General features: G+C 69.1%; 53 protein-coding genes, 1 tRNA gene and 2 pseudogenes (1 of these 56 cut by a window edge). 31 read left to right on the top strand and 25 right to left on the bottom strand.

What is annotated here, in order from left to right:
• The 9 genes from O3W51_RS07385 to O3W51_RS07345 all read left to right on the top strand — a co-directional run.
• Positions 1–903, top strand: the end of a protein-coding gene (locus O3W51_RS07385; protein ID WP_269284747.1) for a DNA polymerase III subunit gamma and tau. Its footprint begins 1,443 nt before the window's first position; the window shows 903 of its 2,346 coding nt (coding positions 1,444–2,346); the start codon falls outside the window, past its left edge; its stop codon occupies positions 901–903.
• Positions 904–1,021: 118 nt separating this feature from the next.
• Positions 1,022–1,354, top strand: a complete 333-nt coding sequence (locus tag O3W51_RS07380) for a YbaB/EbfC family nucleoid-associated protein (protein WP_138359451.1) — start codon at positions 1,022–1,024, stop codon at positions 1,352–1,354.
• 17 nt (positions 1,355–1,371) lie between these two features.
• Entirely contained in the window at positions 1,372–1,971 is a 600-nt protein-coding gene (recR, locus tag O3W51_RS07375; RefSeq protein WP_138359453.1) for a recombination mediator RecR, read from the top strand.
• Entirely contained in the window at positions 1,964–2,686 is a 723-nt protein-coding gene (locus O3W51_RS07370; RefSeq protein ID WP_232485823.1) for a DUF5063 domain-containing protein, read from the top strand. Before recR ends, O3W51_RS07370 begins: the two co-directional genes overlap by 8 nt.
• A 287-nt stretch (positions 2,687–2,973) precedes the next feature.
• The gene (locus O3W51_RS07365; RefSeq protein WP_138359457.1) at positions 2,974–4,248 is read left to right on the top strand and encodes an aspartate kinase; all 1,275 of its coding nucleotides are present in this window, start codon (positions 2,974–2,976) and stop codon (positions 4,246–4,248) included.
• A complete protein-coding gene (locus O3W51_RS07360; protein ID WP_138359459.1) occupies positions 4,245–5,306 on the top strand; it encodes an aspartate-semialdehyde dehydrogenase in 1,062 nt (353 codons plus the stop codon). The genes O3W51_RS07365 and O3W51_RS07360 overlap by 4 nt, the downstream gene beginning before the upstream one ends.
• Before the next feature lie 278 nt (positions 5,307–5,584).
• Positions 5,585–6,262, top strand: a complete 678-nt coding sequence (locus tag O3W51_RS07355) for a SigE family RNA polymerase sigma factor (protein WP_374117293.1) — start codon at positions 5,585–5,587, stop codon at positions 6,260–6,262.
• A gap of 332 nt (positions 6,263–6,594) precedes the next feature.
• A complete protein-coding gene (locus tag O3W51_RS07350) occupies positions 6,595–7,551 on the top strand; it encodes a hypothetical protein (protein WP_198358602.1) in 957 nt (318 codons plus the stop codon).
• Positions 7,552–7,636: 85 nt separating this feature from the next.
• Positions 7,637–8,509, top strand: coding sequence for an SURF1 family protein (locus O3W51_RS07345; RefSeq protein ID WP_269284737.1), 873 nt, complete (start codon positions 7,637–7,639; stop codon positions 8,507–8,509).
• A 12-nt stretch (positions 8,510–8,521) separates the two neighbouring features.
• Here the strand turns inward: O3W51_RS07345 and O3W51_RS07340 are convergent, their stop codons facing one another.
• Entirely contained in the window at positions 8,522–10,306 is a 1,785-nt protein-coding gene (locus tag O3W51_RS07340; protein WP_198358601.1) for a S9 family peptidase, read from the bottom strand.
• Positions 10,307–10,360: 54 nt separating this feature from the next.
• Here O3W51_RS07340 and O3W51_RS07335 point away from each other — a divergent pair, with 54 nt between their 5' ends.
• Positions 10,361–11,254, top strand: coding sequence for a class I SAM-dependent methyltransferase (locus O3W51_RS07335; protein ID WP_138358716.1), 894 nt, complete (start codon positions 10,361–10,363; stop codon positions 11,252–11,254).
• 410 nt (positions 11,255–11,664) lie between these two features.
• Here the strand turns inward: O3W51_RS07335 and O3W51_RS07325 are convergent, their stop codons facing one another.
• A complete protein-coding gene (locus O3W51_RS07325; RefSeq protein WP_443048248.1) occupies positions 11,665–12,507 on the bottom strand; it encodes a class I SAM-dependent methyltransferase in 843 nt (280 codons plus the stop codon).
• Positions 12,508–13,854: 1,347 nt separating this feature from the next.
• Positions 13,855–14,097: a hypothetical protein gene (locus O3W51_RS07320; RefSeq protein WP_269284733.1), complete on the bottom strand. Its 243-nt coding sequence runs from the start codon at positions 14,095–14,097 to the stop codon at positions 13,855–13,857.
• Positions 14,098–14,725: 628 nt separating this feature from the next.
• On the opposite strand from O3W51_RS07320, the gene O3W51_RS07315 reads away from it, so the two are divergent.
• Complete coding sequence (locus O3W51_RS07315) at positions 14,726–15,148, top strand: hypothetical protein (RefSeq protein ID WP_269284731.1); 423 nt, start codon at positions 14,726–14,728, stop codon at positions 15,146–15,148.
• A gap of 105 nt (positions 15,149–15,253) precedes the next feature.
• Here the strand turns inward: O3W51_RS07315 and O3W51_RS07310 are convergent, their stop codons facing one another.
• Together O3W51_RS07310 and O3W51_RS07305 are read right to left on the bottom strand one after the other, a co-directional pair.
• Positions 15,254–15,658 carry a hypothetical protein gene (locus O3W51_RS07310; protein ID WP_269284729.1) on the bottom strand — a complete coding sequence of 135 codons (405 nt, stop codon included), beginning with the start codon at positions 15,656–15,658 and terminating at the stop codon, positions 15,254–15,256.
• A pseudogene (locus O3W51_RS07305) lies at positions 15,655–15,861 on the bottom strand (IS5/IS1182 family transposase); the annotation flags it as partial. The gene O3W51_RS07310 and the pseudogene O3W51_RS07305, both read right to left, overlap by 4 nt.
• Position 15,862: 1 nt before the next feature.
• Between O3W51_RS07305 and O3W51_RS48760 the strand changes: the two are divergent.
• The 4 genes and pseudogenes from O3W51_RS48760 to O3W51_RS07290 form a co-directional block, all read left to right on the top strand.
• A pseudogene (locus O3W51_RS48760) lies at positions 15,863–15,949 on the top strand (IS5/IS1182 family transposase); the annotation flags it as partial.
• 108 nt (positions 15,950–16,057) lie between these two features.
• Positions 16,058–16,804: a hypothetical protein gene (locus tag O3W51_RS07300; protein WP_269284727.1), complete on the top strand. Its 747-nt coding sequence runs from the start codon at positions 16,058–16,060 to the stop codon at positions 16,802–16,804.
• Positions 16,794–17,966, top strand: coding sequence for a helix-turn-helix domain-containing protein (locus O3W51_RS07295; protein WP_269284725.1), 1,173 nt, complete (start codon positions 16,794–16,796; stop codon positions 17,964–17,966). The genes O3W51_RS07300 and O3W51_RS07295 overlap by 11 nt, the downstream gene beginning before the upstream one ends.
• A gap of 327 nt (positions 17,967–18,293) precedes the next feature.
• On the top strand, positions 18,294–19,478 hold the full coding sequence (locus O3W51_RS07290) for a hypothetical protein (RefSeq protein ID WP_269284724.1): 1,185 nt from the start codon (positions 18,294–18,296) through the stop codon (positions 19,476–19,478).
• A 99-nt stretch (positions 19,479–19,577) separates the two neighbouring features.
• Here the strand turns inward: O3W51_RS07290 and O3W51_RS07285 are convergent, their stop codons facing one another.
• The gene (locus O3W51_RS07285) at positions 19,578–20,603 is read right to left on the bottom strand and encodes a helix-turn-helix domain-containing protein (protein ID WP_269284723.1); all 1,026 of its coding nucleotides are present in this window, start codon (positions 20,601–20,603) and stop codon (positions 19,578–19,580) included.
• Between the two features lie 220 nt (positions 20,604–20,823).
• Between O3W51_RS07285 and O3W51_RS07280 the strand changes: the two genes are divergently transcribed.
• The 3 genes from O3W51_RS07280 to O3W51_RS07270 are packed head-to-tail and all read left to right on the top strand — an operon-like array spanning position 20,824 to position 23,340.
• Positions 20,824–21,774, top strand: coding sequence for a CBASS cGAMP-activated phospholipase (locus tag O3W51_RS07280; protein WP_269284722.1), 951 nt, complete (start codon positions 20,824–20,826; stop codon positions 21,772–21,774).
• Complete coding sequence (locus tag O3W51_RS07275) at positions 21,771–22,937, top strand: nucleotidyltransferase domain-containing protein (protein WP_269284721.1); 1,167 nt, start codon at positions 21,771–21,773, stop codon at positions 22,935–22,937. The genes O3W51_RS07280 and O3W51_RS07275 overlap by 4 nt, the downstream gene beginning before the upstream one ends.
• Positions 22,909–23,340, top strand: a complete 432-nt coding sequence (locus O3W51_RS07270) for a hypothetical protein (RefSeq protein WP_269284720.1) — start codon at positions 22,909–22,911, stop codon at positions 23,338–23,340. The genes O3W51_RS07275 and O3W51_RS07270 overlap by 29 nt, the downstream gene beginning before the upstream one ends.
• A gap of 154 nt (positions 23,341–23,494) precedes the next feature.
• On the opposite strand, the gene cyaB is transcribed toward O3W51_RS07270, so the two are convergent.
• The 4 genes from cyaB to O3W51_RS07250 all read right to left on the bottom strand — a co-directional run bounded on the left by cyaB (position 23,495) and on the right by O3W51_RS07250 (position 27,986).
• Entirely contained in the window at positions 23,495–24,064 is a 570-nt protein-coding gene (gene cyaB, locus O3W51_RS07265; RefSeq protein WP_269284719.1) for a class IV adenylate cyclase, read from the bottom strand.
• 30 nt (positions 24,065–24,094) lie between these two features.
• Entirely contained in the window at positions 24,095–25,171 is a 1,077-nt protein-coding gene (locus tag O3W51_RS07260) for an aldo/keto reductase (protein ID WP_269284718.1), read from the bottom strand.
• 10 nt (positions 25,172–25,181) lie between these two features.
• Positions 25,182–27,320: a B12-binding domain-containing radical SAM protein gene (locus O3W51_RS07255; protein WP_269284717.1), complete on the bottom strand. Its 2,139-nt coding sequence runs from the start codon at positions 27,318–27,320 to the stop codon at positions 25,182–25,184.
• 336 nt (positions 27,321–27,656) lie between these two features.
• The gene (locus O3W51_RS07250) at positions 27,657–27,986 is read right to left on the bottom strand and encodes a DUF6415 family natural product biosynthesis protein (protein ID WP_269284716.1); all 330 of its coding nucleotides are present in this window, start codon (positions 27,984–27,986) and stop codon (positions 27,657–27,659) included.
• A gap of 251 nt (positions 27,987–28,237) precedes the next feature.
• Between O3W51_RS07250 and O3W51_RS07245 the strand changes: the two genes are divergently transcribed.
• Entirely contained in the window at positions 28,238–29,563 is a 1,326-nt protein-coding gene (locus O3W51_RS07245) for a tetratricopeptide repeat protein (protein WP_269284715.1), read from the top strand.
• Between the two features lie 27 nt (positions 29,564–29,590).
• On the opposite strand, the gene O3W51_RS07240 is transcribed toward O3W51_RS07245, so the two are convergent.
• From O3W51_RS07240 to O3W51_RS07225, 4 genes are all read right to left on the bottom strand, one after another.
• On the bottom strand, positions 29,591–31,270 hold the full coding sequence (locus O3W51_RS07240; RefSeq protein WP_269284714.1) for a relaxase/mobilization nuclease domain-containing protein: 1,680 nt from the start codon (positions 31,268–31,270) through the stop codon (positions 29,591–29,593).
• A complete protein-coding gene (locus O3W51_RS07235; protein ID WP_269284713.1) occupies positions 31,267–32,085 on the bottom strand; it encodes a hypothetical protein in 819 nt (272 codons plus the stop codon). The genes O3W51_RS07240 and O3W51_RS07235 overlap by 4 nt, the downstream gene beginning before the upstream one ends.
• Before the next feature lie 467 nt (positions 32,086–32,552).
• Positions 32,553–33,476 (bottom strand): DUF2637 domain-containing protein, encoded by a 924-nt coding sequence (locus O3W51_RS07230; RefSeq protein WP_269284712.1) that lies wholly within the window; start codon positions 33,474–33,476, stop codon positions 32,553–32,555.
• Between the two features lie 247 nt (positions 33,477–33,723).
• Positions 33,724–35,253: a DnaB-like helicase N-terminal domain-containing protein gene (locus O3W51_RS07225; RefSeq protein WP_443048250.1), complete on the bottom strand. Its 1,530-nt coding sequence runs from the start codon at positions 35,251–35,253 to the stop codon at positions 33,724–33,726.
• A 269-nt stretch (positions 35,254–35,522) separates the two neighbouring features.
• Between O3W51_RS07225 and O3W51_RS07220 the strand changes: the two genes are divergently transcribed.
• The 3 genes from O3W51_RS07220 to O3W51_RS07210 all read left to right on the top strand — a co-directional run bounded on the left by O3W51_RS07220 (position 35,523) and on the right by O3W51_RS07210 (position 37,690).
• Positions 35,523–36,068: a helix-turn-helix domain-containing protein gene (locus tag O3W51_RS07220; RefSeq protein WP_269284711.1), complete on the top strand. Its 546-nt coding sequence runs from the start codon at positions 35,523–35,525 to the stop codon at positions 36,066–36,068.
• A 123-nt stretch (positions 36,069–36,191) separates the two neighbouring features.
• Positions 36,192–36,407, top strand: coding sequence for a helix-turn-helix domain-containing protein (locus O3W51_RS07215; protein ID WP_269284710.1), 216 nt, complete (start codon positions 36,192–36,194; stop codon positions 36,405–36,407).
• Positions 36,404–37,690 carry a site-specific integrase gene (locus tag O3W51_RS07210; protein ID WP_269284708.1) on the top strand — a complete coding sequence of 429 codons (1,287 nt, stop codon included), beginning with the start codon at positions 36,404–36,406 and terminating at the stop codon, positions 37,688–37,690. Before O3W51_RS07215 ends, O3W51_RS07210 begins: the two co-directional genes overlap by 4 nt.
• Before the next feature lie 105 nt (positions 37,691–37,795).
• Here O3W51_RS07210 and O3W51_RS07205 read toward each other — a convergent pair whose 3' ends face one another.
• Both O3W51_RS07205 and O3W51_RS07200 read right to left on the bottom strand, forming a co-directional pair.
• Positions 37,796–38,008 (bottom strand): hypothetical protein, encoded by a 213-nt coding sequence (locus O3W51_RS07205; protein ID WP_269284707.1) that lies wholly within the window; start codon positions 38,006–38,008, stop codon positions 37,796–37,798.
• 392 nt (positions 38,009–38,400) lie between these two features.
• Entirely contained in the window at positions 38,401–38,535 is a 135-nt protein-coding gene (locus O3W51_RS07200; protein ID WP_269284705.1) for a hypothetical protein, read from the bottom strand.
• A gap of 574 nt (positions 38,536–39,109) precedes the next feature.
• Here O3W51_RS07200 and O3W51_RS07195 point away from each other — a divergent pair.
• Positions 39,110–39,961, top strand: a complete 852-nt coding sequence (locus O3W51_RS07195; protein ID WP_269284703.1) for a DUF6551 family protein — start codon at positions 39,110–39,112, stop codon at positions 39,959–39,961.
• Positions 39,962–40,543: 582 nt separating this feature from the next.
• On the opposite strand, the gene O3W51_RS07190 is transcribed toward O3W51_RS07195, so the two are convergent.
• From O3W51_RS07190 to O3W51_RS07170, 5 genes are all read right to left on the bottom strand, one after another.
• Positions 40,544–40,617 (bottom strand) — tRNA-Pro (locus O3W51_RS07190).
• Between the two features lie 12 nt (positions 40,618–40,629).
• Positions 40,630–41,322 carry a Pr6Pr family membrane protein gene (locus tag O3W51_RS07185; protein WP_138358714.1) on the bottom strand — a complete coding sequence of 231 codons (693 nt, stop codon included), beginning with the start codon at positions 41,320–41,322 and terminating at the stop codon, positions 40,630–40,632.
• A gap of 4 nt (positions 41,323–41,326) precedes the next feature.
• Positions 41,327–42,277, bottom strand: coding sequence for a metallophosphoesterase (locus O3W51_RS07180; RefSeq protein ID WP_269284700.1), 951 nt, complete (start codon positions 42,275–42,277; stop codon positions 41,327–41,329).
• On the bottom strand, positions 42,244–43,173 hold the full coding sequence (locus O3W51_RS07175; RefSeq protein ID WP_269284698.1) for an ATP-grasp domain-containing protein: 930 nt from the start codon (positions 43,171–43,173) through the stop codon (positions 42,244–42,246). The genes O3W51_RS07180 and O3W51_RS07175 overlap by 34 nt, the downstream gene beginning before the upstream one ends.
• Positions 43,170–44,111, bottom strand: a complete 942-nt coding sequence (locus tag O3W51_RS07170; protein WP_138358710.1) for an ATP-grasp domain-containing protein — start codon at positions 44,109–44,111, stop codon at positions 43,170–43,172. The genes O3W51_RS07175 and O3W51_RS07170 overlap by 4 nt, the downstream gene beginning before the upstream one ends.
• Positions 44,112–44,417: 306 nt before the next feature.
• Between O3W51_RS07170 and O3W51_RS07165 the strand changes: the two genes are divergently transcribed.
• The gene (locus O3W51_RS07165; RefSeq protein ID WP_138358708.1) at positions 44,418–44,885 is read left to right on the top strand and encodes a GatB/YqeY domain-containing protein; all 468 of its coding nucleotides are present in this window, start codon (positions 44,418–44,420) and stop codon (positions 44,883–44,885) included.
• 111 nt (positions 44,886–44,996) lie between these two features.
• Here O3W51_RS07165 and O3W51_RS07160 read toward each other — a convergent pair whose 3' ends face one another.
• Positions 44,997–47,240, bottom strand: coding sequence for a transglycosylase domain-containing protein (locus O3W51_RS07160; RefSeq protein ID WP_269284695.1), 2,244 nt, complete (start codon positions 47,238–47,240; stop codon positions 44,997–44,999).
• A gap of 384 nt (positions 47,241–47,624) precedes the next feature.
• Between O3W51_RS07160 and O3W51_RS07155 the strand changes: the two genes are divergently transcribed.
• Positions 47,625–47,957: a WhiB family transcriptional regulator gene (locus O3W51_RS07155; protein WP_138358704.1), complete on the top strand. Its 333-nt coding sequence runs from the start codon at positions 47,625–47,627 to the stop codon at positions 47,955–47,957.
• On the opposite strand, the gene O3W51_RS07150 is transcribed toward O3W51_RS07155, so the two are convergent.
• Positions 47,939–49,237 (bottom strand): ArsA family ATPase, encoded by a 1,299-nt coding sequence (locus tag O3W51_RS07150; RefSeq protein WP_138358702.1) that lies wholly within the window; start codon positions 49,235–49,237, stop codon positions 47,939–47,941. The two genes, O3W51_RS07155 and O3W51_RS07150, sit on opposite strands and share 19 nt — an antisense overlap.
• Before the next feature lie 57 nt (positions 49,238–49,294).
• Positions 49,295–50,305 (bottom strand): ArsA-related P-loop ATPase, encoded by a 1,011-nt coding sequence (locus tag O3W51_RS07145; RefSeq protein ID WP_269284692.1) that lies wholly within the window; start codon positions 50,303–50,305, stop codon positions 49,295–49,297.
• 139 nt (positions 50,306–50,444) lie between these two features.
• On the opposite strand from O3W51_RS07145, the gene O3W51_RS07140 reads away from it, so the two are divergent.
• The 5 genes from O3W51_RS07140 to O3W51_RS07120 all read left to right on the top strand — a co-directional run bounded on the left by O3W51_RS07140 (position 50,445) and on the right by O3W51_RS07120 (position 54,206).
• Complete coding sequence (locus tag O3W51_RS07140) at positions 50,445–50,606, top strand: DUF4177 domain-containing protein (protein ID WP_138358698.1); 162 nt, start codon at positions 50,445–50,447, stop codon at positions 50,604–50,606.
• Positions 50,603–51,064, top strand: coding sequence for a RidA family protein (locus tag O3W51_RS07135; protein WP_138358696.1), 462 nt, complete (start codon positions 50,603–50,605; stop codon positions 51,062–51,064). Before O3W51_RS07140 ends, O3W51_RS07135 begins: the two co-directional genes overlap by 4 nt.
• A 102-nt stretch (positions 51,065–51,166) precedes the next feature.
• A complete protein-coding gene (locus tag O3W51_RS07130) occupies positions 51,167–52,117 on the top strand; it encodes an NUDIX hydrolase (protein ID WP_138358694.1) in 951 nt (316 codons plus the stop codon).
• The gene (locus tag O3W51_RS07125) at positions 52,114–52,953 is read left to right on the top strand and encodes an MBL fold metallo-hydrolase (RefSeq protein WP_138358692.1); all 840 of its coding nucleotides are present in this window, start codon (positions 52,114–52,116) and stop codon (positions 52,951–52,953) included. Before O3W51_RS07130 ends, O3W51_RS07125 begins: the two co-directional genes overlap by 4 nt.
• Positions 52,953–54,206, top strand: coding sequence for a cytochrome P450 (locus O3W51_RS07120; RefSeq protein ID WP_232485821.1), 1,254 nt, complete (start codon positions 52,953–52,955; stop codon positions 54,204–54,206). Before O3W51_RS07125 ends, O3W51_RS07120 begins: the two co-directional genes overlap by 1 nt.
• A 48-nt stretch (positions 54,207–54,254) precedes the next feature.
• Here the strand turns inward: O3W51_RS07120 and O3W51_RS07115 are convergent, their stop codons facing one another.
• The gene (locus O3W51_RS07115) at positions 54,255–55,148 is read right to left on the bottom strand and encodes a diacylglycerol kinase family protein (RefSeq protein ID WP_269284689.1); all 894 of its coding nucleotides are present in this window, start codon (positions 55,146–55,148) and stop codon (positions 54,255–54,257) included.
• Between the two features lie 136 nt (positions 55,149–55,284).
• On the opposite strand from O3W51_RS07115, the gene O3W51_RS07110 reads away from it, so the two are divergent.
• Positions 55,285–56,568, top strand: coding sequence for an adenylosuccinate synthase (locus tag O3W51_RS07110; RefSeq protein ID WP_138358690.1), 1,284 nt, complete (start codon positions 55,285–55,287; stop codon positions 56,566–56,568).
• Positions 56,569–56,623 lie beyond the last annotated feature (55 nt).

Here is a 56,623-nt window from a genome sequence, read left to right as displayed (position 1 = left end):
ACGACCGGTCCGGATACTGCCGGTGCTCCAGTGGCCACTCCAGCGGCCGCTTCGGCGGCCCCTGCCGCCGCACCGCCCGAGGCCGCTCGTCCCGGCGCCTGGCCGACGGCCGCCCAGGCCGCACCCGCCGCTCCGGCGGCCCCCGCCCTGGCCGCCCAGACACCGCCGCCCGCCGGCCCCGCCGCCCCGGCGGCGTCCGGGTTCGCCGGGGACTCGACGCGCGTACGGCAGATGTGGCCGGACATTCTGGAGGCGGTGAAGAACCGCCGCAGGCTGACGTGGATGCTCCTGCTGAACAACGCGCAGGTGGCGGGCTTCGACGGGCAGACGCTGCAGCTCGGATTCGACAACCCCGGAGCGCGCAACAGCTTCGCCAACAGCGGCAGCGAAGAGGTGCTCAAGCAGGCGATCAGCGACGCCCTCGGGGTGGAGTGGCGGATCGAGGCCATCGTGGACCCGTCGGGCGGCGGGGGAACGGCCGGCGGCGGCTCCGGAGGTCCCGGCGGCTCCGGTGGCCCGGGTGGCGGTTTCGGCGGCGGAGGCAGCGGTGGAAGCGGCGGCGGGTCCCGTCCGTCCGGCCCGGCCGCCCCACCCGCACCGTCCGCCTCATACGCCCCATCGGCATCCTCCGCCCCGTCCGCACAGTCCGCACACTCCGCCTCGTCCGGGCCCTCCGCCCCGCAGGGCGGGCCCGCCCAGGCGGCCCATGCCGCGCCTCAGACGGCCGCCGGACGGCCCGGGGGCGCGCCGCCGCCACTGATGTCGGACGAGACGCCGCCGCCCCTGGAGGACGACATTCCGGAGGACGACGACGTGGATCTGGTCGAGTCCCCGCTGTCCGGATACGAGCTTTTCGTGCGCGAAATGGGTGCCACGGTGATCGAGGAGATCCCGAACGACTGATGTCGCCCGATGTTCCGCGTCACGTCGTCCGATCCTCCGTACGGCGTAGGGCGCAGGGCCGTCCGAGCACGTAGGCTCGCCCTACCGCGCAACGTTGTCGTGAGGCAGGAGTGAACCCGTGATCCCCGGTGGTCAGCCCAATATGCAGCAGCTGCTCCAGCAGGCCCAGAAGATGCAGCAGGACCTTGCCGCTGCCCAGCAGGAGCTGGCCGAGGCCGAGGTCGAGGGTTCTGCGGGCGGCGGTCTCGTGACAGCCACGGTGACCGGTGCCGGTGAGCTCCGGGGGCTGGTCATCGACCCCAAGGCGGTCGATCCTGAGGACACGGAGACGCTGGCCGATCTGGTCGTCGCCGCCGTGCACAACGCGAACGCGACCGCGCAGGAGCTTCAGCAGCAGAAGCTCGGTCCGCTCGCCCAGGGGCTGGGCGGCATGCCCGGCCTGCCGTTCTAGCGTAAAGAAGGCGCCCCGTGTACGAAGGCGTGGTTCAGGACCTCATCGACGAACTGGGCAGGCTGCCCGGCGTGGGTCCCAAGAGCGCGCAGCGGATCGCCTTCCACATCCTGCAGGCGGATCCGGCCGATGTGCGGCGCCTCGCGCACGTACTGGCCGAGGTCAAGGCCAAAGTGCGGTTCTGCAACATCTGCGGGAACGTCGCGCAGGACGACCAGTGCAGGGTCTGCCGTGACCCGCGCCGCGATCTCGCGGTGATCTGCGTGGTCGAGGAGCCCAAGGATGTCGTCGCGGTCGAGCGCACCCGTGAGTTCCGCGGCAGGTACCACGTACTGGGCGGCGCGATCAGCCCCATCGAGGGCGTCGGTCCGGACGATCTACGGATCCGGGAGCTGCTGACGCGGCTCGCGGACGGCACCGTCACCGAGCTGATTCTGGCGACGGATCCCAACCTTGAAGGTGAAGCGACCGCTACGTACCTGGCCCGCATGGTGAAACCCATGGGGCTGAAGGTGACGCGACTGGCCAGTGGTCTGCCCGTGGGGGGAGACCTGGAGTATGCCGACGAGGTCACGCTGGGTCGTGCCTTCGAAGGGAGACGACTGCTCGATGTCTGACACCGCGGTAACCACACAGGACTCGAAGGGCGCACCGGGCTCTCCGGAACGCGACCTCGGCGATCCGAACGTCCAGGAGCCCGACGACTTCGCCGTCCAGATCTGCGATCAGATCGAGAGTTTCATCCTCTCGGTCCGCGAGGTCGCCAAGGGCGACGATCCGGACAGCGCTGTCCCGTACCTGCTGCTGGAGGTCTCCCAGCTGCTGCTGGCCGGCGGCCGGCTCGGCGCGCACGAGGACATCGTTCCGGACGAGCGCTACGAGCCGGACATCGGCCCCGAGCCGGACGCGGACGAGCTGCGCCAGCACCTCGCGGCGCTGCTGGAGCCGATCGACGTCTACTCGGAGGTCTTCGACCCGTACGTACCGCGCAGTACGCCCGTCGCCTGCCGGATTTCGGACGATATGGCCGACGTGGTGACCGATCTCACGCACGGCCTCGCGCACTTCCGCGCCGGCCGCGTGAGCGAGGCGCTGTGGTGGTGGCAGTTCTCGTACCTGTCGAACTGGGGACCGACGGCCAGCGCCTCGCTGCGCGCGCTGCAGTCCCTGGTCGCTCACGTCCGGCTGGACAGCCCGCTGGACGAGCTGGACGGCCTGGACACGGACGATTCGGCGGACGACGAGGAGCGGCTGGCCGAGGAGGCCGGCAAGGTCATGGCGGCCGAGCTCGGCACCCCGCTGGGCGTCCGCGCCCAGCCCGCCGCCGGCTGATCCCGGGCCCGTCACCCGTCGAACCCTGGCCCACCACCGGCTGAACCGGTCAACCCGTCACTCGCTGACACGCCGTAGCCGCGCACCCGCTACCCCCACCGTCGGATATCCGGACGATCTTCCTCCGGTCACGCATCCAGCGCCTGATCTGGGGTTATTCCGTTCCGTCCTGGGCAGGTGGCCCACCGAGTGGGCCACCTGTCTCAATATCCGGTATCGCGGAGGCCGCCCCGGCCCGCTCGTTAGACTGAGCCGACCGCAGTACCAGACCTTCCCGAGGAGCGCACGTGGGCCTTGTCGTGCAGAAGTACGGAGGCTCCTCCGTCGCCGATGCTGAAGGCATCAAGCGCGTCGCCCGGCGAATCGTGGACACCAAGAAGAACGGCCATCAGGTCGTTGTCGTGGTGTCGGCGATGGGCGATACGACGGACGAGCTGATCGATCTCGCCGAGCAGGTGTCGCCGATTCCCGCCGGCCGGGAGTTCGACATGCTGCTGACCGCCGGAGAGCGGATCTCCATGGCGCTGCTGGCGATGGCGATCAAGAACCTCGGTCATGAGGCGCAGTCGTTCACCGGCAGCCAGGCCGGGGTCATCACCGACTCCGTCCACAACAAGGCACGGATCATCGACGTGACGCCGGGCCGTATCCGGACCGCGCTCGACGAGGGCAACATCGCGATCGTGGCCGGTTTCCAGGGCGTGTCCCAGGACAAGAAGGACATCACCACGCTGGGCCGCGGCGGTTCCGACACGACCGCGGTGGCGCTGGCCGCCGCGCTCGCCGCCGAGGTGTGCGAGATCTACACGGACGTCGACGGGGTCTTCACCGCCGACCCGCGGGTCGTCAAGCGCGCCCAGAAGATGGACTGGATCTCCTTCGAGGACATGCTGGAACTGGCCAGCTCCGGTTCGAAGGTGCTGCTGCACCGCTGTGTCGAGTACGCCCGTCGTTACAACATTCCGATCCACGTCCGCTCGTCCTTCTCCGGCCTGCCGGGGACCTGGGTGAGCAACGAAGCACCGCTAGGAGGCAAGCCGATGGAGCAGGCGATCATCTCCGGGGTTTCGCACGACACGTCCGAGGCCAAGATCACGGTCGTCGGGGTGCCGGACAAGCCGGGCGAGGCGGCGACGATCTTCCGTGCCATCGCGGACGCCGAGGTCAACATCGACATGGTCGTCCAGAACGTGTCGGCGGCGGCCACCGGCCTCACCGACATCTCCTTCACCCTCCCCAAGACCGAGGGCCGCAAGGCGATGGACGCGCTCACCAGGTCGCAGGACCGCATCGGGTACGACTCGCTGCGCTACGACGACCAGATCGGCAAGATCTCGCTGGTCGGCGCGGGGATGAAGACCAACCCGGGCGTCACGGCGACCTTCTTCGAGGCGCTGTCGAACGCCGGCGTCAACATCGAGCTGATCTCGACGTCGGAGATCCGCATCTCGGTGGTCACCCGGGCCGACGACGTGAAGCCGGCCGTCCAGGCGGTGCACTCCGCGTTCGGCCTCGACAGTGAAAGTGATGAAGCTGTCGTCTACGGCGGTACGGGCCGATGAACCGTAAGCCGACCCTGGCCGTCGTCGGTGCGACGGGCGCGGTCGGCACGGTGATGCTGGAGCTGCTCTCCACCCGGCAGGACGTGTGGGGCGAGATCCGGCTGGTCGCGTCCGCGCGGTCGGCCGGCCGCCGCCTCGTGGTGCGCGGTGTGGAGACCGAGGTCGTCGTGCTCAGCGAGGAGGCGTTCGAGGGCGTCGACGTCGCGATGTTCGACGTCCCGGACGAGGTGTCCGCGCAGTGGGCGTCGGTCGCCGCCGCCAAGGGCGCGGTCGTCGTGGACAACTCCGGAGCCTTCCGGATGGACCCCGATGTCCCGCTGGTGGTGCCGGAGGTGAACGCGCACGCGGTGCGGATGCGCCCGCGCGGCATCATCGCCAACCCCAACTGCACGACGCTGTCGATGATCGTGGCGATCGGCGCGCTGCACGCCGAGTTCGGGCTCAGCGAGCTGATCATCTCCTCGTACCAGGCGGCTTCCGGCGCGGGCCAGTCCGGCGTGGACACCCTCCGCGACCAGCTGTCCAAGGTCGCCGGCACCCACCTTGGTACCCAGCCGGGCGATGTACGGCGCACGGTCGGCGACTTCGGTCCCTTCCCGGCGCCGCTCGCGCTCAACGTGGTGCCGTGGGCCGGCTCGCTGCGGGAGGACGGCTGGTCCTCGGAGGAGCTCAAGGTCCGGGACGAGTCACGGAAGATCCTGGGCCTGCCGGAGCTGCGGGTCACCGCGACCTGCGTACGGGTGCCGGTCATCACGACGCACTCGCTGTCGGTGCACGCGCGGTTCGAGAACGAGGTGACCGTGGAGAAGGCGCACGAGATCCTGCGGAGCGCTCCCGGGGTCGTCGTGACCGACAATCCCGCCGAGGGCGAGTTCCCGACCCCTGCCGATGTGGTGGGCACCGACCCGACCTGGGTCGGCCGGGTACGCCGCTCCATGGACGATCCGAACGCGCTCGAACTCTTCGTGTGCGGGGACAACCTGCGCAAGGGCGCCGCCCTGAACACTGCACAAATTGCCGAAGTCGTGGCGGCCGAGTTCGTCGCTTCGCACGCATGATGTGATCCACTCCTTGGTCTGGACCACTTGAAGTGGGTCGCGCACCAATGGACAATTCGCTCCCTGACCGCTGCAACCGGCAGTAGACGGGGAGCGTCTTTGTGTCAGCGCACTGCCCTAATGTGCTGCGTGCCGGGGGGTATTGGGCAGGCACAGTTCGTGCCTGGGCAAATGGGCGCATTGGGGAAGAAGTTGGTACGCATGGGGATATTCGGCGCCACATCAAAGGCGACGCCTTGCGCGTACAACCCTGACGGGGGGACGCGTGTCCAACAGTCGTGGCAGAGGCACTGGGTATCGAGACGGCACTTGGGCGGGGCGGCGCTCCGACACGCGTGCCGCGCCCGCGTACGCCCGGCCGTACGTCCGGCAGGGCACGCACTCCCGGCGGGATGCCCGTGATAGCGCCCTGGCCGATCGTGCGCGTGCCGTCCGAGCTGGGTGCTGACGCCACGATGGCCGTCGGCACCACGGTCGACCACCTGACCGAGACCTACAGTGCCCACTACCGGTCGCTGCTCGGCCTCGCCGCGCTGCTGCTGGACGACACGGCCTCCTGCGAGGACGTCGTCCAGGAGGCCTTCATCCGCGTCCACTCCGCGCGCAGCCGCGTCCGTGACCCCGAGAAGACCCTCGCCTACCTGCGGCAGACGGTGGTCAATCTCTCCCGGTCGGCGCTCCGGCGGCGCATCCTGGGCCTCAAGCTCCTCTCCAAGCCCATGCCCGACATGGCGAGTGCGGAAGAGGGCGCCTACGAGATCCTGGAGCGCGACCAGCTCAAGACCGCCATGCGGTCCCTCCAGCGCCGTCAGCGCGAAGTCCTCGTGCTGCGCTACTTTGCCGACATGACCGAGGCACAGGTCGCCGAAACGCTCGGAATTTCCCTGGGCTCGGTGAAGGCATACGGTTCCCGTGGCCTCGCGGCGCTTCGCATCGCGATGGAGGCGACCGTATGACCACCCCCTACGACTCACGTGGCATGGATCCAGAGAACCGCGAATTTCCCGAAGAACTGAACGACGAGCGCAACGCAGCGCCCACCGGAACCGGCCCTCAGGGGGCGGGATCAAGCCCCTTGGGAGCGAGAACCAGCCCTGCTGAAGGCGGGATGACCTTGCCCGGGGCCGGGACAACTGCGCCTGGGGCCGGGGCGACTCCGCCTGGGGCCGGGGCGACTCCGCCTGGGGCCGGGGCGACTCCGCCTGGGGCCGGGGCGACTCCGCCCGGGTCCGGAGCGACTCCGCCTGGTGCAGGGGCGAGCTTCGACGAGCTGGCGCTGCGCCGGCTGATGCAGGACGCGGTGAAGGGCCTCAAGCCCGCACCCGACGCGCTCGACCACCTGCGGCACGCCGTACCGGCCCGCCGGACGCGCCGCCGCCAGGCCGTGGCCGGCGCCGCCGCCGCGTTCCTGCTGGCGTGTACCGCCGTGCCGGCCCTGCTGCATGTCGCGAACACCGCGGACCAGCAGGACACCACCGCGGCCGGCGCCTCCAGCCCCAACGAGCCGCGGCAGGACACCGGTGGCACGGGGGAGAGCAGCCAGGACGACTCGGGCGGTCCGGCCGACACCGGGACCAGCGCCGGCAGCGAGCCCGCCCCGTCGGTGACACCGTCGCCGACCCCCACACCCACGAACGAGCACGGTGCCACGGTCGCCCCGACGCCCACCGGCTCGGCCGGCCGCACCGCCCCGGCCTGCGACCGCTCCCAGCTCGGCAGCGGCGCGAGCAAGACCGGTGCCCCGGACGCCAAGGGCAACGTGTACGGCTGGTTCCGGGTCGCGAACGTCTCCGCGCAGGGCTGCACGGTCAAGGGCGGCGGCGCCGTCACCGTGATCGCCCAGGGCAGCGCCGACGCGTCGAAGATCCAGGTGCTGGACCACACGCCGGGCGATCCGGCCACCGGACTGCCGGATGTGGCGGCCGCCCCGCTGCTCCTCCAGCCGGGCGACACGTACGAGGTCCGGTTCGCCTGGGTGCCGGACGCGGCAGGTCCCAACGGCTGCCCGGCGCCGCCCACTCCGACGCCCACCCCGACCACCGGCGGCAGCACCAGCAGCGGCAACAACGGCACCAGTGCCTCGAACAACACCCCGGCAGCGGCCGATGTACCGCCGACGCCCGGCCCGGCGAGCGTCGAGGTCAGCCACACCCCGGAGGCGGGGGCGCCGGCCGTGGCCGACACGACGATCCCCGACGCGTGCGCCGGGACGATCTACAAGACGACGGCCCTCACACCTCAGTAGGCGAGGCGTGGCGCGGGAGGGCCGCGGAGTGCCGGGCCGCGGGCCCGGTGGCGTCGGCCGGCCCCGCTCCCCGTACCGTTGAGGCGTGTACCGGTTTCTGCTGACCCCGCGCTGGCTGGGAGTCCACCTCTTCGTCGTGCTCGCCGTGCCGTTCTGCGTCTTCATGGGCAGTTGGCAGCTGAGCCGCTTCGAGGACCGGATGAACAGCCACCACGTGGCCGAGCAGGCCCCGAAGGCCGCCGCGTCCGCCGCCCCGGTCCCGCTGGCCACCGTCCTCCCGGACACCAAGGCGCAGGTCACCCAGGACACCACCGGCCGCACGGTCACCGCGACCGGCCGCTACGACACCGGCCACCAGCTCCTGGTCCCCGGCCGTGACCTCGGCGACCGCACCGGCTACTACGTGCTCACCCCGCGGCGTACGGCGGGCGGCGCGGCGCTGCCCGTCGTCCGCGGCTGGCTGCCCGGCGAGGCCTCGTCCGCGACGCCCGCCGCCATCCCGGCGGCGCCCGCGGGCGACATCACCGTCTCCGGCGCCCTGCAGCCCCCCGAGAACACCGGCACCCAGGGCGTCCAGTCCGCCGGCGGACTGCCGCAGGGCCAGCTCGGGATGATCAGTGCCGCGTCGCTCGTCAACGTGCTGCCGTACGAGGTCTACAGCGGTTGGATCACGGTCACCGACGCCACCGCCCCGCTCGAGCCGGTGCCCCCGGCGGCCCCCAGCAACACCGGGCTCGACCTCAAGGCCTTCCAGAACCTGGGCTACACCGGCGAGTGGTTCGTCTTCGCCGGCTTCGTGGTCTTCATGTGGTTCCGGCTGGTCCGCCGCGAGGCGGAACTCCGCGAGGACACCGCGCTGGGCCTCATCCCGGACCAGGACCCGGCCGCTGAGAACCCTGAGAATGCTGAGAACGCGGCGGCGCCGGGCAAGCTGGAAGAAGCCCTGCCCGGCGACTGAGGACCCACCCGGTCAGAGCGCGTGCTTCATCGCGAAGGCCAGCTCCAGGCGGACCTGCTTGATCCGCTCCTCGACGACGAGCGAACCGTGCCCCGCGTCGTACCGGTACACCTCGTGCACCTTCCCCAGCGACACCAGCCGCTCGACATAGTTGTCGATCTGCCGGATCGGGCACCGCGGGTCGTTCATGCCCGCCGAGAGGTACACCGGCGCGGTCACCCGCTCGACGTACGTGATCGGCGACGAGGCCTCGTACCGCTCAGGAACCTCGGCGGGCGAGCCGCCGAAGAGCGTGCGGTCCAGGGACTTCAGCGCCTCCATCTCGTCGGTGTACGAGGCGACGTAGTCGGCCACCGGGACCGCCGCGAGCCCCGCCGTCCAGGCGGTGGGCTGGGTGCCGAGCCCCAGCAGCGTCAGATAGCCGCCCCACGAGCCGCCGGAGAGCACCAGCTTCGCCGGATCGGCCAGCCCCGAGCCGACGGCCCACTCGCGGACCGCCGCGACGTCCTCCAGCTCGATCAGCCCGACGCGGTGCTTGAGCGCGTCCGTCCACTCGCGCCCGTAGCCGGTGGAGCCGCGGTAGTTGAGCCGTACGACGGCGAAGCCGTGGTCGACCCAGGCCGCGGGCCCGGCCGCGAAGGCGTCGGAGTCGTGCCAGGCGGGGCCGCCGTGCACCTCGAAGACCGTCGGGAAGGGCCCGTCGCCCTCGGGCTTCTGGACGAGGGCGTGCACCGGCCCGCCGGGGCCGTCCACCCACACGTCCTCGACCGGCACGGAGTCCGGGGCCTTCAGCCCCGGCGCCTCCAGCACGATCCCGCCCGTCGTGGACCGCACGACCGGCGGCAGCTGCGCCGACGACCACAGGTACTCCACGGACCCGTCGGGGCGCGCGGTGGCGTTGCTCACCGTTCCCTGCGGGGTCTCCAGCCGGAGCAGCGCACCGGCGGCCAGGTCGTAGCGGAACATCTCGCTGCGCGCCTGGTACGAGTGCACGACGAGCAGCGCCGAACCGTCCGGATACCACTCGGCGGAGACATCGCCCGGCAGGTCGATCGCCAGCGCGGTCTCCTCGCCGGTCGTCACGTCCCACACCATCGGCAGCCAGCGCCCGGCGCGCTGGTGCCTGACGAGCAGCCGGGTGTCCCCGGCCACGGGAGCGAAGCCCAGGCAGTCGAGACCGAGTTCCTCGGTGCCGCCGCGGGAGTCGTCCAGCTCGGCGACGGTCGAGCCGTCGAGCCGCACCACGCGCAGCGCGCCGTGCATCGCGTCGCCGTGCTCGGTGTGCTCGATGACGAGCAGCGTGCCGTCCTCCGACAGGTCGCCGACGCCGGCCGACTCCGCGTGCCGGTAGATCTCGACCGGTGCGGCGCCCGGCCGCACGACGTGGACGGACGTGCCCTCGTCGTCCGTCGACCGGCCGATCACGACGGTGCCGTCCGCGCCGAGCGCCAGCCCGGCCGGGTACGAGGCGTCGAGTCCCGGCGTGGCCGGCTCGTCCTCGCCGCCGCCGAACGGCTGGCGCATCCACACCCCGAACTCGTCCCCGTCGGTGTCCGAGAACCACCACACCCACTCGCCGTCGCGGGACAGCGTGCCCTCCGTCGTCCCGTTCGGCCGGTCCGTGGCCTGGCGGCGTTCGCCGGTGGTCCGGTCCCAGGCGTACAGCTCGTACGTGCCGGTGGCGTTCGACACGAAGAGGCAGCGCTGCGGCGCGTCCTCCGCCCACTCGGGCAGCCCCACCCGAGGCGCCCGGAACCGCTTTTCCCATTCCGGCATGGCAGCCGTGACATCACTCATGCCTCCATCAAACCCGATGGCCGGCCGCCTTCACCCCGACTATCGTCACTCCCCATGTACACGAGGACCCCGGCGGACCGGCGGGAGACCGATCGCGCCAGGTGGGACGTTGGGGTCTCCCCAGCCGGAGGTAGGGGAAGCGTTCCGATCCACACGGCGAGCGAGTCCTACGATCCGGACACCTTCCGGGCCGGCCAGGACGTGATCCGCCCCTTCGAGGCGGCGGAGGTGGGATCGGTCACCGGGAAGTCGCTGCTGCACCTGCAGTGCCGCCTCGGCCTCGACACCCTCTCCTGGGCGCTCCGCGGCGCCTCCCGGGTCGTCGGCCTGGACTTCTCCGAGCCCGCCGTCGACGCCGCCCGCGAGCTGGCCGCCGACCTGGGGCTCCCGCCCGACCGGGCGTCCTTCGTCGCCGCCGACGTGTACGACGCGGCCGAGGCCGTCCCCGACTCCTCCTACGACATCGTCTACACCGGCACCGGCGCCCTGTGCCGGCTCCCCGACATCGTCCGCTGGGCCGAGACCGCCGCGTCCCTCGTCGCGCCGGGCGGCTTCCTGTACCTCGCCGAGTTCCACCCGCTGACGGACGCCCTCGACGACGAATCGGGCTCCCGGATCGCCCACGACTACTTCACTCGCGACGCCTGGGTCGACGAAGCCCCGGGCACCTACGCGGACTTCGACGCCCCGACGGTGAACAACCGCACGGTGGAGTGGGCGCACACCCTCGGCGACGTCGTCACCGCGATCGCCGCCACCGGGCTCCGGCTGGAGTTCCTGCACGAGCATGACGCGACGCTCTTCCAGCGCTTCGGGACGCTCGAACGCGACGGGCAGGGATCCTCCGGGAGGGGCGACGGCTTCTACCGGCATCCGCCGGGCACCCCGCGCGTGCCACTGATGTACTCGCTGCGGGCTTCCCGCGCGCCGGACCTGCCCCAGCCCTAGCCCGGCGGGATCCGGAGGACGGCCGTCCCGCCGTCCGGATCGATCCGCGACCGGGGGCGGTGCCCCGTCCCCCTCCTCGTCGCGCAGCGCCGGCGACGTCCTGCGCTGCTTGAGCTCCTCCTGCTTGCCCGCCGACAGTGTCGCGTGCAACAGCTCGAACCCCGTCGACGCCACCTGGCCCTGCCGTCCGGCCCCCCGCCACGGCAGCATCCCGGCCCGCCCGGCCCGCCCGGCCCGCAGCATCGCCTGATCGACGAACGCGGCGACCGTCAGCGGACCACCAGACCCGGCAGCGTCATATCGACGAACGCGGCGACCCCCAGCGGACCACCAGACCCGGCAGCGTCATGAGGAAGATGAAGGCCATGCCCCCGAGCACCCCTCACCGGAGCCCGGGGGGCGAGAGCCCGTCAGGCGCGATCCGCGGTGAGGGCGTACGACGGCAGCGGCTCGTTGCCCTTGCTCTTCGCGAGGGAGCCGAGCACATCGAGCTGGCTGGTGAGGAACTCCCGCGCCAGCGGCGACAGATCCGCGAACCGCTCGTCGGAGCCGGCCATCCGCCGCGCGGCGTCCACCTCCCAGTCGGCGTCCTGCAGACCCGTCGTGTCCACGTCCTGCTCGGACGCCACCCGCCACCCGGCCTCCGCGAGAATCCGCAGCAGCGCCTCGTGCGAGAACGGCGTCCGCACGTTCCCCTCGCCCCGCGCCCCGACCGCCTCGACATGGCCCTGCACGAGCACGGCGAGCAGATGCGGCAGCTGCTCCACACCCCGCGGACGCAGATCCCACTCCGAGAAACACAGCCGCCGCGCCCACGGCCGGACGCGCGTCAGCGTCCTGAGCAGCTGGTCGAGGGAAGCGAAGTACCAGGAGCAGTGCGACAGCACGACGTGGTCGAACGCGTCGTCCGGGAACGAGACCGCCTCGTCGAGGACATCGACGCCGAACCGGATGTCGATCCGCGACCCGAGCGGCCCGGCCGCCAGGAACGCCGCCGACTCGCCCAGCGTGACCGGACTGCCGTACGAAGGCTCCGCGATGTCCACCCCGACCACCCGCCCGCCGGGCCCGACCGCGTCCGCGAGCACCGCGGTCATGTCCCCCTGCCCGCACCCGACTTCCAGCACCGAGGCCCCGGCGGGAATCCCCCAGCCGTCCACCAGCCCCACCCGGAACCGCGTCTGATCCCGCAGCACCCCAAGATGTCCCACCGCGGCCGCCATGGCTCCCGCGATCGTCTCGACCCTGCCCACAAGAATCTCCCTGCACCGATCCCGCTGCCCCCGCCGCAGCGACTGTAGGTGAGAGATCACCGAAGAGCCCGGCCTTTTCCGCCCCCGGAAACGAGTCAGGGCCCTGATCATCAATGATGATCAGGGCCCTGAACTGCAATGTCACCAGTCGGGGTGGCGGGATTTGAACCCACGGCCTCTTCGTCCCGAATCACGGGCAGCGCGGTTTCTGAGGTCATCTACGCACGTCAGCGGTGGCGCGAGGGTCGTTGACGGTCGCTGTTGGCCGGGCTGGTTGCTGTACTTCGCTGCTGTACTTCCGGTGCGGTTCGAGACCCGAGGTGCATTCCGCAGAGGCCGCAGCGTCGCATCCGGATGCCGATCAGCGCGTGGAGTCGCTGCTACGCCTAGTCGATTCCATGACATCGCAGACCCGGTGAAGCTTGAGATGTCCCGATTCAGGGTCTTGCGGGCGGCACGTACAGGTGACCGTCCGGTGCCAACGCAGCCGGGAATGCTGCGTGGAGTTTTTGAAGGCCGCACTGTTAGCCGACCTTGGAACAAGCCCACCGTACGGCGGAGCGCTGAGATCCCAGGCAGATGTCAGCGGCGTCAGGGAGACTGCCCAGCGTGAAGACGTTCCTTGTGCTGTCAGTCGAACTGGCGGCCCTCTGCGCCGTGGCAGTTTTGTGGTCTTATGTGCCTCTCCGTACTTGGGTACGACGGCGCATACTTGAACCCTTCGATCGACGGGTGACGCAGGAGGTCAAGCGTCGAAGGCAGATAGCGGCTCATCGACACGCTGAGGTGCTCTTGGCTGAGGCGCGGGAGGTGCTGCCGGGGGTCGCGACGGGGCAAGTCCCGCCTGGCCATGGACTGCCCCCTATATGGGTGGTGAAGTGGTGGTACGCAGCTCAAGTCGCTATTCCGGCCTACTTGGTGTGCCTGGCTGCCTTTGCCCTCTTGACGTGGAACGCGGGTGCCATCTTTGTTCGCCATCCCCGATCAGATGGACCCGATCGAAGTGGGCCTGACCCACTGAGAATGCTGATGGAGCGGGTGGTTGCCGTGCCGGGGGCAGTTCGTGCCTGGGATGGGCCGGCTGAAGCATTTGAGGCGCTCCGCGGCGTCTTGGTTGTCTTGCTCCTGCTGATGGCGATACCACTCATCCGCCGAGTCGTCGCAGCTCTCTCGCAGGGACAGGAGCAGCGGCAGCGCCGTGAGCGAGCGTGGAGGGAATCATTTGTTTCCCCTAGTGATTATTTGCGGTGTTGGCCAGTGGTGGTGCTGCTTGTTGCTGCTGTGCAGTGCGCTCGTGCGCTGAGGCAATGGGAGGCCGGACAGCCCGGGAAGGACGTACCCCGGATTTCACTTAGGGCAGCGGAGCGGGTCGTTTGGCAAGCGCCCCGGATACGTCGCGGCAAGGCTCGGGCGCATCACGAGCGTGTTGTTGCTGCTCACACGGCGCGGGTTGTTGGGGCGCTCCGCGAGGCGGAGGCGCAGCAGGATGCTGACCCAGGTCGCGCGCTGAGAGATCTCACGGTGCTGCTTCTTACGATTGCAGAGCGCTATGCCGAGGGGCGCGTAGGCCAACTGCTCGATGAAGATCAAATCGACAACGCTGAACCGGTTGTGCCCAGAGAACGGCTGCGTATGGCGGCTGTTGGCGCTGTGGTCGTTCTGGCCCTGTCGGGCGCTTCGATAGCTGGTCTTCCCGAACCGGCCCTTGCTGCACTGTTCCCCGTACTGGTGTTGGCTGCCGTGCTTTTGCTCAACCGAGGGAAAGTCCCTACGCCGGCACAACTGACCGATCTGATCATCCCTCGGTAGCCGCTTCGTCTTGCCTCTTCCCTGCCCCTTGGGGCGGCGAAGGAGCCGCCTTCCGGCCAGGAAGCTTGCGCTCGGGTCGCAGTCGGCTCGCAAATCGACAGAGTTGGACAGACGGCAGGCGTCCTGCGTCGGGCCCGTTCGTACAGCTCCTTCGCGTAGGGTTTCGCCGATGTAGCCGGAGACACCACCGGTAACGTCCTGCGCACCAGCTTGGACATGCTGCTGGCTGATGCCTACCGCCGTAACCCCTAGCTCGGAGAGTTCGGGCAGGGTCTCGACGCCTGTCCGAGCAGGTTGCAGGTTCTTAGAGGGCGGTTCGTGAGCCTTTGGAAGGCCGTAAGTGCTGGTCCTGTCGGACGTTCGTCGGCGACCATTTCGATACCAGGCGGCGCTACGCGATACTCATCCCATGAAGTGGTTCGAGCAGGCCCAGGCAGCGGAACAGCGGCGGGATTGGAATACGGCTATCGCGTTGGTAAGCGCACGCGCCGAGTGCTACTCCGCCGATTCCTCCGCACACAGCAACCATCTGTGGCACATGGATTTGCTCGCCCGTGCGGAACGGCTCACGGAACTTACAGAACTCGCTCTAACGGATTTGCACGCGCGTCGGAGACTCAACAGATCGCTTCGCGAACGGGGGATGGAGGCGGCGCTGCGCGGCCGCGCCAAGGATGGCGACCGTGGAGCGCTATACGGCCTCGTGCGGCTGCTGTGCGAGACGAGTCGGCTTCATGAGGCCCATCGAGCAGTCCAAGACCTCGGCCCGGAGGATCAGTACGCGCACCAGATCGTGGCTGGCTTCCCATCGCCATCGAGCGGTGCACGGTAACGCTCCGCACCTGCTGCTCTGACGATCAGGGGGCGGGGATGGTTGGCGAATTGAGCCCGTTCCGGGTGAGGCTGAGGCAGAGTCGCCAACCGCCTGCTCGGTCGGTCACTGCATTCTTGTGAAGGTGCCAACGTCATTCTCGGTGAGGATGTCGAGCTTGACCAGGCGTTTCAGCTTGGCGCGGGTGCCTTCGATGTTCTTCGGCAGCAGTTCGTGGTCGAGGGCTTGGCAGACGTCACGGGCCCGGAGGGCGTCGGTGGCCTCGTTGAATACGGCGAGGATGCGGGGGTAGTCCGGGTGCTCGGGTAGGTCCGGCGAGCCGGGCTGGGCGGGGATCCGGTCGGCGAGGGCAGTGACCGTCTTCCGGGTGATCGTCAGGTGTTCGAGGTGGGTCTCGGTCTCCCGGAGCCGGGCCTGCAGTTCGCCGATCTGGGTGCGGAGGTCATCAGCCATGGCCCTGGCGGCGTCCTCTTGGATGCCGAGCGCGTCGAGCAGGGGCTGGATGTTCACGTGGTCACCGTCTGCGGGTCGCGCCAGGTGGGGGTGTTCGCACCGGTGAGCCGGCGAGCCATGATCTGGGTCATGGCCCAGTAGACGCGGGAGACGGACGAGGATGGGCGGTGCTCGTAGTCACGGGCCAGGCGCCGGTGCAGTATCAGGATCCCAAAGGTCTGCTCGACCACCCACCGCTTCGGCTGCGGGATGAACCCTTTGTTGGTCGACCAGGGCTTCAAGAACCAGGTCGCAGCCCACGGCACCCGCCTCGGCATCGACGTCGAAACCGTCGAACGCAACCCGCAGCATGGATCGGCGTGTCAGTATTGACGCAGAAACTAAAGTGCGGCAGCATGATCGCCACGTCGATTAAAGTTCACTCTCGTGTCGACGTCTCTTCCAGGGGGTGGCTTCTTGTCGCTGCATGCTTCTCGTTTCGACCGGTTGATCGGTGACCCGGCTCCACGCGTGCGCCGTCACGTGATCTGGGCGCTGACGACGGGTAACCAAGAAGCGATCGACGCCTACGACTTCAGCACTTACAGCGATGGTCATACCTTCGGAACCAACCGTTGGCGGTTCTGCGTCGGTGCGCTCAAGGAGGAGGAGCAGCTCAAGGAGCTGCTCCCGGAGGCCCGGGCCCTGCAGGTGGGTAACACCTTCATGCTCGCCGTCGGCGGGGCGGTGCTGTATCCCGTCTGCTACGCGAATGACTCCACCACCGACGTGCGTGCGATGCGGGTACGAACATCCCACATTCGCCAGGAGATGTTTGCCGCCTACGGTGGTCTGCCCCAGCAGGTCCAGATGGCGCTTCAGATCAGTGAAGGCATCGACGGCCAGGAATGGGCGGTCGACGAGCTGGAAGAAGTATTGGAAGAGCTCCCCGACCAGCCGAAGATGCTGTTGCTCGCGTACGCCAGCAACCGAGAGGGCGGTCTGCTCAAGTGCTACGTCGGTGAGGCTACGCTGGGTTCCTCGGGCGCTGTGAACTGGGACTGGCTCGAGCCGCTGCCCATCTCTGACGCTGAGGGTGGCGCCGGAGGTTTGTCGGTTGTGGCGCCCACTGGCCCGGACACGCCTGGCTTCAGCACGGGCGAAGAGCACCCCATCAACCTGGAAGACGCGGACGAATCCGCGAATGAGAGTGATGAGCGTTAAGCAGCCCCCCCTTTCCCTGGCGCCGGTCCTGCCACTGGATGTTTCCTCATCTGTGGCCGCAGCCTTTGACGGTGCGCGGCTCACGCAGGCCCGGCGCCTCGCCGGCTGGACCAAGAAGGAGCTGGCAGCCAAGATCGACGTCACGCCCGCTGCCGTGGGTCAATATGAAGCCGGTGCCATTCGGCCCCGCCCGGAGCAGGTTCGCCGCCTTGCCGACGCCTTGGGAATGCCCAGCGCCTTTTTCACCGTCGGCCGCCCGCGAGCAGCGCTAGACACCGCTGCCGTGCACTTCCGCTCCCTGCGTTCCGCTCCAGCGCGCGAACGGGAGCGAAGCCTGTCCTTCACGGAACTCCTATGGGAACTGGCACACGCACTGGAGTCCTACGTCCGGCTGCCAGAAGTCGATCTGCCCGGCTGGGACGGCGGTGAGACGATCCCGGACCTTCCTACCGATCCGCAACAGGCGGCTCGCGCCCTCCGCGCCCGCTGGGGCTTGGGTGACGGCCCTATCCCGCACCTCGTTCGTCTCTTGGAGTCGCGCGGCATCGTGGTGACGGTACTTCCCTACCTGAACCCCGACAGCCGCAAATTGGACGGCTTCTCCACAACCAGGCTGCCGCGGCCCGTAGTCGTACTGAACGACGAACGTGATGACGTCTACCGGCACAGATTCAGCTGCGCTCACGAGTTGGGCCACCTGCTATTGCACGGTGAGGCCCACCCCGGAGACATCCAACACGAGCGCCAAGCTGATTCCTTCGCCGCGGAGTTTCTCACTCCCGCAGCGCGGCTGGCGAGTTCGCTGCCAACACGGGTCGACTTCACCGTTCTGGGGAAGCTGCAACACACATGGGGCGTGTCACTGGACTCCCTCCTCGTGCGATGCCGAGAGCTAGGGCTACACAGCGAAGCGGTGAGCGGCCGAGCGTGGAGGCATCTCAAGGCCCTCCGAACACGCGGGCTCTTGCCCTTCACATCGGTGCAAGGCTTCTCGGGTGAGGTGCCAGTGCTACTGCAGCGAGCCCTTGAGATGGCGCGGCGCAAGGGCCTGACGACCCAGCACTTGGCCCAGCAACTCCACTGGCCCGAGCGCATGGTCTGCGAGTTTCTCGCCCCGCAAGACTCGCGACCGACCCTTCAGCTGGCGGAGGAGCAGTTGTGATGCCAGGAGTGGCGCTCGCTGATCCAAATACCGCTAGCGACGCTCCCAAGAAATTGAGTAGCCCAACGGAACGAAGCTGTCCAGCTGGGACACCTCCCTACTGGTGGAAGTAGGCGAGGGTTTTGGGCGACGGTTGGCGTTTACGGCGGTGGTTTCGTCGGAAGAGGATCGACGAGCCGGTTCCGGCGGGGGATAGGGCAATCGTCGCCGATCGCCCGGAGGAACGCGGCGCTGATGCCATTCATCTCGGCGGCGCAGCCCATGGCGTAGGCGGCAACTGAGTCCGTATTTCGAGCTGTCGGGGCATCTGTCGCTAGGGTCGTGTCCATGAACCTTGGCGACGTGGACTACTCCTGGCTGCCGGACCACCAGCTTCACGTGGTCGCGACGCTGGCCCATGTGGATCACACGATCGAGCGGGCGCTGCGGCTGATTCATGACTACACCGAGCAAGGACCGATCACGTTTGCCGAGCGAGTCACGGGCGACCGGATGGAGGTTGTGGTCGAGGCACTTGCGCCCCTCCCCGAAGCGGTGCCCCGGCTCGTGGCTGACGCTCTTACCCAATTGCGGGCTGCGTTGGAGCACACCCTGTACGCGGAGGTTGCCGCCGGTCTCGGACGGCCTTTGACAGAAGAGGAGGCGAGGGCTGTCGAGCTGCCCGCCACCACGGACGCTGGGGCGCTCACCAAGTGGTTCCGAGACGGTCGGCGGCGCCGGCCTCCGCTGCTGTACGTCGGCACGCCTCTTGCGCAGCGTATTGAGCGGCTGCAGCCGTTCCAGCTGGGGAGCCCCGATGAGCATCCGCTGCGGCTCTTGGCCGTCCACACCAACCTGGCCAAGCACCGTACCCCCGCTGTCGCGGCGACCCGCCTCGGGGGCGTGTACCCGGATGATCCGCGCAGCGACCTGACCGTTGCGCTTCCCCTCAAACCGCGGCCCCAGCCGGGCGACGGCCTGCCACTGCAGGAAGGGGACGTACTTGTCAGCGCCCCACACGGCGCCCGCATTCCGTTCTCAGTGGTACCGACCGTGTCTTTGCAGCGGCCTCACACCGGGGTGTGGGCCATCGCCGCCCATGAACTGGAGCTCCTTGAAGAATGGGTGCGCACCGTAGCCATTCCCGTTCTTGTCACCGGGAACGACGAAGTGAGTCTGCTGCCCCCGCAGCTCGACATCGCGGTCGGGCACGGGGATCTACGAGCAGAACTAGCAACGGCGGGCCGCACAGCCGCTGTTGCGCGCGCCAGCGGCAGGGCCGCGGCTGTCGTCGGGCGTGCTGGTCTCGTCGAGGTTCTCGCTCCTTCCGCTGGAAGCCATGAGGCGGAAACGGTCCGGATCTGGCTCGATTCGTTGGGCGACGAGGCAGTCGTGGAACGTGTCGTTCGTCTGGGACGTGTAGGCGGCCACCCATACGAAGTGATCAGGGTGTGTCGCGAGCTGATCGCCGAAGCCCTCAGCCACAAGGAGCGCAACCCGGAGTCTTCGCGCACGGACAGCGGCGAGGCGTAGGAACGGGCGGCGGGTCTGACCCGGGAGGTCCCGACCATGCCTGGCGCGGGGCGGCGTTATGTGGCCGGGTGGCAGACTTGCACGCGCGAGCCGGTGCGGTCATCCCGTGGACGCGGTCTTGAGGCTCTCCACGATCTGGGGCGGCAGTATGGCCCGTGCCGGGGCGCTGTCGGCAGAGGCGAGGTAGGCAAGGAGTCTTGTCGGCTGCTCCGGTCGGCCGAGAGGGACCGGTTCGACGCGGCGCCACCCCCGAGCGGACGCCGCCTTGATAGCGGTCAGGTAGGTGTTCTCGCTCATGCACCCCAGGGTCCGGGCGCGCATGAGCAGAGCGGCGAGGGACACCTGCCATTGCCGTTTGAGCGCGAACAGGGCCGGCCAGTCGACCGTGGTCGGCAACTGGTCGCGGATGTCTTCGGCGGGCATGAGGAAGGCCGCCGCGAACTGGTGAGCTTGGGTCTCGACCTCTTTGACACCCCAGATCTGCTCGCCGTGTAGGACGAGGTGGGCGAGTTCGTGGGCGCTGTCGAAGCGGGATCGGGCCCGGTCGTTCTTGTCGGTGCCCAGCACGATGACCGGATGGTCGGAGAAGGGCAGGGAGAAGGCGTCAACGTCCGTCTTGTCGAGGGGGAGGCGGGTCACCGCGATTCCGTGCATCTCGAGAAGTTCCACGACGTTGGGGACCGGTCCTGAGGGTAGTCCCCACATGGCCCGTACCCGGGCTGCGGTCTCCTCGATCTCGGCCCGCTCGGCCTGCAATCCGCTCACAGGGAGCATCGGCACGTCGCCAGAGCAGAATCGTTGCGCGGACGAGGCGTGGACGGCCAGATCGTGGGCGACGTGCGCGATGGCCCGCGCGCGGCGGCGGTCGGACACCGAGGTCCGGCGCAGCGACCGGAAGAAGCCCTCATGACTTTCGACCATCGCTTCATGGAAGAACTCCGGGGGTACCGCAAGGACCCCGGCCAGGACACCGGTCGTGTCGGGGCTGGGCCGCGCCGCGCCGCTCTCGAACTGGCTGATCGCGGCAGGAGTGAGCCCGCTCTCGCGGGCGAGCTGCGTCTGGCTCAGCCCGGCCAGTTCGCGGGCGGTCCGCAGCCGAGTGCGCTCGAACGCCTGCGTGCTCATCTTTCCCCTTGCTCTACCTGTCTGATCTTGGTCTCCACATCTTGGCGGAACACGGATCCCGAACACGCTTCAAGGTGCGTGGCCGACACAGACCTTACGACACGCGCGTAGAAACACGCACAGAAATGCGTGCTGTGATATTAAGTACTCTCAACGGCGAAGATCCCGCCCCGGTGGGCGGAGCCTTCGAAAAACCCATGGTTCGGGGGCGGTTGAACTGATGGAGCGCTTCCAGATACTGGCCCTCGACGGCGGCGGCTTCCGCGGCATGTTCTCCGCCGCGGTCCTGGCCCGCCTTGAAGAGGATCTCGGTGTCCGCATCGCCGACCACTTCGACCTGATCGCGGGCACCTCGACAGGCGGAATCATCGCGCTGGGCCTCGGACTCGGGCTGTCCCCGCAGCAAATCCTCGAGTTCTACACCGAGCACGGGCCGCGCATTTTCCGGGACCGCAGCCGCATGCGGGGCCTGAGGCACCTGGTGCGCGCGAAGTACGGCACGGAGCCGCTGCGCGCGGCCCTCACCGAAGTCTTCGGCGACCGGACCTTCGGAGAGAGCACCAAGCGTCTGGTAATCACCTCCTACAACATCGCCGCCGACGACGTGTACCTCTTCCGGACCCCGCATCTGCCCGGCCTTAAGCGCGACTGGCGCGAGAAAGCCGTCAACGTCGCGCTGGCCACATCCGCCGCACCGACCTACCTGCCCGGGATGGCGCTGGACGGAGCACGGCTCGTCGACGGCGGTGTCTGGGCGAACAACCCGGCCATGGTCGCGCTGACCGAGGCAGTGGGCCCGCTGGGCGTTCCCCTCGACACGATCCGGGTGTTCAGCCTCGGGACCACCACCGACGTCCGCCACCGCCACCACCGTCTCGACCGCGGCGGCCTGCTGCCCTGGGCCGGGGACGCCGTCGAGGTGCTCATGCGCGCCCAGAGCGAGAGCGCGGCAAAACAGGTACGCCACTTCGTCGGCAAGAACAACGTGCTCCGCCTCAACCCGACAGTCCCCACCGGCGCTGTCGCCCTGGACGACGTCGATATCAAAACCCTGTCGGGACTGGCCGGACACGTCAGCCGCGACGTCTCCCCGGCCGTCCACCGCACCTTCTGCGATCACCACGCAGCGGCATTCGTCCCCCTCTACCCCGCTCGTAAGGAAATATCGTGAACGCGTTCCACCAGACGCGGGACAACACCGACTCGCTCGAACAGATGCTGTCCATGCTGCTCGACGGCGCCGTGGAAGTCCTCGACATCTCCCCGGACCTCCACGACACCGCGGTCCGGCGCTACAAGGAGGTCGGGGCCTGGCTCGCGGAGAACGGCAACCCCGGATGGGAGATCCACTCCCAGGGCTCCTTCCTCCTCGGTACCGTGGTCCGCCCCGGCACGGAGAGCGGCGAGTACGACATCGACCTCGTCTGCCGACTCCCGCTGAAGCAGGAAAGCACGTCGAAAGAAGGGCTCAAGAAGTGCGTAGGCGACCAGCTCGTCGCCTACCGGGGCTGGAAACAGCGCCAAGGCCACACCGACGGGCCGGACAGCCTCGAGCCCCGTCGCCGCTGCTGGACCCTCGGATACCCGAGCTTCCACCTCGACGTCCTGCCCGCCATCCCCGACGAGAAACACCGCCCCACGGGCATCCTGCTGACGGACAAGAACCTCCACAAATGGCAGCACAGCAACCCGCTCGGCTACGCGGATTGGTTCCGCAAACGCTCGGAACAGTCCCGCGCCCTTCTCGAAAAGCTGCACGCCAACGTCGCGGAGGTCCCCGAACATCACATCCGCAGCACCCTGCAGCGCCTCGTGCAGATCCTCAAGTGGCACTGCATGCTCTTCTTCGCCGAGGACACCGACAACCGGCCGCCGTCCATTCTCCTGACCACACTCGCCGGCCGCGCCTACCGCGGTGAAGACGACCTGTTCACCGCTGTCCGCAACGTGCTCGCCGCCATGCCGCGCTTGATCGAAAATCGCGAAGGCCAGTGGTGGGTTCCCAACCCCGCCCACGAAGAGGAGAACTTTACCGACAAATGGAACGAATACCCTGAGCGGCGCCGGAAGTTCCTTTCCTGGTTCGACGAGATCAGCACAACCATGGACAGCCTGTCCCTCATGGAGTCCAAGGGCCTGGACGTGGTGTACTCCCGGCTCGTCAAATCCTTCGAGGCCGGCCCCCTGATGCGCTCCTACGAGCGCTACGCGGCCCGTGAGAAAGCTTCCACCGTCCAGCGGATGAGCGCCACCGGACTGCTCTCCGCGACGGCCGTCGGTCCCCGCAGGAAGCCGAACACCTTCTATGGCCAGCATCCCGGCCCGCGCGGTTAACCTCGGCCGCCAGATGGCCGCGATCAAAGCGGTCATCCCCGGTGTCCAGGCTGCCGTACGAGGTGGTGAACTCGTCTGCACGTTCACCCTGCAGCCCACTCCTGCGAGTAGGAACTACTCGGCTCGGGTCGTCTACCGCCACCGGCGCAGACCACGCGTGACCATCACTGATCCGCCGCTGGCGCTGCATCCCAACGCCACGGCTCTCCCGCACGTCTATCCCGACGGCACCCTGTGCCTGTATCTGCCCGGAGAGTGGAAAGAGCACATGTTCCTCTCGAATACGATCCTGCCGTGGATTTCGGCATGGCTCCTGCACTACGAATTCTGGCTGGTCCTGGGACGCTGGACCGGAAGCGGCGACGAGCACGTGGTGCCGTCACCCGCGAGCCGAAATATGTAGGCGATTCATGGGGTGTCGTCGACGTTGCCTGCTTCCGCATGACAGAACAGCCTCCTTTCCCCTATTCGGTCGACCTCCCCTGGGCAGGGGGAGGTCGACCGAGAGGGCGACGTCCTGTGTCAGGGGCTGCCACTGCTTGAAGGTATGGGGCAGTTCAGGATGTGGTGTGGCGGCCGAGGGCCAGGTGCGGGTAGCCGGCGTGGATGCGATCGCCGAGCTCGGCACCGATGGTGGCGATGAACTCGTCGAGGCGCGTGATGGCAGCTTCGATGCTGGCGGCTTCGCCCTTGAACTCGAACTCGATGAAGGTGCCGAGGCTGGCGACGTCATCGAAGGCGACGGCGATGTCCCCGTCGCTGGTGGTCCATTCCTCGCGAACCTTGTCGACGGTGGCGATCTCCTTGTAGTCGAGCGCTTCCAGGAGCAGAGTGACGGCCTTCGGATCGGTGACGGCCGACTCGTACTCGTCGCAGTGCGTCTTCAGCTCGGCCTCGATCGGGTGCCACCGCTTGAAGTTGAGGGACGCGGTGTTGTCCTCGACGCGGACTCGCAGCCATTCGGAGATCGTTGTTGGGGCGAGGAAGTCCCGATGGGGAGCGTTGTAGTAGGTGTCGATCTGGCGGGACGCCTCGCCGGGCTTGGCTTCCATGCGGGTCAAGGTGTCCTTGACCGTCTGGGCCGGGACCGCGAGCCGGTACTTCTGCTCGACCTCGGTGTACTCCACGGTGTGTCCTTTGCTGCTGGGGGGCGTGGGTCAATTCTTTCGATGGGCGTTGGTGCCGGGCTGGGAATCGGTCATCTTCTCCCGTACGGGTGACATGACGGCGTGCAGGAAGTCCATGTCCTCGTCGGTGATCGGTTCGTCGGCTCGGGCCAGCGTGGTGCTGATCTGGGAGGCGTCTCGGAATCCGATGAGAGCGACGGCCTTCGGAGCGTCGTGCAGCGCGTACTGCACTGCGGCTCTGGCCAGGTCATGAGGGGCGGTGCCGAACCGTCGTCCGATCCGGTCCACCGCGGCTGCCAGCAAGCGCAGAAGATCGGTGTCGACCGGTTTGGCAGAGCGGTGGTCGGAGGCGCTGAAGGCGCGTTCGGAGCCGGTCCGGCGGGTGCCCAGGAGGAGGCCCTGTCCGAGGACTTGCTTGATCAGGACGCCGAGTCCTTCGGCGCGCGCGAACGCGAAGATGTCGGTCTCGCCGAGCAAGTACCGGGGGCTCCTCAGGTTATGGCGGACGGTGAGCACGTCCGGGCGTACGGATCGGAGCAGGTGCAGGAAGCGGCGCGTCTCGGCCGCGTGGGGGTGACTGGGCTGGCCTGCCCATTCCAGGGCGAACCGGTGGGGTGCGCGCATCCCGATGGCTCGGATCATGCCCCGATCGCGCAACTGGACGATGGTGTCGATCGCTGGTTGCAGGTAGGTGTCTCGGTCGCCGAAGTCGCTGCTGTGCAGGTGGTACAGGTCCAGGTAGCTGGTCCCCAGGTTGTCCAGGGTCGTGGCGAACTGGCGGTGTATCTGGCTGGGGAGGTATGGGTGTCGGGCGGTGCCGGCGAAGTATCCGACTTTGCTGGAGATCACGAGGTCCTTGCGGGTGGTCTCGCGTAGCAGGCGGCCGATGAGGCGTTCGGAGCGGCCGAGGCCGTAGACGTCTGCGGTGTCGAAGACGGTGACGCCCAATTCGCGTGCGCGGACCAGCCCCGCGTATGCGGCGTCTTCGTCCACCCCGTCCCAGCCGATCGGTGTCCCGTTGTTGACGGCGGGACCGCCGATGGTCCAGCATCCCGCACCGATCCGTGACACTTTTCGTCCGAGACCCGGCATGTCGTGGTGGTCCATCTGATCCTTCCTAAGTTCCGCAGGGGTCTGAGGCGTTGATCAGCTGCCAGCCGGTGGCGGACTCCCACCGGCCGTGTTCGTGGCGGAGCATTTTGGCGTGCTCTCCGCGCAGCCGCGCTCCTACCTGCTCGACGGTGGACGCCATGCGCTCGCGCAGCCGGTCGATCCGGGCCTCCAGCAAGGTGCCGATGAGGACGGTGAGCTGCTGTTCGGCGTGCTCCTCGACCGGTATCACGGGGTGGGTCTCGATGACGGCGATCATCTCGCCGAGGACGGTGAAGGCGGCGTCCTTAAGGACGACCCGGGCCGCGCGGACCGCGTCCCGCTGATCACCGTCGAGAATCTTCTCCAGCGACTTGAGCGTGTAGTCCAAGGCGAAGTTCCGGTCCACCCAGCGCTGTGCCCACGTGCTGGCGACTCCGATGCGCCAATCCGCGAACCGAGCATCCACTCGGCCCATCGACGGCCGCACGGAGCCGGTCAGGCCGCGTTCCTGTGCCTTCCGGGTGTAGGCGGCCCCGATCAGGCACTCCATGGAGACGAGCATGTAGGAGATGCCCGTGTGCAGAGGGCGGCCGGTCGCCGCCTGAGCCACGAACGCGTCATCCCGTACTCCTCGCACGATGTCCTCCGGCGCCAGGTGCGGCTGCGGATCCAGCAGGAGATCAGTGCGGCCTTGGAAGGCGTAGGTGGCCTTCAGCTCCTCCAGCGTCATCAGGTGGTCGAAGGTGATGTACGTGAAGCGCGTGGGGACGCCGAGCGCGGACAACGTGCGGATGGCCAGGGCGTTCTGCTCGCTGCCGGTCTCCTTGTTGAACCGGGTCAGGATGGAGTCGACGCCCGATTCCACGCCGAACAGCATCCGGCGCAGGCCCCGGTTCACGAGCGTGCGCCACATGTCGGCCCGCTCCACGTGCCACGCGGTTCCGCGGTCGGTCCGTACGACCTGGTCCACCCGGCAGCTCGACTCCCAGGCGAACCCGGCTTCGTGCAGCACCCGGCCGACGTCTAGCGCCCGGGAGACCGCATCGTCACCGCGGCCGATGAACTCCTCGTCGACCAGGTACAGGGTCCGCGACACCTCCGGATAGCGGTCGTAGACCTTCCGTAATTCGCCCAGCATCCACGGCAGCCGATCCGGGGCGGCTCCGGACCAGGTGCCCTTGTGGCCGCGCGGGCAGAACGAGCAGAAATTGGTGCACCCCCGGCTCGCTTCCAGCTGGGCCACCCCGTGGTGCTCGAACGTGGCGGGGAGAAGATCGAGTTCGGGGAAGATGTCTGCCGTCGCGTCGCGCGCTATCGGCTTGGCCGTGCGACGCCGGGCGATGGCTATGCCGCCTCCTCGGGCCGTTCCGTTGTAGCCCAGCGCGGGGATGTGCTTGCGCTCAAGGTCGCCGTGCCAGTGCCCGAGGAGCCCTTCGATCGTGGCTTCCCCGCCGGCACGGGCCACCAACAGGTCCGGGTAGCGCTCCAGGAGCAAGCCTTCGTTGCGTGCGGTGAGGCTTCCACCGACCACGATTACGGGCGGCCCCGGGAGGGCGAAGACCGTATCCAGCAGTTTGACCAAGAGGTCATGCTGGCCGAAGGTCGCGGACACGCCCAGGATGTCGGGAGCCTCGACCCGCACCCGGGTGATCAGGTCCTCCAGTGTCACGCCGAGCTGCATGTCTGCCAGGGACACGGTGCCCAGGAGGGTCGAGCGGGCGGCACGCGCCACATCGGAGATGCCTAACGGGAAGCGGGGCAGCGGGAAGTACTCCGGGTGGTACAGGGCGGCGAGCAGCACACGCGGGCGGCTGAACCGGCCCACGGCGTGCTCGTCCAGATCTGCCAGCGACAGCCAGGATCCGGCGTCCGCGAGGTGGAGGTGTCCCTCCAGCCAGGCCGGCCAGACACGCGTCTCGTGCGGCTGTCCGGACAGGTCCGCGACGACCCATTGCCTGTCGGCGCGTTCCAGGAGCACCAGGCGCCGCTCCAGTGTGCCGGTGACGTGGACTCGCCCGGTGTGGCAGGACGCGAGGGCTGAGCGCAGGGCTTCGGGGGCGATCGACAGGCCGTGGATGTCCTGTTCCGCCAACCGGTGTTGCTCGTCGGGTGATCCGGCCAGCCGGAGGATTTCTCGCAGCCTGGTGCCTGTGTCGAGGGACATGGACAGGGTCCTTCCGGGGGGAGGGGCGGGAGGTGGAATCCGGCGGCCGGGCGGGAACTGGCACCGCGCGGCCGTCGGGGTTTGTGGCGGGTGGTGACGGAGCAGGACGAACAGCCGGAGCACGGCTTACCGAGCGGCCCAGGGTTCACACCGGCAGGTGTGCGGGTTCGTCGGCGTTGGGCGGCAGGTCGGGGCGGGCGGCTGCCACGGGGACTCGTGCCGCCTGCGTTACGTGAGGGGCGAGGATCAAGGCTGGCGGGAGCAGACCCAGCAAGCCGAGCAGGGCCACGGCCAACCCGGGCTTCGAGGATCGTGGGACTGCCGCGTGCAGCCCGCTCACCGCCGGCCACCTTCCTGCGACGCGGCGGCGTAGCGGGCTAGGTGGTCAACGGCCTTGGCCAGCAGACGGAGGTTCGCTGCAGGGTCCTGTACGGGGTCCTGCACTACGGCTCGGGCGTGGCGGACGGTGTTCACCGCGATGTCGCGAGCCCGGGAATCCGCGAGGTTCGCGGCGTAGGCGTCGGCCGGGACCAGGAGGGCGCCGATGTGGGTACGGAGGCGTCCGCGCAGCACATCGGTGGCAGGCCCCGTCGGGCGGCCTTCGGCCAGGGCCAGGGCGAGCCGGACGTCACTGGCCATGTCGGCGGCGCTGGCCGGGGTCGTCATCGGGACTCCGCGGGCAGGAGCACCGCGTTGGTTGTGAGGATAAAGGCGCTTTCAGTGGGGGTTCTGCCGGTGGTGTGCACGGGCGTGATCACCGTTTTCCGTTCGATGAGCGAGCACGTTGTCTGTGCTGTTCAGTCAACGGGCGGGTACGCACGGTGAGGAGGTGCCAGGCTGTAGGCCAGTCGTAGGCCCGTGTAGGCCAGCTCAGGGCGGACATGAGGTCCTGAATGGCAGGGGGAGGGAGGGGCGAGGTGCCCGACAGCCCGGAGATCGGCTTACTGATCCAGCAGGCGTGTGCGGCACGTGGTTGGGGTCCGGCCAAGCTCGCCCGGGAGCTGGGGATCGCCGAAGGGCGAGGACCCGCCGGCCTCGACCGGCAATCCGTCCGCCGGTGGATGGTCGGCAAACGGAAGCCGGATTATTGGATGCCGTACATCGTCGACGTTCTCGAACTGGACGATCACTCGGTTGCAGCACCGGAATACGCCGAGCCCGGATCAGCGGTCGCCGATACCGTGGCGTCAGTCATCGAGTTGGGAAGGAGCGACGTGCTACGGCGGAACTTCCTCGCCGCGACGAGCGCATACGCCCTTGGCGCCATCAACCTTCCGGACCCGGAGGGCATCGTGCGCCGGACCAACCGTGCCGGAGCCGTACGGGTCGGCACCGGCGAGGTCGCCGCTGTCCGGCAGATGTCCCAGGTCCTCGGCGACGCGGCAGCCGAGCTCGGCGGCGGTCACGCCCGGCACCTGGCCGTGCGCTACCTCATCGAAGACGTCGGCCCCTGGCTCAACGGCAACTACACCGAGAAGACCGGCCGGGACCTGTTCGCCGCGACCTCCCAACTCGTCCACCTCGCCGGCTGGATGGCCCAGGACGAAGGCAATCAGGGAATGGCCCAGCGCTACTACGCGCACGCCTACCGCCTGGCAGCCGAAGCCGGCGACCCCGAACTGTCCGCGACCGCCCTCCGCGGCCTGGCCGTCCAAGCCATCGACCTCGGCCCGAGATTCCACGCCGTCGCCCTGCGGCTGTCCGAACGATGCGTCGACGCGGCGAAGACACTGGACGACGCGCGGGCCGTCTCGTACTACCAGACCACCCTCGCCGACGCCGCAGCCCTGGACGGCGACCGCCGCCTTGCGACCAAGGCTCTTGCAGCCTCGCAGACGGCGATTGAGAAATCCCCCGACGCGCCACCAGGGGACTCGTGGGCCTCCCACTTCAGCATCGGGCGATGGGCCCACCACTCGGGCATGATCCTCGCCAGGCTCGGTGACCTCGACGGGGCCACCGAGCACCTGCACCAGTCCCTGGATATCCACGGTCTCGACCGCCGCCGCAGCCGCGCTATCGTCCTCGCCGATCTCGGCCAGGTCCACGTGCGGCAAGGCGACCTCGACGCGGCACTGTCCACGTGGACAGCGTTCCTCGACTGCACGGACGGCATCAGGTCGGTGAAGGTCGGCGAGGCGGTAGAGGACATGTACGCCCGGCTGGACCGCTACAGGGACGTGCCCGAGGCAGAAGATCTCCGGCAGAGAGCAGAACCCTTGCGCCCCGCAGCGGAAGCCTGACCGGAAACGGCTCTGCACCGCTCCTGCTCATGGACGCTGGCGGCGCTGTTTGGAGGCGACGGCGTTCCGGACGTCCGCGGCCGACGTCACGGGTCCCGGAGCGGTGATGTTTCGTGCATTGCTGCTGCGGGCGATGGCTGCCTGGTGGCGTTTGCTGGTGGTTGCGGTGATGCGCCAGTGGAGGACTTCGGCGGGGGATTGCGCTGTGGTGAGTTCTCGCTGTTCGGCTGCGTCCCGCAGGGTTCGGTGGGGGTTGTCGCCGGCCTTCTCGGCTTGGGCGAGGGTGGCGGTCAGGGCGGGCCAGGCGGGGTCGGCGAGGATGCGGTCGGCGTGTTCGGGGATGGCTTGCCGCAGTGCTGCCTCGTAGCGGCGGGTGGCGTCGGGGCGGGGTGCCGAGCGGGCGAGGGCGGTCAGGGTGGGGCGGGCGGCCTGCTCGTAGGCGGCGCTCAGGGCGGCGAGCGCTTGTTGGGCTGCCGCTTGCTGTTGCTGGTGGTCGCGGACGTGGTGCCAGTGCATGGTGGCGCGGGTGATCAGGATGGCAATGGAGAGCAGGACAGCGAGACCGGTGCTGTCCTGGCCGCTGGTGGCGGTGTAGATCAGATCCTTCGCGGCCCGGCGCAAGGCGGCAGCCTGCTGGTGGTCGGCGCGGATGGTGGAGCGAGTGGCGCGATGGAAGGCTGCTGCGGCGGCGCGGAGTTCGGCCTTGCTGACCGTAGGGGCGGCGAAGGTGGCGGTGTCGAGGAGTTCACCGAAGGCGGCGAGGTGGGCTTGCGCTCCGGCGTCGTCATCGTTGTTGAGTACGGCCAGGGTGTGGCGGGCGGCGTCGGCGGCAGCGTGCCAGGGGTTGGCGACGGGGGTGGCCTGGTCTTGTGCGGCGAGGTGCTTGCGGATTTCGGGCAGGGACAGGTCGGGGGAGAGCTTGGAGCCGGAGTAGTAGATGGGTTCGCCGGCGGCGTTGGTGTCGCTGGGGTGGGCGACGCTGTAGCCGGTGATGTCGCCGGATGGGGCCTTGCGGGGCCGGACCTTCATGCCCGTCCCCTCCAGGAGGGTGAAGAACTGGGCTTCGTCGCGGGCGGCGGCTTTGGCTTGGCGGACGGCTTCGCGTAGCTCGTCGCGTGCGGTCTGGGTGCGGCCGAGGCGTTCGGCTTTGAAGTGTTCGGGGCTGGTGGCGCGTTGGGGTGCGGTGCCGTCCCCGCGGTTGAGCTGGCGCAGGCCGTAGTCCTCCTCGATGGTGCGGCAGGCTGCCTGGACGGCTTTGCGGTCGTAGCTGCGGCGGGCGACCCGGCCGTCCTGGCGCACGAGAGTGGCGGCGATGTGGATGTGGTCGGGGGCGTGGCGCACGGCGATCCAGCGGCAGGCTTTGGTGTCGCCGTCGGGGGCGATGCCGGCGGCGGCCACGACGCGGCGGGCGATGTCGGCCCACTCGTCGTCGGCCAGGAGGCGGTCGGTGGGTGCGGTGCGTACCGAGCAGTGCCAGTTCGTTTTCGTGGGGCGCTGACCCTGGGGCAGAGCGTTGACCGGAAGGTCGAGCTGGGCGGCGAGCTTGGCCTCCGTGGCGGGATCGGGCTGGGGCCCGGGGTCGGGGGCGAAGTCGTTCCAGGAAGCGACCAGATGCTGATCGGTGTGCTCGTTGTGTTCGCCCGGACCGAACAGGTAGTGGACGAGGCGTTGGGTGCCACCGGAGCCAGTGGTGATGTGGGGGATCACGGGTGCGCGTGTCCTTCCAGCGCGACGACGGTCGCGGTGGCGTCGATGCGGTCCAGGACATCGCCCAGGGTGTGGAGCAGCCGGAGGGCCCGGTCGTGCGGAGTGTCGTCGGGGTTCAGGTGGCGCAGGAGCTGGGTGGTGTTGTTGGCGAGGGCGGCGAGCAGCCGGTTGGCTTCCATCAGCTCTTCGAGCTGCGCACGGGTGTCGGCGATGGCCGCACGGGGGTTGTCCGAGCGGGCGGCGAGCAGGGCTGCGGCGGCGGTGTAGGCGCCTGGCGGGATGCGGCAGAGGGTTGCGGCGGCGGTGATGCTCGCCCATTCGCGGTTGCTGAAGCGGGGGCTGACCCGGCGGGTGCGCGGACCGGAGAGACGGTGCCGGTGGCTGCCGCCGATATCCACAGGGCTGTGGATTCCGGTCGCATGCGTGGTGGTGAGGGCGGTGACAGCGGTGTCGACCTGGGCGACCCGGTGGGCGACGTGATGCAGCAGCCTGTCGGTGTGGTGAGGGAGGGTGCCGCCGGAGTTCAGGTGGCGGACGAGAGCGTTGAAGGTGCGGCCGGCGCGGGCGCAGGCGTGGTTGTCCCGCATGAGCTGATCGACCAAGTGCGGGTGGCTGGTGTGCCCACCAGGTTCGCTGGTGCGGGATGCGGCGACGGCGGCTGCGGCGACGAACCCGCCGTGCTTCTTCTCGCAGAGGGTGCTGGCCCGGCTGATCTCGCACCATTCGGCGTCGTTGAAGCGGGGGGCGACGCGGTGCAGGCGCGGTTCGGGCAGACGCAGGCGGTAGCGGGCGACGACATCCGCGATGGGGATCACTGCGGGATCGCTCGGCGCGGAGGGCGGCGAGGACGGAGGACGCGTGGGGTGGCTGGGGTTGTTGGCGGTCGGCACCCCCGGGCCGAGCGTCCCCGGCGCCGACCGCCCCCGGTCGGCGCTGGCCCTCCCCGCCACCCCTGGGGCGGGGAGAGGCCCGGCAGGAGTCCTTTGGGGACAACTTGCTGCTCCAAGGGCTGTCTTCTCCCTCGCCCACCGCCAGAGTCCCTTCTTCTCAGGAGGCTTTGAGACCTGCTCGAATCCCTCTTTGGTGTCTTGGGCGAGGTGCTGGTCCTTCGTCATCGTGAGGAGTCTCCTGACAGGTAGTTCGGTGTTGTGGACAAGGTGGACGCGGCGGACCGATCCGAGGTGATGGTCCGGGCGGCCGGGGGTTTGGTGCGGCCGGAGCTCTGGGATGGAGGAGCGGTGCGGCACCCGGACGGACCGGATGCCGCACCAGGTCGTCCCGGTCACCGGAGGGTGAGCTGCTCGGTGGTCTGTTCCGCGCGCAGGCGGTCCATGACGGCGGTGAGCCGGTCGCTGGACAGGCTGATTCCGTGCGCCCGGACGGCCTTGGTGACCACGGTCCGGCTCAGGAGTCCGGCATCGGTCGCCGCCTGACGCCCGATGGTCAGCAGTTCGTCCAAGGACGCGCCCGGCGGACGCCCGGCGGTCTTGCCGGCGGTGAGCTCACCGGAACTTCCGGTCCGGCTTTGTCCTGCGGCGATCGCCCCATCGTCGGATTCGCCAGTGGTCGGTTGTTCCGATCCTTTGAGGCCGGGGGTCGTTTCTGTTCCGGCCGTCGCACGCTGCTGACCTGAACCTGTGTCGTCGGCCAGTTTCGTACGGGTAGTGCTGGCCGCTGGGGTCGGCTCTCGGCCGGTGGACGAGGTTCCGGTCGGCTGGTCGCCCAGTCCACTGTGGACGGCAGGAATTCCGTGCGGGGGAGCGTCCATCGTGTGGCGGGTGATGAGGATGTGGAGGTGGACGGCTCCGGCGAGGGCGAGCGGGGCGAGCATCGCAAGGAGGCCGACGGTGCCGTCTCCCAGGTGGAGACCACCGGTGGTGCCCTGCTGGTTGAGCCGTACGGCGTGGAGGGCGTTGGCCCAGATGCTTGCCGTGGTCGCGATGCCGAACAGCGCCCACACGTACAGGCGGGCGTGGAAGGGCGCTGTGCGCAGGACCAGGAGGGCGCGGACGCCGTAGGCGATGAAGCCGTCGATCACGAGTGGGAAGAGGTAGGTGAGGATTCCGCGGACGTGGATGGCGACGGCCATCTGCTGGAGGGCGTCGTAGGACAGGGCGCATCCGGCGGCGCCGAGGGCCAGGATCGCTGCGCGGTCCCAACCGGTCGCGTGGTGGCTGGTGCTGGTGGGTATGGCGAGCGGGGGCATGCGGGGTTCTCCGTGTGTGGTTCTGGGGCGTTCACGGCGTTCACGGCAGGGGCGTACACGCGAGCCCCCTTCTAAAGGGGGGCTCGCGCGTGGACGCTGGGGTGCGTGGACGGCGTGTACGGTCGCGTGAACGCTTGACCTGTGGTTTTGCCGCGAGCGTGGACGCTCCGGACGCGGTGTGGAGCCGTGTGCGCGGGAGGGGTGCGTGTACGCCCCCGTGGACGGTCCGGACGCCTGGTGGGCGGGGTTAGGAGACCGCGCCGATGTGGCGGACCGAGGCGCGGTAGCGGGCCTGCTGGCCGCCTCCGCTGCCGCCTGCGGCGCCTTCGGCCTTGATCGCGAGTCCGGCCTTGGCGAGGCGTTCCAGGGTGCGCCGGGCCTTCTCGCTGGCGGCGCGGTCGGGGTTGTTGTCGCCGCTCTGGATGGTGGCGAGTTCGCGGACGGTCAGGCCGTCGGGGCGTTGGCGCAGGATCGCGACCGGGTCGAGGGCGGGGTCGACCTGCGAGGTGCCGCGTTCGTGGTCGTGGAGGACCTGCAGGGGGCCGATCTCGCCGGTCGGGCACTTGAGGTGGTGGAGCGTGACGGCGGGGTCGCCGGCCTCCCCGCCGATGAACAGGATGCTGCCTGCTCCGGAGGTGAGCCAGGTGGAGCCGTAGACGCGGTCCAGGGTTGGCCGCTGGGCGCGAGGCGCGCCTTCGGTGGCTTTGCGCTGGTGGTGGAGTTCCATGACCTCGACACCCTGGCGGATGGCTCGCTGGCGGGCGTTGTTGTAGGCGACGGCGAGGGCGTCGTCGACCAGGGTGCTGACCGCGTCCTTAAGGCTGTCGATCACGATCGTGTCGGCCTGGTGGGCGGCGGCGAGGTCGGCGAGGAGGTCGGGTTCCTTGTCCAAGGTGGCGGGCAGCGGGCCCTGCCAGACGGCGAGGCCCTCGCGCAGGCGCGACTCGTGCGCGGGCTCGACACGTCGGGCCAGGGCGCGGGCGATCTGCTGCGATCGGTCCATGGCCAGATACAGCACGCGTTTGCCCGGCGCGACCGGCATGTCGAGGACGCTGCTCGCCAGGCCCAGGCGGCCCATGATCAGCTGATGGGCAATGGTCGTCTTCCCGACGCCAGGTGCTCCGACGATCATCAGGCTCTCACCGGACGCCCAGGCCGTCTGCGAGCGGGTCCCCCACAGGGGCTGCTTGTCGGCGCCGGTCTCGGTGACGAATCGCCAGCCGTCGACGATGTACCGCGACAGCCGTCCCTGGCCCGAGGCCAGGGCGCGCTCGCGCTCGGCCCGGACCTCTGATTCGACCTCGCTGCGGATCAGGTCCGGGTCCGCTCCGGGTTCCATCGTGCGCTGGACGGTGCGGATGCTGGAGGTGCGCAGGCGCCGCAGGTCGGCCAGTTTGCGCACGATGCCGGCGTAGTGCTCGGCGCCGCTGATCGAGGGTGTGGATCCCGCCAGCTGGTGCAGGTACGGGGCGCCGCCGACGCGCTGCAGGTCGTCCTGCTCGCGCAGCCGGTCGCACAGGACGATCGGATCGGTGGGCTTGTCCTCGCTGCGCAGGGCGAGGAGGGCGCGCCAGATCGACTCGTGGGCCGGGCGGTAGAAGTCGGCGCCGTCGAGCAGGTGGCGGACGGCGTCGATCACGTCGGGGTGGTGCATGCAGGCGCCGAGCACAGCGGCCTCGGCAGCCACGTCGTGCGGGGGTACCGCCGTTATATCCGGAGATGGCGGGTGGCTGCCGTCCTGCCGGAGGTGTGGCGCGTTCGACCGGGGTTCGTCCATACTGGACACGAAGCTCCTCGCTCGCGGGCCACACGGGACGGCGAATCCCAGGCCACGCGGGTAAATCGTTCAGGGATGGGCGGTTGTGAGAGTGCGAGCTGGGCCCTCGGCGTTCGTAGCGCCGGGGGCTTTTTGCGTTCGCCTCCTCCAGGTGAACGACCAAGGTACCGGAAACGTTCCGCATTGCAACGCTTGCATTCGTCTGCGCAATGGTGTTTGCTTGTCAGTATCGCCCCGGCTGAAGCCGGGCCCTGTCGAGAGGTGGAGCCGTGAGCAGTGACGAAGGCACGTCTCGCGCAGGGCAGGAGCGGCCGCTGCCGGAGGAGTACGTCGCCGAGCGCATCAAGCTCGAACGCGAGGCGCGCGGCTGGAGCACGGTCACGCTGGCCGAGCGGATGGCCGAGGCCGGCCATGTCGTCAACCAGTCCGCGATCTGGCGCATCGAGAGCGGCAAGCCCCGTCGGAGGGTCAACCTCGATGAGGCGATCGGCTTCTGCAAGGTCTTCGACCTCACGATCGATGAACTGAGCAGCCCGCCCGGTCAGCTCGCCAATCCGCTGGTCCGTCGTCTCATCGGCGAGTACGTCGACAGATGGAAGGAATGGCGGGCGCTGGGCAAGGACATGCGCCGGATCCAGGACGACCTCAAGGCGTATACGGACGCCAACCCGAACCAGGAAGACATGGTCAAGGGGCTCCTCACGCATGAGATGGCGGTGGCCTCCAATGGCGAGTTCCATCACCACAACGCTGCCCCGCCCAGGCTCCGCAGCTACCTCGGCGACCGTATGAACGGCCCGACCGACAACAACTGAAACAGCGCCGCGCTGCTACGAACAGCGCGGCATCCTGCTTGATCCACAAGCCCATCCCTGAACGATTCACCAGCCGACCCCGGGATTCGCCGTCCCACGGTCGGCCAGGAGAGGAACCTCCCCATGCCCACCAACGCCACCACCGTCATCGAGCGGAAGTGGTACACCACCGCCGAAGTCGCCGTGATGCTCAACTTCGGCCTGTCCAAGACCAAGGCACTCGTCCGGTCGGGCGAGATCCGCTCCGTTCTTATCGGGCGCAGCCGCCGCATTCTGCCTGTCTGGGTCGACGAGTACGTGGCCCAGGTCGTCGCCAACGATGTGGAGCTGGCGGCTTGAGCGGCAAGCGCGGAAACGGCGAGGGGTCCATCTACCCCTACAAGAACGGCTTCGCCGCCTACGCCTGGGTGACCACGCCCATGGGCAAGCGCGCCCGTAAGTACGTTTACGGCAAGACCCGTCCCGAGGTCCACGACAAGTGGCTCAAGCTCCACACAGCGGCCAAGGCCGGCCCGGTGGCCACCAGCACCCCGACCCTGGAGAGCTTCCTCGCCCACTGGCTGAAGGAAGAGGTGGAGGTCAACCTCAAGCCGCTCACCGCGGCCACCTACGAGACGGTGGTCCGTCTCTACATAGCCCCGCTCCTCGGCGCCAAGCGCGTCGACCGGCTCAACGTCCGCGACGTGCGCGAGTGGCTCAACAAGCTCGCCGCCACCTGCCAGTGCTGCGCGCAGGGCAAGGACGAAGCCCGGCCCGAGGAGCGCCGTCGCTGCTGCGCGATCGGCAAGTGCTGCGGCAAGGTGCTGGCCAAACGGTCGGTCGGCGACGCCCGGACCGTGCTGCGCAGCGCTCTGACGTACGCGATGAGTGAGGAGATGATCTCCCGCAACGCCGCCCAGCTGGTCAAAATGGCCAAGCCCCGCAGCCGCAGGGTCGTCCCCTGGTCGGTGGAGGAGGCCAGTCGCTTCCTCGAATCCGCCCGCACGGCCCGCGACCCGCTGTACGGCGCGTACGTGATGATCCTGGTCCTGGGGCTCCGAAAGGGGGAGGTGCTCGGACTGGAGTGGGCGAACGTGCTCATGGACCGCAACGAGGTCCTCATCCAGAAGCAGCTCCAGCGGGTGCGCCGGCAACTCCTGCACTCGGAAACCAAGACCGACGCCTCGGAGGCGCTGCTCCCGCTGCCGGATATCTGCCGCGCAGCCCTTCTGCTGCGGCAGAAGAGCCGCGACGCACACAAGCTCGCTGCCCGCGAGCTGTGGACTGAGTCGGACATGGTCTTCACCACCCGCTACGGCACACCGGTCGAGCCCCGGAACTTCAACCGGCGCTTCGCGTTCCGCTGCGCAGAAGCCGGGGTCCGGCTGATCCGCGTCCACGACACCCGCCACACCTGCGGCTCGCTGCTCGCGGCCCTGGACGTCCACCCGCGCATCGCGATGCAGATCCTCCGGCACACGCAGATCTCGGTGACCATGGAGGTCTACACCCACATTCCGTCCGAACAGACCCGTGACGCCTTGCGCAAGCTCGGGGCCACGCTCGAAGGCGGGCTGGCGGACCTGGCGGCGGCCGAGTTGGACGAGGGCCTGCCCGATCAGGCGGTCGATGAAGGTCGCTAACCGTCGGCGTAGTTGCTGTACTTCGCTGGTGTACCGCAGGCCAGAGGCCCCATCGGATTTCTCCGATGGGGCCTCTGGCCTAGGTCAGGTCACCGCTGCCCTTCGTCAGAAGGTGTTGGCGGTGAAGGGGCACGCCGGTTCGACTATGAGGGCGAGCAGACGTTCGAATTCGGTGTACTCGTCCTTGCTCATGAGCTCGACGGCGTTGCCGAGGTTCTTCTCGGTGAGCTGCTCCATGAACGGGGCGAGGAAGCGCTGCAGAGTCTCCGGCGCGTGCACCGCTTCCTGTACGTAGTTCCGGTACCGGGTGAGCTGCATTCGTACTTCTTCACGTTCGGCACGGGTTGCCTCAAAGACACGAGCCTGTTCCTCCCGGCTAAACGGGCGTCCGTCGCGGTGGGTCCATATGCCGGTGTCGGAAAGGCGCGTGAAGTCCGCGCTGCAGAGAAGGGCGATGATGTCAGGTCGGAGTGCGAGCGTGGTCATGTGAGGTGGTGCTCCTCGTTGGTTGGGGAACACCAATCGTGCGGAGAATCGCCGGTTGGGCTAACCGGCGATCGTCGGCTATGTTGCGCCCGCTTCCCCGGTCAGTGCCCTGGAGGAGTTTGGGGTCCGAGTAGGAGCGGCCCAGGAAACCGGTGTTGTTGTCAGCACTTCCGACAGGTCGTGATCCGGGCCGTTCGTCTCTCCGGTCCGAGCAAGCAGAGCAGTCACCCACGTTCGAGCGTGCTGCGCATCTCCTTTGCCGCCTCCTCAATAGCTTCCAGTTGCTCCTTCAGTTCCATCGTCTTCAGCTCGTACTCCTGCTTGACCTTGGTGCTTTTGGCCGTGTTGAGCTGACGCAAGGCGTGCTCCGGCCGTTGCGGACCGCGTCAATCACCGCCCCAGCCTCGCTCCCGATCTTGTAGAGCACCACGAAGGCGTTCTGATCGCCAGGCAAGTCCTCGGGCAGGTAGCCGATCCCCAAATCGGAGAGCTGAGAGCGGATGAGGGCTAGGACTCGGACCTTGAGCCGGTCAAAGCCGCTGAGGTAGCGGAGATCAAGCATGGAGACGCGGAGAACGCCGCCCTCCCCCTTGAGCGCAGTGTCGAGATCGCCCCAGTCTGCGAATCCATCGTCGGTCACGTCCATCTCCCAAGATCGGCAAGTAGCTGCAAGATCAACCCTAGTTATTTCTACCTAGCCTCGCTAGATATGGTAAGTAAAAAACAACCCTCCGTTCTCGTCATTCTAAGTGGGTGTGCCAGGCGCTCGACGCTCATCCGCGAACTCCACGCAGCTACGGATGTGATCAAGGAAGCGTCCGCGAGACCTCGTTGCACGCGTAAATCTGTGGTCCGCGAGAATCCCAGACGCGCGGAGATTTCTCCGCGTAGTGTGTGCGAGGTCCGACCGCCGTGACACCGAGGGAGGGGCGCGTGGCTACCACCAAGATCGTCCGCCGCAAGCAGGTCGTGAGGAAGTATTACGAGAGCATCCGGGTCTCGCAGTTGAGGGTCGACCCGAACCTCGACGCACAGCGGATGTTCCAGCCAAAGTGGGCCGGCCGCCTTGCGAAGATCTGGGATCGCGAGGTGCTGATGCCCGCGATCGTCTCCCGTCGGCCTGACGGCGACTTCCTCCTCGACGGCCAGCACTCCACCAAGGTCGCCCTGGACATCGAGGGCCCGGACTTCGAACGCGACTGCATGGTGTACGAGGGCCTGACTAAGCAGCGAGAGGCCAAGCTGTTCCTTGCGGCGAACCGCGACCGTCGCGCGGTGCGACCGTTCGAGAACTTCGTCGTGGCGGTGACCGCCAAGGAACCCGAGGCGGTCACGATCAACCGGGACGTCGAGAGCTGCGGCCTGCACGTGTCGAGTGGCACGTCGAAGAACGGCGTCTCGGCGATCCAAGCCCTCAAGGTTGTCCACGGGATGCGAGACCCTGAAGACGGTCTCGTGCGCAAGACCCTGACGACGGTCCTTGACGCCTGGGGATCGGACCCGACGTCGTGGGACGGGATGATGCTCCGCGCGGTCGCCATCGTGATCAGCAAGAACTGGGAGACGATCCACCTGCCCTCCCTAGCGCTGACCCTCAAGCAGGAGCCCGTCGGCAGGTGGAAGGACATGGCGATTCTGGACACGGTCAGCGGCGGCGGTTCCCAGTCCCGCTCGATCCCGCTCGCGGCCAACATCGCCTACGAGTACAGCACCGCGTTCGCAGGGCAGCACGGCATGGCCATCGGTCCCCAGAAGCGCAAGAAGAAGACCGTCGCCGCGGCGTAGCGCGGCTCTCTGGCGGGCCTCGACGGCGCGTCTACTGGCGTGAGGCGACCCGCCGCCGTCGCCGGTGCCTCCCCGCGCCGCGAGGCACCGGCGAGGACGAGCCACAGGCCCTGATGCCACGATCCTGGCCGTCGCATGTACCGCAGCCTGCCGCCGGATGGCGCGTTGGCCACGTACCGACCGATGACGCTGCCCGGGGCGCTCATCTCGACCTTGCCCTCGGCGTCAGCCACCGCCCAGCCTCCTTGCGGAGGCCCTTCCGGTTCTCGGAGGCATGGCCCAGGTGAACCGCGTCCCTGACGCTCGTCACACCTGCGGCTCGCTGTTGTCGGCACAGGGGGCCCACTCGTGCATCGAGGTGCAGAGCAGATCTCGGTGACTACGCAGATTTGTATGCAGGTGCCATCCCAGCACCTGTGCAAGTTCGAGAGCGGGCTAGTCGAGCTGGCGGCGGCCGATCAGGTCCTGTCAGATCCGGCGGTCGATGAAGGTCGCCAGCGGCCGGAGTGGTTGCTGTACTTTCCTGCTGTACAACGCGAAAGAGGCCCTATCGGATCTCTCCGATAGGGCCTCTGACCTGGGTCGGGGTGGCGGGATTTGAACCCACGGCCTCTTCGTCCCGAACGAAGCGCGCTACCAAGCTGCGCCACACCCCGGTGCAACGAGATTTACTTTAGCGGACGGGAAGCCGGAGACGAAATCCGGTTTTCCTGGGTGGGGAGGCGGGGGCGGGTGCGGTCGAGGGTGATGAGGAGGAGGGCGAGGGCGGAGAAGGCGAGGGCGAGGACGGCGGCGTTGCGGAGGACGGCGGGGTAGCCGTGCAGGTCGACGTCGAGGAAGGGGTAGGGGTAGCGGTTCGGGGGGTCGATCAGGGGGCCGCGGAGGAGGGCGAAGGCGGCGTACGCGAGGGGGAGGGCGAGCCACTGGTAGGCGTAGCGCCACTGGAAGCGGGCCGGGGTGGTGAGGAGGAGCCAGTCGAGGGTGACTGTGACGGGTGTCACGGTGTGCAGCAGCTGGTTGGAGAGGATCAGGTCGCCGGTGCGCTGGGCGAGGTTCTCCGCCTCGGAGAAGCCGCTGGACTCGTTGGCCAGCACGAGGTGGTAGACGAGACCGGTGATCACGATGCAGAGCAGGACCGCGCCGGTGATGCGCGGGGACAGCGGCGGGCGGCCGGTCCAGGCGCGGTGCGCCGACCAGGCGAAGGTGATCGCGATGGCGGCGTTCGTCAGGATGGTGAAGAAGGTGAAGACGCGCAGCGGGTCGGTGTGCACGCACTCGATGGTGATGCCGGTGACGGCGGCCGCGGCGATGAGCGCGCGGCAGAGGGCGACGTAAGGACGACGGAGCGCCGGCTCGGACATCGCCTCACCGTACGGGGCGGCCCGCCTTCCGGGCGGTCAGCGTGAGGAGTGTCGCCTCCGGAGGGCAGGCGAAGCGGATCGGGGTGTAGCGGTTGGCGCCGCAGCCCGCGGAGACGTGGAGGTAGGAGCGCTCGCCGCCCGCGGTGTGGGCGGACAGGCCCTTCACGCGCTTGGTGTCCAGGTCGCAGTTGGTGACGAGGGCGCCGTAGAAGGGGATGCAGAGCTGGCCGCCGTGGGTGTGGCCGGCGAGGATCAGCGGGTAGCGGTCGGCCGCGAAGGCGTCCAGGACCCGCAGGTACGGGGCATGGACGATGGCGAGGCTGAGGTCCGCGGCCGGGTCGGGGCCGCCGGCGACGGCCGCGTAGCGGTCGCGCTTGATGTGCGGGTCGTCGAGGCCGGTGAGGGCGATCTCGATGCCGTCGTCGAGCTTGAGGTGGCCGCGGGTGTTGCTGAGGCCGATCCAGCCGGCGGCGTCGAACGCGTCGCGCAGATCGCCCCACGGGTTGCGGACCACATTGGTGACCGGGTCCGTCTTGCCGTTGAGCCCGTGCTGGCTGCGGGACTTCTCGATGAGGTAGCGGGCCGGGTTGCGGAACCGGGGCCCGTAGTAGTCGTTCGAGCCGAAGACGTAGGCGCCGGGGAAATCCATCAGCGGGCCGAGCGCGTCCAGGACCTCGGGGACGCCCTCCGGGTCGGAGAGGTTGTCACCGGTGTTGACGACGAGATCCGGGCGCAGCCCCGCCAGGGACTGCAGCCAGCGGCGCTTCCTGTTCTGGCCGGAAACCATGTGGATGTCGGAGACCTGCAGGATCCGGATCGGCCGCATCCCGGCGGGCAGCACCGGGACCTCGACGCGGCGCAGCCGGAAGGCCTGCGGTTCGATTGCCGTGGCATAGGCCACGCACGCCGCGCCGACTACCGTTACGCCGAGGGGAACTCCGTATCGCGCTCGCATGTGTCCATCGTCGCAGATGAGATGAGCGCCGCCAGAGCGTGCGGCGCTCCGCTGCCGCCCCGGAAGCCGGGAAAGGCGTTGATATCGACGATGAGCGGGGTCCCGGACCGGTCGGCGATCACGTCCACGCCGTAGACGTCGAGGGCGAAGACCTTGCCCGCCTGCAGCGCCAGATCGTGGGCCCCGGGGGGCGGCGGAGGCGGCGGGGGCTGGCCCCCGGGCTCAGCTGCCGCGCTGTCCGCGCTGTCCGCGCTGTCCGCGCCGTCCGCGCTGTCCGGGCCGTCCGGGCCGTCCGGGCTGTCCAGGGCTCCCAGGGGGGACGGGCGCAGGCCGGTGAAGACCTGGCCGGCGATCACCCACAGCTTGTGGTCCCAGCCGTCGCCCGGCGTGAAGTCCTGGACGACGACCAGCTCGTCCGGCCACCTGCGGGCGAGGTCCCGCAGCCCGGCGGTGTCGTCGACCCTGGCGACGACATCGCCGCGCCGGTTGGCCCGGCTCTTGACGATGAACGGATAGCCCGACGGCGGCGGAGCGGTGAGCCGTGACAGCGGAGCGACGGTCCGGGTCACGGGGAACGGGAGGCCCGCGGCCAGCGCGGTCTCCGCCATCCGGACCCGGTCCTGGCACAGCTCGGTCGACGCGGCCGAGTTGACGACACGCGCACCGCGCCGCTCCAGGGCCCGGGCGAGCCGGATCGCTTGCGGCGTATGGGACTTGAGGAGGTAGACGTCGGCGAGCGCGCCTGGTGCGGGTTCCGTGGCGTGGGCCGGGTCGGTGAACTCGACGTTGGTGTGGTGACGGTCCGCCAGCAGGGTGGCGGTGGCGGCCAGCAGCGGGTGGTCCGGCTTGTCCGTCAGGAAACAGACGCGCTGTCCGGTGGAATCAGCGGTGTTCATGTGCCGGCCTGTGCGGGGACGAAGGCCGCGGCCTGGGGAGTGAGTCCGGCGTGCCCGCCCGCTCCGCCCGTCCTGGCCAGGTCGAGCACGGCCCGCGCCACCCGGGCGACGGCGTCGGGCACCTTGCGGAAGCTCGGGAAGTCGTTGATGTCGACGACGACCGGGCCGTCCGGCCCGAGCAGCACGTCGATCCCGTACAGGTCCAGGCCGAAGACGGCGCCGATCTCGGCCGCCAGCCCCGCCACCTCGCGGGGGAGCGGCACGAGCCGTTCGTCCACGGCGAGTTCCGGGCGCAGCGGCGAGGCCCGTACGGTCGCGAACGCCTCGCCGCCGACGCAGTACACCTTCAGGTCCGTCCCGGAGTTGGGCACGTACGGCTGGGCTATGAGCAGACCACCGTCCTCAGGACCGGGGCCCGGGCCGGGACCGGAGGCCGCTTCGCCGCTGTCGCCGGACCCCGTGAGCTGGTCCGGCGTGTGCACCAGCCGCACCCCGCGCCCCGAGCTGCCCGCCGCGGGCTTCACGACCAGCGGGAAGTGCTCCTCGGGGACCTCCGCGAACAGTTCGGCCCTGGCGGCCGCGTACGTCACCGGCATGGGCAGACCGTGCTGCTGCGCGACGAGCGCGGTGAGTGCCTTGTCGCGGACCGCCCGGATCGCGCGGGCGTCGTTGACCGTGGTCAGGCCGAGTGCCGCCGCGCCTTCGAGGAGGGTCAGGCCGGGGCCGCCGGAGACGGTCTTGAGCACCCAGGCATCGTGCGCGCCCGACTGCACCGCGGCGGAGAGCCCGGACAGTTCGGAGAACTCGGACAGCCGGATGAGAGAACCGCCGGGGCGGATGACGTCCACCTGGTGTCCCCAGGCGCCCAGTTGCCTGACCACGTCGAGAGGCATGCCGTCGTGACGGTAGTGCTCCTCGACGAGGAAACAGAGCCTCATCTGGTCCCCTTGCCCCCCGGACGTCCGCCGATCCGTCCGGCAGAGCTGTGACCGAACAGGATGCCATGGGGCGCTTGGTGTTCCGGCGCGCGGGACCGGTCCGGGACACCTCCGGGACCTGGACGGGACCTGGGCGGGACGCGGATGGGAGGCGGACGGGACGCGGACGGGACGCGGACGGGACCCGGACAGGACGCGGACGGGACCCGACGGGACGTCGACAGGACCCGACGGAACGCCGACGGGACCCTGGACGCAGGCGTTAATGGGCGGCAGCACCGCCCTGCGGGTGCGAGACTCGACGGCATGACCACCACGCTCAAACAGCGACTGCACGACGACCTCATCGCGGCCATGAAGGGCCGCGACGAACTTCGCTCCGCCACGCTCCGCCTCACGCTGACCGCGATCACCAAGAAGGAGGTCGCGGGCACGACCGCCCGTGAACTCTCCGACGACGAGGTGCTCAAGGTGATCGCCGGTGAGGCGAAGAAGCGCCGCGAGGCGGCCGAAGCCTTCGCCCTGGGCAACCGTCCCGCCTCGGCCGAGCGCGAGCTGGCCGAGGGGGAGGTGCTCGACGCGTACCTGCCGAAGCAGCTGTCGGACGAGGAGCTGGTCGGGATCGTCACCGCCGCCGTGGCCGAGGCGAAGGCGGCCGGCGCCGAGGGCCCGCGCGCCATGGGCGCGATCATGAAGATCGTGAACCCGAAGGTCGCCGGTCTCGCCGAGGGCGGCCGCGTCGCGGCCGAGGTGAAGAAGCAGCTCGCGGGCTGATCCACCCGGTATCGCACGATCGCACGCGTGAGGGGCGCCACCCGAAGATTCCGGGTGGCGCCCCTCAGCCGTTCCAGCCGTTCCGATCGCAGTCGTTCCGGGCCCCCGCCGTCAGCGGTTGCCGCCCGTCCCGCCGCCCGAGTGCCCGTTCCCGCCGCCGATGATGCCCGGCGGGATGGTGAACGAGGGGAAGGGGTTCGGACTGGCCGGCGGCTTGCCGGTGCCGGCGGTCGTGGCGCCGGTGGTGTGGCCGGGCTTGCCCGGGTTGCCGGGGTTGGGCGGGGGAGTACCGGTCGGCTTCTCCGGAATGTTGAGCGGCACCTCGTTGAACGACTCGACCGGCTTGCCCTCCAGGGCCCCGCTGACAGAGTCCTTCCAGATGGGTGCCGGGCCGTCCGCGCCGTACACCTTGTCGTAGGTCTGGCCGCCGAAGGTGATGTTGTACATCTTCACCGCGTGCCGCGGGTCGCCGATCCAGACGGCGGCCGCCATGTTGGGCGTGTAACCGACGAACCAGGCGGCGTACCGGTCGTTGGTGGTACCGGTCTTACCCGCGGTGGCACGGTCCTCAAGGCCCGCCTTGGCGCCCGTACCGTCGTCGACCACGCCCTTGAGCATGGTGTTGATGGTGTCGGCCGTCGTCTCCGACATGGCCTGCGAGCAGTTCGCCTTCGGCACGGGGACCGGCTTGCCCGTGGTGTCCGTCGCCGACTCGATCGCCAGGGGCACGCAGTACGTGCCACGAGCGGCGAAGGCGGCGTACGCGGCGGCCATGTTGAGCGGTGAGGCCTCGTTGGACCCGAGGGTGAAGGAGGCGCCCAGCTTCCAGTTCGTGCCACCGGCGGCCTTGGTCATACCCAGGTTGTTCATCATCTTCGTCACGTTGCAGAGGCCGACCTCGGCCTCGAGGGAGACGAAGTAGGTGTTGATGGACTTCTGGAGCGCCTCGGGCATCGCGTACGGCCCCTTCTCCTTCTCGTCCTCGTTGTGGACCGGCGAGTGGTCGGTGTAGTTGTTGTTGGCGCAGTCGGTGACGTCCGGGAAGGGCATCTCGTACGGCGCCGGATACTGCTGCGCCGGCAGGTAGCCGTTCTCCAGGGCGGCTGCCGCGGTGAAGGGCTTCATGGTGGAGCCCGGCTGGTACCCGGCCCCGCCGCCCATGTTCCGGTCGACCGAGAGGTTGATCTGCGTCTCGTTCTTGCCGAAGCCGTACGGCCGGGACTGTGCCATGGCCCGGATCTTGCCCGTACCCGGTTCGACGAGGGTGACGGCGGCGGCGATCGGGTCGTCCTTGTAGACGTGCTTGGCGATGCCGTTCTGAGTCGACGCCTGCGCCTGCGGGTCCAGCGTCGTCTTGATCGTCAGGCCGCCCTGGCGCCAGCGCTTCGCGCGGGCTTCCTTCGTCTTGCCGAAGGCCGCGTTCTGCAGGAACGTGTTGCGGACGTAGTCGCAGAAGAAGCCGGCGCCGTTCACGGCGGTGATGCAGCCGTTCTTCGGCTTGCTGATCTTGAGGCCGAGCGGCAGCTTCTTCGTGGCGTCGGCCTGGGCCTGGGTGATGTCCTTCAGGTCGGCCATCCGCTGCAGTACGAGATTGCGGCGCTTGATCGATTCCTGCTCGTCGTTGACCGGGTCGAAGCGGCTGGGCGACTGGACGATGCCGGCCAGCATCGCGGCCTCGCCGACGGTCAGGTCCTTGGCGTGCTTGCTGAAGTACCGCTTGGCCGCTGCCTCGACGCCGTAGGCCTGCTCGCCGAAGAACGTGATGTTGAGGTAGTTCTCCAGGATCTGCTGCTTGCCGAGTTCCTTCTCGACCTGGATCGCGTACTTCATTTCCTTGATCTTGCGGCCGACGGTCTGCTGGACCGCCTGCGCGACCTTGTCCGGGTCGTCGCCGGCCTGCTCGATGAAGACGTTCTTCACGTACTGCTGGGTGAGGGTGGAGGCGCCCTCGGAGACGCCGCCGTCCTGCGCGTTCTTGTTGAGCGCGCGCAGGATGCCCTTGAGGTCGATCGCCCCGTGCTCGAAGTAGCGGGCGTCCTCGATCGCGACGATGGCCTTCAGTATGTTCGGGCTCATCTGCTGGATCGGGATGACGGTGCGGTCGCGCGAGTAGACGGTCGCGATCAGTCCGCCGTTGGCGTCGAGGATCTTCGAGGCCTGGCTGAGCGGAGGGCGCTTCAGCTCACCGGGCAGGTCCTGGAACCCTGAGGCGGTGCCCTTCGCCGACAGGCCGAGGGCGCCGGCGGCCGGCAGGGCGATTCCTGCCAGTACCACTCCGGACAGGACACTGACACCGAGGAACTTGGCGGCCTGCTGGGCCGTCGAGAGACCCCCGCCCGATCGCTTGTGAGGCATGGAGGCAGCCTACGTTGCGATTCCCCGGACGTGCGCCCATCTGTTCGCCTACTCTGTAACGGACAGGCGCGGTCGCTGAGCGTGCGCCTGTCCTCCATCGTCACTCTTGTGGGTGATGAGAACTGCCCGAATTCCTGTCATATGCCGGGCGACTTGGGCGATATGCCAGGCGCAGTGACCGCTCTGCCCCATAAGTCCGAAATGGGTGCCGCTCACTCCGTTGGGTGATCTGCCGCACACCCATAGTCCATTCGGGCCATCGAAGATTGGGCCTGAAAGGGCTGTTGCGTCACGCCTACCTTCCGTAACGTCCTCAACTGGCAACGGTGAATATGCCGGTTGCCGCCGTGGGGGAGCCTCGATTCGGGAGAGGACGGCGCCAGCATGAGCAGCTGGGTAACCGACTGGAGCACGCAGGCAGCGTGCAAGACGACTGATCCGGACGAGCTTTTCGTCCAGGGAGCGGCCCAGAACAGGGCCAAGGCGGTATGCACCGGATGCCCGGTGCGGACGGAGTGCCTGGCGGACGCACTCGACAACCGGGTCGAGTTCGGCGTGTGGGGCGGGATGACGGAACGCGAGCGCAGGGCACTGCTGCGACGCCGTCCAACGGTGACCTCGTGGCGCAGGCTGCTCGAGACCGCCCGTACCGAGTACGAGCGGAGCACCGGCATCCTGCCGCTGGACGAAGAGGACGACTACGCCGCCGCGGGGTGATCCCCGGCAAGCCGTTCGCCGATCGAGCGCAAGCCGTCCAGATCGTGCACGTCGCCCGGTAGGGCCGCTACGTCGACCATCGGCACCTCAGGGTGCACGGAGACGAAACGGTCCCTGGTGCGGCGTTCGCGCGCGACCACGCGCATGCGCTCGGCGTGCAGCCGCAGCAGCCCGGCGGCAAGCCTCTGCTCGGGCGGAATCGTCATGTCGTCGGCCGCTTCGGCCGGGGTCTTCGGGTCCGTCCCGTCGTCGGTCCCGTCGGCAACGGAGTCAGCCTTCCCGGCCTCACGATCCACAATGCCGCCGTCCACAAGATTTTCCCGCGGCTCCTCGAGCGCCTGAGCGGCGGCCAGCGCCCGCTCCGCCGTGAGCTGCGGCGCTCCGCTGCCGTGCACCCGGTTCAGCACCAGGCCGGCCAGCGGCATGCGCTCGGCGGCCAGCCGCTCGACGAAGTACGCGGCCTCGCGCAGCGCGTCCCGCTCAGGCGCGGCCACGACGAGGAACGCCGTCCCGGGGGCCTGCAACAGCTTGTACGTGGCGTCCGCGCGCTTGCGGAAGCCGCCGAACATGGTGTCCATGGCGGCGATGAAGGTCTGCACGTCACCCAGCAGATGTGCGCCCATCACCTTGCTCAGGACGCCCGTCATCATCGACATGCCGACATTGAGGAACTTCATCCCGGCCCGGCCGCCGACCTTCGCGGGCGCCATCAGCAGCTTGATGAACTTCCCGTCCAGGAACGAGCCGAGGCGCTGCGGGGCGTCCAGGAAGTCCAGCGCGGACCGGCTCGGCGGGGTGTCGACGATGATCAGGTTCCAGGCGTCCAGCGCGCGCAGCTGGCCCAGCTTCTCCATCGCCATGTACTCCTGCGTGCCCGCGAAGCCGGCCGACAGGGACTGGTAGAAGGGGTTGTCGAGGATCGCGCGGGCCCGCTCGGGGTCCGCGTGCTGGAGCACGACCTCGTCGAAGGTCCGCTTCATGTCGAGCATCATCGCGTGCAGCGTGCCGCCCGCGGACTCGTCGATGTCGGTGACCGGGCGCGGTGTGTTGTCCAGCTCGCTGAGGCCCATCGACTGCGCGAGCCGGCGGGCCGGGTCGATGGTCAGGACGACGCACTTGCGGCCGCGTTCCGCGGCACGCACTCCCAGCGCGGCGGCGGTCGTGGTCTTGCCGACGCCGCCGGAGCCGCAGCAGACGATGATGCGGGTCTTGGGATCGTCGAGGAGCGGGTCGATCGCCAGCACCGGACTCTCCAGATCCCCCGGATTCTCCAGGCTCATGTCAGTTCCCCCCGCCGACGTGCCCATGTCGGTTCTCCCCGCCGGCTCCTACCCATGTCAGCTCTCCCCGCCCGTCATTCCCTGCTTGCGCAGGCTGTCGGCCAGCCGGTAGAGGCCGCCGAGGTCGACGCCCTCGCCGCGCAGTTCCAGTTCGTACGTCGGCAGGCCGAGGGTGGCGATCTCGGCGCGCTCGCGGCGCTCCAGCAGGACGCGCTGGGCGTGCTCGTGGGCCTGCGCGAGCAGCGGGTCGACGAGCCGCTCCGCCTGCCCGCCCGTGCGGGCACCGCCCAGGCCGGCCTGGGACAGTGCCTTGGCGACGGCGGTGCGCCGGCCGTTGGCGGCCGATTCGAGGTCCGCGTCGTCCAGCAGCACCGGGCGCAGCATGTTGACCACGACGGCTCCCACGGGCAGCCCGGCCGCCCGCAGTTCCGCGACGCCGTCCACGGTCTCCTGGACCGGCATCTCCTCCAGCAGCGTCACCAGGTGCACCGCGGTCTCGGTGGACTTCAGCACCCGCATCACGGCCTGCGCCTGGTTGTATATCGGCCCGATCCTGGCCAGTCCCGCGACCTCGTCGTTGACGTTGAGGAAGCGGGTGATGCGGCCGGTCGGCGGGGCGTCCATCACGACCGCGTCGTACGCCCGCCAGCCCGCGTTGTCCTTGCGGCGCACGGCCTCGCACGCCTTGCCGGTCAGCAGGACGTCCCGCAGACCGGGGGCGACGGTCGTCGCGAAGTCGATCGCGCCGAGCTTCTTGAGGGCGCGGCCCGCCCGGCCGAGCTTGTAGAACATGTCCAGGTAGTCCAGCAGCGCGAGCTCGGGGTCGATGGCGAGCGCGCGCACCTCGCCGCCGCCGGGCGCGACGGCGATCTTCCGCTCCTCGTAGGGCAGCGCCCCGGTCTCGAAGACCTGGGCGATGCCCTGCCGTCCCTCGACCTCGATCAGCAGCGTGCGGCGGCCTTCGGCGGCGAGGGCGAGCGCCAGAGCGGCGGCGACCGTGGTCTTCCCGGTGCCGCCCTTGCCCGTGACGATATGGAGCCTGGTGGGGGTGGACTGTTGAGGGCTCACCCTTCGAGCCTAACCACTCGGCCTTCGGCCCAAGCAGCCCACTGCCCAGGTGTGGCCTCTATCTCCCGGCGGGACCTCGCCGGGCAGCGCTGGCGGGTGCTGGCCGGGGCGGGTGGGAGCAGGCGTTACAGTCGGCTCCATGGCTAAGTGGGAATACGCGACCGTGCCGCTTCTTGTGCACGCGACGAAGCAGATTCTGGACACGTGGGGCGAGGACGGCTGGGAGCTGGTCCAGGTCGTACCCAATGGGAACAACGCGGAACAGCTGGTGGCCTACTTCAAGCGGGAGAAGCAGGCGTGAGCGCGGTCGAGGACAGGATCGCCTCGCTCGGGATGACGCTGCCCGCCGTCGTGCCGCCGCTGGCCGCGTACCAGCCGGCCGTGCAGTCGGGTGTGTACGTGTACACGTCCGGCCAGCTGCCGATGGTGGACGGCAAGCTGACGGTGACCGGCAAGGTCGGCGCCGAGGTGACGCCCGAGGAGGCCAAGGACCTGGCCCGTACGTGCGCGCTGAACGCGCTCGCGGCGGTCAAGTCGGTCGTCGGTGACCTGGACCGCATCAAGCGGGTCGTGAAGGTCGTCGGTTTCGTCGCCTCGGCGACGGACTTCACCGGGCAGCCGGCCGTGATCAACGGTGCGAGCGAGCTCCTCGGCGAGGTGCTCGGCGAGAAGGGCGTGCACGCGCGCAGCGCCGTCGGCGTGGCCGTGCTGCCGCTGGACGCTCCGGTCGAGGTCGAGATCCAGGTCGAGCTGGTCTGACGCCGGGTCGCGCTGGTCCGAGCGCTCCGCAGGCCGGGCCGGGTGCCCGGCCGCGGAGACTCACCCTCGAACATCAGGGCGGCAGGACGTACGATCCCGCCCATGACCACGAGCAGCGGCGGCACGAGTGACGGACAGTGGTTCCCGGCCTCCTGGCCGGACCGGATCCGGGCGCTGGCGAACGGGGATCTGACCCCCGTGACCCCGCGCAGGGCCGCGACCGTACTGCTCCTGCGGGACAGCCCGGACGGTACGAGCGACGGCCCGGCCGTCCACATGCTGCGCAGACGCGCCTCCATGGCCTTCGCCGGGGGCGCGTACGCGTATCCGGGCGGTGGGGTCGACCCGCGGGACGAGAAGCCGGTCCGGTGGGCCGGCCCGTCGCTCGCGCAGTGGTCGGCCGCCCTCGGGGTGGACCCGGTGTCGGCGCAGGCGGTGGTCTGCGCGGCGGTGCGGGAGACGTTCGAGGAGTCGGGCGTCCTGCTGGCGGGTCCCGACGGTGACAGCGTCGTGGCGGACACCACCGGCGAGAGCTGGGAGGCCGACCGCGAGGCACTGGTCAGCCGGGAGCTGTCGTTCGCCGACTTCCTGGCCCGGCGCGAGCTGGTGCTGCGCTCCGATCTGCTCGGCCCGTGGGCGCGCTGGATCACCCCGGAGTTCGAGGAGCGCCGTTACGACACCTGGTTCTTCGTCGCGATGATGCCGGCCGGGCAGCGCACCCTGGACGTCTCGGGCGAGGCCGACCACACGGTGTGGCTGCGCCCGGCCGAGGCCGTGGAGGGCTACCGGCGCGGCGAGATGGTGATGATGCCGCCGACCATCGCGACGCTGCGCGCGCTGCTCCCGTACGACTCGGTGAAGGCGGCCCTGGCGGGCGCGGCCAGCCGGGATCTGACGCCGGTGCTGGCGCGGGCGGTGCTCGAAGAGGGGCAGATCGTGCTGAGCTGGCCGGGGCACGAGGAATTCACCAAGCACATTCCGCAAGGATCCGAGCAAGGAACCGGGCAAGGATCCGAGCAAGGACCCAACTCGTCGCAAGGAGCTGCTGAATGACGTCGGCGATCCTGCCCGGCAGGCCGCAGCCGACGGTCGGCGGCCCCGCGACGGCACGTGCCGTCTGCGTCCTGGCCCCGAACCCGTCGCCGATGACCCTGGACGGCACCAACACCTGGCTGCTCTCCGAGCCGGGTTCCGATCTCGCGGTCGTCATCGACCCGGGCCCGCTCGACGACGCGCATCTGCGCAACGTCGTCGCGACCGCCGAGGCGGCCGGCAAGCGCGTCGCGCTGACGCTCCTCACCCACGGCCACCCGGACCACGCGGAGGGCGCCGCGCGCTTCGCCGAGCTGACGGGGACGAAGGTCCGGGCGCTCGACCCGGCGCTGCGGCTGGGCGACGAGGGGCTGGCGGCGGGCGACGTCATCACCACCGGCGGTCTGGAGCTGCGCGTCGTCGGCACGCCCGGGCACACCGCGGATTCGCTCTCCTTCCATCTGCCGGCCGACAGCGCCGTCCTGACCGGTGACACGGTGCTGGGGCGCGGCACGACGATCGTGGTGCACCCGGACGGCCGGCTCGGCGACTACCTCGACTCCTTGCGCCGTCTGCAGGCGATGACGATGGCCGGCGTCGACACGGTGCTGCCCGGCCACGGCCCGGTGCTGAAGGACGCGCGCGGCGCCGTCGAGTACTACCTCGCGCACCGCGCGAGCCGGCTGGCGCAGGTGGAGACCGCCGTGGAGGCGGGCTGTCTGACGCCCGCCCAGGTGGTCGCGCACGTCTACTACGACGTCGACCGGTCGCTGTGGCCGGCGGCGGAGCTGTCGGTGCGGGCGCAGCTGGACTATCTGCGCGAGCACGGGCTGATCGAGGACCGGCGGACCTACTGATGACGGATCGACCGATGAGCGGCCAGGAGACGTCCGGCCCGGCGGTGAAGGAGTTCGACCCGTGGTCCGCCGCGTTCGTCGCGGACCCGTATCCGGCGTACGAGGCGCTGCGCGCGGCGGGCCGCGCGCACTGGTTCGAGCCCACCCGGCAGTGGCTGATCCCGCACTACGACGATGTGAGCGCGCTGCTGCGCGACCGCCGGCTGGGGCGTACGTATCTGCACCGGTTCACCCACGAGGAGTTCGGCCGCGAGGCGCCGCCGGCCGGGCACGAGCCGTTCCACGTCCTCAACGACAACGGCCTGCTGGACCTGGAGGCCCCCGACCACACCCGGATCCGCCGGCTGGTCGCGAAGGCGTTCACCCCGCGCACCGTCGAGCGGCTCGCGCCGACCGTGCAACGGCTCGCCGACGAGCTGGTCGACGGTCTGCAGGCGGACGGCGGCGGTGACCTGCTGGCCCGGGTCGCCGAACCGCTGCCCGTCGCGGTCATCGCGGAGATGCTCGGCATCCCGCCCGGCGACCGGCAGCCGCTGCGGCCCTGGTCGGCGGACATCTGCGGGATGTACGAGCTGAACCCGGACGAGGAGACCGCCCGGCGGGCGGTGCGGGCGAGCGAGGAGTTCTCGGAGTATCTGCGCGGGCTGATCGCCGAGCGCCGCCGTACACCGGGCGAGGACCTGATCAGCGCCCTGATCGCCGCCTACGAGGACGGGGACACGCTCAGCGAGCAGGAGATGGTCTCCACATGCGTGCTGCTGCTCAACGCCGGCCACGAGGCGACGGTGAACACCACAGCGAACGGCTGGTTCACCCTGTTCCGCCATCCTGATCAGCTCGAACTGCTCCGCGCGGAATCCGGGCTGCTCCGCGACGCCATCGAGGAACTGCTGCGGTACGACACCCCGCTGCAGATGTTCGAGCGCTGGGTCCTGGACGACATCCAGGTCGGCGACACGGTGATCCCGCGGGGTTCCGAGGTCGCGCTGCTCTTCGGGTCCGCCAACCGCGACCCGTCGCGCTTCCCCGACCCCGGCCGGCTGGACCTGCGCCGCCCGGCCGCCGACAACCGGCATCTCACCTTCGGTGCCGGTATCCACTACTGCCTGGGCGCGCCGCTGGCCCGCATCGAGCTGGCCGCGTCCTTCGGCACGCTGCTGAGCCGCGCGCCGGGTCTGCGGCTCGCCGCCGAACCGCGCTGGAAGCCCGGCTACGTCATCCGGGGCCTGGAAGAACTGCTCGTCAGCTGGTGACGCGAGCTGGTGACGCGCCCGGCCCCCGACGTGATCTGCGTCTCTTCCTCAGGCGCGGGGCACCGTGAGCCGCCAGGCGCCCGGCTGGACCGTCCAGGTGCGGGTCCTGACCGGTCCGGCGAGGGCGGAATCCGCGCGGTAGCGGAAGTCCCGGCCCGAGACGGTGACGGTCGCGGCCTCCACGCACAGCGGTTCCGGGCTGTCGGGAAGGCTCACCCGGACCTCGATGAGCCCCGGGTTCACCGTCCGGAACGACACCTCGTGCACGGGGTGGTCCAGGTCCACCAGCACCACCCCGTCCGCCTCGATCCGCAGCCGCTGGCGCGGCGCGTGCCCGTGGCCGTGCCCCGGCCCGTGCGCGTTCGAGGGCGCCGGCATCGTCAGCGTCCGGACCAGCGACCGGGCGGTGCGCCCACCCGTCACCCGCCACCACCCTTTCAACGAATCGCTTCGCTCCCCATCCCTATTCGGCGACCACCAGTGCGACGAGGATCCCGCGCCGTTGGAGGGGATCTGTAGCGTGCCCAGCACGATGCCGCCGCTGTCGTCGACCAGCAGGTCCAGCTCGCGGTCCATGCCGTCGAGCACCGCCCGCGCCGCGGGCAGCACCTGGCCCGGCACGCCCAGCGCCCGGGCGAGCGAGGAGCGCGGCCCGATCGGCACCAGCGCCAGCGGGGCCTCGCCGAGTGCCCGCTCATGGTGCAGTGCCCGCACCGCCCGCAGCAGGGTCCGGTCGTCGCCCAGCACCACCGGACGGCGCCGGCCGCGATGGGCCAGCACCCGGGCCACCTCTTCGGCCGAATCCGGAAGAGCGATTTTTACGGAGGACGCGCCCGCACACAGGACATCCTTCGCGATGCGGACGGATTCGCCGTCGACGGCACGTGCCGCGGGGTCGATGACCACGAGCAATTGACGCCCGTCAGGTGGCTGAGCCGACACCTTGGTCCTTCCTCAGGTAAAATCTCGGTGCAAGAGCCCCTTGCGCCGTTGCGTCAGGGGCTTGGTCTATTCCGGGGCACCGGTTCGACGGCTCTCTGCACGTTGGACATGCCCCGCCCGGAAGGGGTGTACGCCTGTGCCCGCACTTGTGCTGCTCGGTGCTCAGTGGGGTGACGAAGGCAAGGGGAAGGCCACTGACCTGCTCGGTGGCTCCGTGGATTATGTCGTGCGTTACCAGGGCGGCAACAATGCCGGCCACACGGTCGTCGTCGGCGACCAGAAGTACGCACTGCATCTCCTCCCCTCCGGAATCCTGTCGCCGGGGTGTACCCCGGTCATTGGTAACGGTGTCGTCGTGGACCCGGCGGTCCTGCTCTCCGAGCTGAGCGGACTGAACGACCGCGGCGTCGATACGTCCAAGCTTCTGATCAGCGGGAACGCCCATCTGATCACTCCGTATCACCAGACCATCGACAAGGTGACGGAGCGGTTCCTCGGCAGCCGCAAGATCGGTACGACCGGGCGCGGTATCGGCCCGGCCTACGCCGACAAGATCAACCGCGTCGGGATCCGCGTTCAGGACCTCTTCGACGAGTCGATCCTGCACCAGAAGGTGGAGGCCGCACTCCACGAGAAGAACCAGCTCCTGGTCAAGCTCTTCAACCGGCGTGCGATCAGCGTCGACCAGGTCGTCGAGGAATACCTCGGTTACGCGGAGCAGATCAAGGACTTCGTCGCCGACACCGGTCTGATTCTGAACAAGGCGCTGGACGAGGGCAAGGTCGTGCTGATGGAGGGCGGCCAGGGCACGCTGCTCGACGTCGACCACGGCACCTATCCCTTCGTCACCTCGTCGAACCCGACCGCCGGCGGTGCCTGCACGGGCTCCGGCATCGGCCCGACGAAGATCAGCCGTGTGATCGGCATCCTCAAGGCCTATACGACGCGAGTCGGCGCCGGTCCGTTCCCGACCGAGCTGTTCGACGAGGACGGCGAGAAGCTGCGGGTCATCGGCCACGAGCGCGGGGTCACCACCGGCCGCGACCGTCGCTGCGGCTGGTTCGACGCGGTCATCGCGCGGTACGCGACCCGCGTCAACGGCCTGACGGACTTCTTCCTCACCAAGCTCGACATCCTCACCGGCTGGGAGCAGATCCCGGTCTGCGTGGCCTACGAGATCGACGGCAAGCGCGTCGAGGAGCTGCCCTACAACCAGAGCGACTTCCACCACGCGAAGCCGATCTACGAGATGCTCCCCGGCTGGTCCGAGGACATCACGAAGGCGCAGACCTTCGACGACCTGCCGAAGAACGCGCAGGCGTACGTCAAGGCGCTCGAAGAGATGTCGGGCGCGCCGATCTCCGCGATCGGCGTGGGCCCCGGCCGTACCGAGACGATCGAGATCAACTCGTTCCTCTGACGGACGGCGGCCGGTCAGGCCGACGGCATCGACGCGGCGCGCCCCGGTGGCAGGA

Source organism: Streptomyces sp. H39-C1 (assembly GCF_027158125.1).
Taxonomy (GTDB): Bacteria; Actinomycetota; Actinomycetes; order Streptomycetales; family Streptomycetaceae; genus Actinacidiphila; species Actinacidiphila fildesensis.
The sequence above is the reverse complement of the archived record's forward strand: the minus strand, read 5'-3'. Positions and strand labels throughout refer to the sequence as shown.

Bases quoted from the DNA above. Each gene is read 5' to 3' on its own strand.
- O3W51_RS07155 (WP_138358704.1), top strand. From the start codon at position 47,625: ATGAGCAGCTGGGTAACCGACTGGAGCACGCAGGCAGCGTGCAAGACG.
- O3W51_RS07270 (WP_269284720.1), top strand. From the start codon at position 22,909: ATGGCCAGCATCCCGGCCCGCGCGGTTAACCTCGGCCGCCAGATGGCC.
- O3W51_RS07370 (WP_232485823.1), top strand. From the start codon at position 1,964: ATGTCTGACACCGCGGTAACCACACAGGACTCGAAGGGCGCACCGGGC.
- O3W51_RS07335 (WP_138358716.1), top strand. From the start codon at position 10,361: ATGTACACGAGGACCCCGGCGGACCGGCGGGAGACCGATCGCGCCAGG.
- O3W51_RS07295 (WP_269284725.1), top strand. From the start codon at position 16,794: ATGAGCGTTAAGCAGCCCCCCCTTTCCCTGGCGCCGGTCCTGCCACTG.
- O3W51_RS07285 (WP_269284723.1), bottom strand. From the start codon at position 20,603: ATGAGCACGCAGGCGTTCGAGCGCACTCGGCTGCGGACCGCCCGCGAA.
- O3W51_RS07315 (WP_269284731.1), top strand. From the start codon at position 14,726: ATGAAGTGGTTCGAGCAGGCCCAGGCAGCGGAACAGCGGCGGGATTGG.
- O3W51_RS07130 (WP_138358694.1), top strand. From the start codon at position 51,167: ATGACCACGAGCAGCGGCGGCACGAGTGACGGACAGTGGTTCCCGGCC.
- O3W51_RS07205 (WP_269284707.1), bottom strand. From the start codon at position 38,008: ATGCAGCTCACCCGGTACCGGAACTACGTACAGGAAGCGGTGCACGCG.
- O3W51_RS07215 (WP_269284710.1), top strand. From the start codon at position 36,192: ATGCCCACCAACGCCACCACCGTCATCGAGCGGAAGTGGTACACCACC.
- O3W51_RS07175 (WP_269284698.1), bottom strand. From the start codon at position 43,173: ATGAACACCGCTGATTCCACCGGACAGCGCGTCTGTTTCCTGACGGAC.
- O3W51_RS07255 (WP_269284717.1), bottom strand. From the start codon at position 27,320: ATGTCCCTCGACACAGGCACCAGGCTGCGAGAAATCCTCCGGCTGGCC.
- O3W51_RS07230 (WP_269284712.1), bottom strand. From the start codon at position 33,476: ATGCCCCCGCTCGCCATACCCACCAGCACCAGCCACCACGCGACCGGT.
- O3W51_RS07185 (WP_138358714.1), bottom strand. From the start codon at position 41,322: ATGTCCGAGCCGGCGCTCCGTCGTCCTTACGTCGCCCTCTGCCGCGCG.
- O3W51_RS07140 (WP_138358698.1), top strand. From the start codon at position 50,445: ATGGCTAAGTGGGAATACGCGACCGTGCCGCTTCTTGTGCACGCGACG.
- O3W51_RS07340 (WP_198358601.1), bottom strand. From the start codon at position 10,306: ATGAGTGATGTCACGGCTGCCATGCCGGAATGGGAAAAGCGGTTCCGG.
- O3W51_RS07160 (WP_269284695.1), bottom strand. From the start codon at position 47,240: ATGCCTCACAAGCGATCGGGCGGGGGTCTCTCGACGGCCCAGCAGGCC.
- O3W51_RS07170 (WP_138358710.1), bottom strand. From the start codon at position 44,111: ATGAGGCTCTGTTTCCTCGTCGAGGAGCACTACCGTCACGACGGCATG.
- O3W51_RS07360 (WP_138359459.1), top strand. From the start codon at position 4,245: ATGAACCGTAAGCCGACCCTGGCCGTCGTCGGTGCGACGGGCGCGGTC.
- O3W51_RS07280 (WP_269284722.1), top strand. From the start codon at position 20,824: ATGGAGCGCTTCCAGATACTGGCCCTCGACGGCGGCGGCTTCCGCGGC.
- O3W51_RS07150 (WP_138358702.1), bottom strand. From the start codon at position 49,237: ATGAGCCTGGAGAATCCGGGGGATCTGGAGAGTCCGGTGCTGGCGATC.
- O3W51_RS07120 (WP_232485821.1), top strand. From the start codon at position 52,953: ATGACGGATCGACCGATGAGCGGCCAGGAGACGTCCGGCCCGGCGGTG.
- O3W51_RS07125 (WP_138358692.1), top strand. From the start codon at position 52,114: ATGACGTCGGCGATCCTGCCCGGCAGGCCGCAGCCGACGGTCGGCGGC.
- O3W51_RS07165 (WP_138358708.1), top strand. From the start codon at position 44,418: ATGACCACCACGCTCAAACAGCGACTGCACGACGACCTCATCGCGGCC.
- O3W51_RS07180 (WP_269284700.1), bottom strand. From the start codon at position 42,277: ATGCGAGCGCGATACGGAGTTCCCCTCGGCGTAACGGTAGTCGGCGCG.
- O3W51_RS07290 (WP_269284724.1), top strand. From the start codon at position 18,294: ATGAACCTTGGCGACGTGGACTACTCCTGGCTGCCGGACCACCAGCTT.
- O3W51_RS07350 (WP_198358602.1), top strand. From the start codon at position 6,595: ATGCAGGACGCGGTGAAGGGCCTCAAGCCCGCACCCGACGCGCTCGAC.
- O3W51_RS07250 (WP_269284716.1), bottom strand. From the start codon at position 27,986: ATGACGACCCCGGCCAGCGCCGCCGACATGGCCAGTGACGTCCGGCTC.
- O3W51_RS07225 (WP_443048250.1), bottom strand. From the start codon at position 35,253: ATGGACGAACCCCGGTCGAACGCGCCACACCTCCGGCAGGACGGCAGC.
- O3W51_RS07260 (WP_269284718.1), bottom strand. From the start codon at position 25,171: ATGGACCACCACGACATGCCGGGTCTCGGACGAAAAGTGTCACGGATC.